The sequence below is a fragment of the Spirillospora sp. NPDC048823 genome (assembly GCF_043198445.1).
GTDB lineage: Bacteria > Actinomycetota > Actinomycetes > Streptosporangiales > Streptosporangiaceae > Spirillospora.
In genome coordinates this window covers 112,263-167,628 of record NZ_JBICUT010000018.1, presented here as the reverse complement: position 1 = coordinate 167,628, position 55,366 = coordinate 112,263, and the positions used below count along the sequence as shown (strand labels likewise).

Sequence of the window (55,366 nt, the reverse complement as noted above, 5' to 3'; positions counted from 1 at the left end):
TCGGGGAGGAACCGGCGTGATCGAACTCGCCGTTCCTGACGCCGTCCAGGAAACAGGCCCACTCGTGCTCGTCGAACACCGAGACGAGGTCGCCTGACGTGCGCAAAAGGGTCCACTCGCCGACGAAAGCGACCTCGATGACGCCTTCGTCACTCTGCGAGCGCTTCCAGTCCAGGGTGTCCGGGTCGACGCCCAGTTCCTCCACGGACGGCTTCTTCATCTCTTCCTCACTCTGACTTCCTCGCCACAGCGCAGTAGCCCCACCGCGACCCATCACTGTCCGCGGCTTCGGGGTCTTCGGCGCCCCACATGCCGACGTAGGTGAGGTCCGCCCGCGCCCCCTCGTACGGCGGGACGATCTCCAGGCCGGTGAAGAAGCGCTCGATCTCCGCGCGGGTCCGCGGACGGGCGCCGGCCGAGGCGCGGGAGTACACCTCCCGGACCGTGCCGACCGCCCTGTCGACCTGCCGGTCACTGGTGATGGACGACAGGGCCAGGTAGCTGCCGGGCACCAGCCGGTCCATGTAACGCCGGATGAGGCCCCACGGGTCGTCCTCGTCCGGCACGAAGTGGGTCAGCGCCACCGCCAGCAGCGCGACCGGCTCCCCGAAATCGATCATCGCCAGGGTGTCCTCGTGCCCGAGCAGACCCTCCGGATCGCGGAAGTCCGCCGCGATGAACGCCGTCCCGGACGAGCCGGCCAGCAACTCGTTCGCATGTACCGCGACCATCGGATCGTTGTCGGCGTACAGGACCCGCGCGTCGGGCGCGACCGCCTGCGCCGCGTCGTGAGTGTTGTTCATCGTCGGCAGGCCCGCGCCGATGTCGATGAACTGCCGGATGCCCTGCTGGGCCATCCACCGCACCGAACGCTGCAGGAACCCCCGGTTCGCCCAGGCCGCGTCCTCGAGCTCGGGCATGTGCGCGCGAACCGCCTCCGCGGCCTTCCGGTCGACCTCGTAGTTGTCCGTGCCGCCGAGGATGTAGTCGTACATTCGGGCCGGGCTCGGGACCGTGATGTCCACACCAGGTGGAGCCTTTTCGATGTCGCTCACCGTTTCGCCTCCGTCGCCGCAACTTGTGATGCACGAATTATGAAACATGTCCGTTCCCCCGGGGATGGTTCCGCCGGGTCCGGCCGCCGGTGACGGTTCGCCGCGTCCGGCCGCCCGGCGAGGATGCGGGGGTTCGACCCGCAGGTCAGGGGCATGACCGGGGCTATCGCATCGGACGGAGGGGGGACGACCATGAAGACCGCGCCGGAACTCGCGCTGAGGCAGCTCACGATGCAGTTCATCGGCAACGCGACCACGCTGCTGCGCTGCGGGCCGTTCACGCTGCTGACCGACCCCAACTTCCTGCACCGCGGGCAGCGCGCGTACCTCGGGCACGGGCTGACCTCGCGGCGGCTGACCGAGCCCGCGCTGAGCGCCGACGAACTACCGCAGCTGGACGCCGTCGTCCTGTCCCACCTGCACGGCGACCACTGGGACCGGGTGGCCCGCGCGAAGCTCGACCGGGGCCTGCCGATCATCACCACACCGCACGCGTCCCGCCGCCTGCAAGGCCGGCACCGGTTCCGCCACACGGTCGGCCTGCGCTTCTGGGAGTCGCACACCCTCGTCAAGGACGGGGCGCTGCTGCGGATCACCGCCATGCCCGGCCGGCACGCGCCCGGCCCCGCCAAGATGCTCCTCCCACCGGTCATGGGCAGCCTCCTGGAGTTCGGCCCCGCCACGGGCGACGTCCAGTTCCGCCTCTACATCACCGGCGACACCCTCATGTTCGACGGAATCCAGCAGATCGCGCGCCGCAACCGCGACATCGACCTGGCCGTCCTGCACCTGGGAGGCACCAAGCTGCCCGGCGGGCTCCTCGTCACCATGGACGCCGCGCAGGGCGCCGACCTGCTGGAGACGATCCGCCCCGCGAACGCCGTCCCGATCCACTACGACGACTACACCGTGTTCACGTCGTCGCTGGACGACTTCCGCCGCGAACTCGAGCGCCGCGGCCTGGCCGGAGACGTCACCTACGTCGACCGCGGCCAGACGCACACGTTCACCCCCCACCGGAGCTGACCTCGCTCGGATCGCGAGTGGTCTTCCATCGGCCGGGCCGATGCTGCGGCCATGCGCGAATCGACCCAGATCCTGATCATCGGCGGCGGGCCCGCCGGATCCACCGCGGCCTCCCTGCTGGCCCGCGAGGGATTCGAGGTGACCCTGCTGGAACGCGACGCCTTCCCCCGCTACCACATCGGCGAATCCATCCTGCCGTCCTGCCGTCCGATCTTCGAGCTGACCGGGGTCTGGGACAAGGTGCAGGCGCACGGCTTCCAGCCCAAGGGCGGTGCCTACTTCCAGTGGGGCCCCGAGGAGTGGGAGGTCAACTTCTCCGACCAGGGCTCCGACAACGTCAACGCCTGGCAGGTCGTCCGCAGCGAGTTCGACAAGATCCTGCTCGACCACGCCCGCGAGCTGGGCGTGGAGGTCGTCGAGGGCGTGGGCGTCCGCGAGATCGAGTTCGACGGCGACCGGGCGGTCGCCGCGCAGTGGCAGGAGGCCGGGCGGCCCGACGTCCGCGGCCGGATCGCGTTCGGGCACGTCATCGACTGCTCGGGGCGCGGCGGCGTGCTGGCCACCCGCCACCTGAAGAACCGCCGCTTCCACGGCGTGTTCCGCAACGTCGCGACCTGGGCGTACTGGAAGAACTTCAAGCCGCTCGGCAAGGGGCCGGAGGGCGCGATCGCCATCCTCTCGCTGCCGAACGGGTGGATCTGGGGCATCCCCCAGCACGACGGCAACCTGAGCGTCGGCCTGGTGACCGGGCGGGACCTGTTCAACGACAGCCGCGCCCGGCTGGACGGCGACATCCAGGCGGTCTACGACGAGGCGCTCGCCCAGTGCCCGGCCATCCAGAACATGCTCGACGGCGCCGAGCAGGTGACCGGGATGAAGACCGAGCAGGACTACTCGTACGTGTCCGAGAGCTTCGCCGGCCCCGGGTACCTGCTGTCGGGCGACTCCGCGGCGTTCCTGGACCCGCTGCTGTCGTCCGGCGTCCACCTCGCCACCTACAGCGCCATGCTCGGCGCGGCGTCCGTGGCGAGCGTGCTGCGCGGCGAGGTCGCCGAGGAGGACGCGTGGCGGTTCTACGAGACCGTCTACCGGCACGCCTACGAGCGGCTCCTCCTGCTCGTGTCGGTGTTCTACGAGAGCTACCGGGGCAAGGAGTACCACTTCTACAACGCCCAGCGGCTGACGTCCGACGAGCGCGACCACCTGCACCTCCAGGACGCCTTCGACCGCATCATCACCGGCATCGCCGACATGGACGACGCCGAGAACGCCTACAAGGCCGTCCGGGAGCACCTGCAGGGGGCCGACAGCGGCGACCCGAACCCGCTGAACAACCTCAACCGGGTCCACGAGATCAAGGCGTCGCCGTTCGACCCGGACAACGCCGTCGGCGGCCTGTACCTGGTGACCCGGCCGCAGCTCGGGCTGGGGCGCGCCGACGCCGCGAAGGCGAGCTGACCGGGAACGCGAGCCGATCGGGGACACGCGAGCGGCGCACCACGCGGGGGGCGTGGTGCGCCGTTTCGCGTCCCGGGCGAGGGACGGGCTCAGGTGAGGGACGCCGCCTGGGCCAGGCCGCGGACGGTCCCGGGCCGGTCGGCGAGCGGCGGGAGCGCGGCGAACACGCCCGTCAGGCCGGCCGCCTCGAGCCGGCCGAGATGCTCGGCCACCTGCGCGACGTCGCCGGTGATGCCGGTCATGCCGAGCGCGAGGTCGACGAGCCCGAGCTCTTCGAGGAGCGTGGCGTTCTTCCCGCCGACGGTGTGGTCCCACACGTCGTAGCGCCGCTCCATCTCCTCCACCGCGCCGAGCAGCTCGGGCGGGACGGTCCCGCGCATGTGCGGTGACTTCAGCCGCAGCGCGACGTCGGAGGCCAGCGCGGCACCGATCTCGGCGTTGGCCTCGGCGCGGGTCCCCTTGACCGAGATGAAGCTGAACCCCCAGATCTGCACGGCCCCCGGATCGCGTCCGGCCTTCTCCGCCGCCTCCCGGACGGCCGCGACCTTCCGCGCCACCCGCTCCTCCGACATCCCGACGGTGGTGACGACCCCGTCCGTCAGCTCACCGGCCAGGCGGAGGCTCGCCGGGTAGTCGGCGGCGACGAAGATCGGCATGGGGCGGACGCGGGTCAGGGCCTCGGTGTCGTACCCGTCGACGTGCGCCGACCCGCCGTCCAGGACGGCGCGCACGGCCGTGACGTAGTCGCGCAGTTCGGCGGGCGTCGCGACCGGGGAGCGCCCGACGACGCGCCGGACGCTGCCGCCGTTGCCGAGGGCGAGCATCATCCGCCCGCCGGTCAGCTCGTCGAGGCTGGAGACGGCGGTGGCGGTGGCGACGGGGTGGCGCAGGAACGGCGTGGTGACCATCGGCGTCAGCGTCGCGTTCCGGCTCTCCTGCGCGGCGACGGTGAGCGAGACGTACAGCTCCCAGGCGCGGGCGGGCGTGTCCCCGACCCCGATGACGTCATAGCCGAGGGCGTCGGCCAGCCGGACCAGATCCCGGAATTCGGTGAGATCGTCCGCCCATTCGATGATCGCTCCCAGTTTCAAGAATCAGCCCTCCCGGAATTAGCCGCACACCGATTCCTTAAAGATAGATATGGCCGATAGGGCGCGCAATAAGGCTCAAGGCGTCGTCGAGTCGTCCTCGACCGGCGACTTACAGAGCGGGCGGAACTCCTCCGGCGGCGCGGATTCCATTTCCATCGAGGCTCGACCGGCACCCCATCCCTTTTCCGGACGATGGCGGCCACAGCCAGTCCGTGCACGAGTGCGAGGAGAGTTCGAATGGACATCGGAGTCTGCCTGCCGACGACCGTCCCCGGTGCCGGCGGCGCGCAGCTGATCGAGTTCGCGCGCCGCGCGGAACGGCTCGGATTCCACAGCCTGACGGTGGTCGACCGGGTGGTCTACGACAACTACGACCCCATCGTGACGCTGTCGGCCGCCGCGGCGGTCACCGAGCGGATCAGGCTGACGACGGCGATCCTGCTCGCCGCGTCCCGGCCGAGCACCGTGGAGCTGGCCAAGCAGCTCGCCAGCCTGGACCGGCTGTCGGGCGGGCGGCTGGTCGTCGGCGTGTCCTCCGGGATGCGCGAGGACGACTACACCGCCACGGGCACCGACCACGCGAGCCGCGGCCGCCGGCTGGACGCGATGATCGAGGAGCTCCGGGAGGTGTGGCGGGGCGAGGGCCCGGTGCCCGGCGTCGGCCCCCGCCCGGTGAACGGCGACATCCCGATCTGGGTCGGCGGCCACTCGCCGGCCGGGCTGCGCCGCGCGGCCCGGTACGGGATCGGGTGGATCTCCCCCGGCGGCCCGCCGCAGAAGTACCCGGAGGTCGTCAACCGGGTCAAGGAGCTGTGGGCGGAGGAGAAGCGCGACGGGTCGCCGCGGATGGGCGCCAACTGCTACGTGGCGCTCGGCCCCGGCGGCAAGGAGGCGGCCACCGAGCACATGATGAAGTACTACTCCTACATGGGCGAGATGGCCGCGCACCTGGCCAAGGGCGCCATCTCGGACGAGTCGATGCTCCGGGACGTCGTCGACGGCTACGCGGCCAACGGCTGCGACGAGCTGCTGCTCCTGTCCGTCACCGCCGATCCCGATCACCTGGATCGGATCGCCGGCGTCGTGTTCCGCTGAGCGGGGTGGACCCCATGGAAGCGACCCCGGGACCGGCCCCGCGCACGATCATCATCGGCGGCGGCATCGGCGGGCTCGCCCTCGCGCAGGGCCTGCGGCAGGCGGGTTTCGACGACGTCGTCGTGCATGAGCGCGACCACTCGCCGGTGGGGCGGATGCAGGGCTACCGGCTGCGGATCAGCCCCGAGGGCGAGCGGGCGCTCCGCGAATGCCTGCCCCGCCGGGCGCAGGACCTGCTCGTGGCGACGTCCAACGCCCGCAGGCAGGAGGGCCTGGTCGCCTACGACGAGCAGCTCGTCAAGGCGTGGGCTCCCGAGTTCAGCGACCCGCGCGGCGACGACCCCGACAAGGTGGACGCCGTCGACCGGGTCACGCTGCGCCGCGTCCTGCTCGCGGGCCTCGGCGACGCGGTGCGCTGGGGCAGCCGGTTCACGCACTACGAGGAGGTGGGCGGCAAGGTCGTGGCGCACTTCGCCGACGGCCACCGCGACACCGGCGACCTGCTCATCGCCGCGGACGGGGCGAACTCGCAGGTGCGCGCCCAGCTGCGGCCCGGCGACCGGCACCACGACCTCGGGGTGCGGGCGATCCTGACCCGGACGCCGCGGGCGACGGCGATCGGCGCCGGCATCCCGGACGTGCTGCGCGACCAGTTCGTCAACGTGACCGCCCCCGACGGGGTCCGGCTCGCGTGGATGCCGATGGTGTTCCGCACCCCGCCGCGGGAGGCGGCGGCACGGCTGTGGCCGGGCCTGGAGTTCGACGAGACCGACGACTACTACATGTCGGTCTTCAGCGTCCACCAGGACCACCTGGGGCTCTCCGACGACGCGTTCTTCGCGATGAGCGGCGCGGACCTGTGCCGGCTGGTGCTCGACAAGACCGCCGGCTGGCACCCGGACCTGCGCGCCGTCTTCGCCCACGCCCAGCCGGAGGAGACCTACCCGCTCGCGCTGCGGGCCACGATGCCCGTCGAGGCGTGGCCGGCCGGGCCCGTGATCCCGCTCGGGGACGCGGCGCACACGATGCCGCCGACCGGCGGGGTCGGCGCCAACACCGCGCTTCGCGACGCGGCGGGTCTGTGCCGGGCGCTCACCGCCGCCTTCCGGGGCGAGCGGGAACCGGCGGACGCCGTCACCGGCTACCAGCGGGAAATGGTCGGATACGCGACGGAGGCGATCGACATGTCGCTGCGGATCGCCAAATGGTCAATGAAGAAGATCGACGTCAACGAGACCGAGCAGTCCACCACACCGGCGCAATGAGGCAATGAGGCAATGAAGCAATGCGGAGAATGAGGAGAACGCAGTGACGACCACCGCCCCGGACACCGGAACCCCATCCGGAATTCTGCAACTCGCCAACGCCTTCTGCGACGCGAAGGCAGTACTGACCGCCGTCGAACTCGGCCTGTTCACGACGCTGCACGACAATCCGGCAGGGCAGGAGGAGATCCGGGGGGCTCTCGGGCTGCACGGCCGGGGCCTCGCCGACTGGCTCGACCTTCTCGTCGAGCTGGACCTGCTCGCCAAGGAGGACGGCCGCTACCACAACCGGCCCGGCGCGGACCGCTACCTCGTGCGCGGCCAGGAGTCCTACATCGGCGGGTTCATCGAACGTTCCAACCGCAACCTGTACCCGGCGTGGGGGCGGCTGTCCGAGGCGCTGCGCACCGGCGAGTCGCAGACGGGCAGCAGCTTCGATGCGGTCGTCCAGAACCCGAAGATCCTCGGCCAGTTCATCCACTCGATGGACGCGTTCACGCGCGTGCTGGGCCCGCAGCTCATCTCCGCCTACGACGGCTGGTCCGGGTACGGGTCGGTGCTGGACGTCGGCGGCTGCCGGGGCGCGCTGACGGCGCAGATCGTCAAGGCGCACCCGCACCTGTCCGGCAAGGTGTTCGACCTGCCGCAGATGGAGCCGTTCTTCGACGAGCTGGTGGCCGAGAAGAGCCTCGCCGACCGGGTGACGTTCCACGGCGGCGACTTCTTCGCCGACCCGCTGCCGTCCGCGGACATCGTCGTCCTCGGGCACGTCCTGCACGACTGGGACCGCGACCAGCGCGGCCTCCTGGTGCGCAAGGCGTACGAGAGCGTCAACCCCGGCGGGGTGCTGCTGGTCTACGACCGCATCCTCGACCGCGCGTCCAGCCGGTCCGCGAACCTGCTGGTCAGCCTGGACATGCTGCTCGTCACCGACGGCGGCTCGGAGTACGGGGTCGGCGAGCTGCGCGAGCACATGGAGGGTGCCGGGTTCACCGGCGTCACCGCGCAGGACCTCGGCGAGGACGACACCCTGGTGATCGCCCGGAAGGCGCGCTGATCCAGGTCGGAAAACGGATCCAGGCCAGGGAGCGGCCGTGCCCGCGGCTCCGCCGGGCGCGGCCGCTCCGCTCTGTGTCCGTACAGGCATCACCACAGGCATCACGTTGAGGAGGCGACCGATGTTCCTGGTTTTCGGATCGACGGGTGGGGTGGGGCGGCACGTCGTGGCCGGGCTCGCCGCCGCCGGCGAACGGGTCCGCGCGTTCACCCGCGATCCCGGACGGGCCCGCCTCGGCGGGTCCGCCGAGGTCTTCGCCGGAGACCTCAAGGACTCCGGCGCCGTCCTGGAGGCCCTCCGGGACGTGGACGCCGTGTTCATGGCCACCAGCCCGGACGCGCTCGAGCACGAACTGGCCGTCGCCGACGCGGTACGTGAACGCGGCGTCGGCCGGGTGGTGAAGCTGTCGTCGGTGGCGGCGAACCCGCCCGTCGCCGGCACCGACTCCTACGGGCGGGCGCACGCGGCGTCCGAGGAGGCGTTCGCCAAGTCGGGCGCGGAGCTGACCGCGCTGCGCCCCGCCGGGTTCGCCACGAACGTCCTGCAGTGGCGCCGGTCGATCGCGTCGCAGGGCAAGGTGTTCCAGCCGTACGGCGACGTCGCCCGCGCCATCATCGACCCGGCGGACGTGGCGGCGTGCGCGGTCGCGTGCCTGACGGGCAGCGGGCACGGCGGACGGTCCTACCAGCTCACCGGCCCGGAGGCGCTGACGGCGCCGGAGCTGACGGCGCGGCTGGGCAAGGCGCTCGGGCGGCGGCTGGAGTTCGTCGGCGTGGACCCGGCGCAGGCCAGGGAGGGGATGACCCGCGCCGGGATGCCGCCGGACCTGGTGGACGGGCTGCTGGCCTCGATGGCGGAGCCGGGCCCGCTGCGCGGCGGCGTCCCGCACCCGGACGCGGAACGCCTCCTCGGCCGGCCGCCCGCGACGTTCGAGACGTGGCTGGCCCGCCACCTGGACGACTTCCGCGACCAGACCCCGTAACCACGACCAGACCCCGTAACCACCGGGAACTGAGCGGGCCCCTCGGAGATGACCACCCGAGGGGCCCGCCGCCTGTGCGGGCTTTCGCGCTGTGCGGGGTCTCGCGCTGTGCGGGGTCAGACGGTGGCGCCTGGCCTGGCCGCGCGGATCACCTTGCGGAGGCCGGGTGCGGTGGGCGGGGGCCCGTCCGCCTCGGAGTCCTCGCGGCGCTGCCGGGCGCGCACCGCCAGGTCCGAGTTGCCGAGGACGGCGTCGGCGGGGCCGACGAGGTTGACGCGGCGGTTGAACGCGCGGCCGAGTTCGACGTCGAGCAGCACACCGCTCGCCACGCCCTCCGCGATGAGCCGCTGCCGTTCCATCTCCACCCGGTCGTGCTCCGGTACGTCCTCACCCGTGATGCGGTAGATGCGGGCGCGGTCCATGGCCGCCGACTCGCGGTAGACGGCGTCGGCCTCGCGTCCGACCGCGTCCTCGTACGCGACGGCCATCGCGGCCGGGTCGCCGCCGTGGCGCCCGACGCAGGCCGCGGCCGTGAAGGCGTAGGTCAGCGCCATCGCCGCGCCCCACCCGTAGGCGGGGTTGGTGGTGCACAGGGAGTCGCCGACGGGCAGGAGGCCGAGGACGGCGGGCTCCCCGTCCATCACGTAGCGCCTGCGGACGTTGTGGTGCCCGCCCATGATCTGCACCCCGTCGAGCGGGGTGCCGTTGGACGGGTCGACCCAGGGCGCCACGTCCGGGACGGCGCACGCGGCGGCCTCGAACGCCCACGTGTTGCGCAGCAGCCGCAGGTCCTCGTCGCCGGGATGCCCCTCGAAGCAGATCGCGAACGTGTCGTTGTCGCCCGGGAAGCCGATGTAGGAGATGCCGTCGGCCTCGCCGCGCAGCGTCGCGACGGCCGTCTTGGGCAGGTCGCAGCCGGGTGTGAACCGGTAGTAGCGGCTGAAGTAGACGGTCTGGCAGTCCTGGACGTCCGCGGCGACGGGCACGCCCTCGGCGGCGAGCCAGCGGGGTATGGGCGTGCGCTGCCCGCCGCAGTCGAGCACGACGCCGGCGGGCAGCTCGCCGCCGCCGGCCAGCCGGACGCCCGTCACGCGGGGCGGCTCGCCGGGCGTCCGCAGGAAGGTCAGGCCGGTCGCGACGGCCGGGCATGCGAAGGTGACGCCCGCCTCGGCCTCGGCGGTGCGGCGCAGCGCGAGCTCGAACGCGGCGCGCCGCGCCCACAGGTTGGCGAAGTCGTCGTCGGACGGCCGCCACAGCTCCTCGGGGATGAGCCGCTTGAAGAGGTTGATCACCTCGATGCCGCCGCCGCGGAGCCGTTCCAGGACGTCCGGCGCGTGCTCGGCGAGCAGGTTGCGGGTCCTGGCGGAGAAGCCGTGCGGCAGCCGGAACTGGGGGACGCCGCGCCGCCGCCAGTCCATGAACGGGTCCCGGTCGTCCGGCGGGGCGGGGTCGCGCTCGACCACCGTCGCGGGCAGGCCGCGCCGGGCCAGGGCGATCGCCGCGGCGAGGCCGGCGACGCCACCGCCGAGGATGACGATCCGTGGGTCGTCCGTGGTCGCCCGGGCTTGCGTCACGGCTGCTCTCCTCGTGCTGGGCAGGGCGCCGGCGGCAGGGACGGCGCACTTCCGGATCGTCGCCGGGGAACGTCCACGCCCGGTGGAGGAGCGCTCGAAGGGCACTCGCCGGAGGCGTGGCGTCGCTCGCCGGAGGCGAGTGCGCCTCTAGCCGCCCGTGCGAGCCTCGCCGTGGGAAGGATGGAGGTCGATCATGGACGAGACCGTTCCGGTGCTCATCGTCGGCGGCGGCTACGCCGGGCTGGCGTCCGCACTGTTCCTGGCGCACCACGGGGTGCGCTCGATTCTGGTGGACCGCCATCCGGACGTGTCGGTGCAGGGCCGCGCGCGCGGGATCAACCAGCGGACGATGGAGCTCTACCGGCCGCTCGGCGTCGAGCCGCTGATCCGGGAGGCGGGCCGGCCGTTCGACGGGGAGTCCGGCGTCGTCCGGTGCGAGTCCCTGTCCGGCGAGTGGAACTGGCTGCTCGGCGAGGAGGCGCGGACGTCGCTGCCCGACGTGACGGCGTGCGAGTTCGAGATGGCCGACCAGCGCACCGTGGAGCCGATCCTCATCGAGGCCGCGCGGGCGAAGGGCGCCGACATCCGGTTCGGGACCCGGTGCCTCACGGTCAACCCCGACGCCGGCGGCGTCACCGTCGAGATCGGGGACCGCGACGGCGGGCGGCGGCGCGTCATCCGCGCCGGCCACGTCATCGCGGCGGACGGTTTCCGCGGCCGGACCGGGCCGTCGGCGGGCATCGTCCGCGAGGGTCCGGGCGTCACGCAGAGCTGGGTGACGTTCGTCGTCCGGGCCGACCTGTCGGACATCGTCACCAAGCGCGCGATGTTCTGGATCGTGGTCAACCCCGAGATCGGCGGCTTCGGGTCGTTCCTGACGACCGCCGTCCCCGGCCAGTGGGCGATCAGCTTCACCTACGACCCGGCGGAGGAGTCGCCGGACGACTTCACCGACGACCGCTGCCGCAAGGCGGCCCGCGCGGTGATCGGCGCGGACGTGCCGCTGGACATCGTGGATATCGCCTGCTGGGAGGAGGCGGTGGGCGTCGCGGACCGGTTCCGCGCCGGGCGGGTGTTCGTCGTCGGCGACAGCGCGCACGTGTGGCCGCCCGCGGGCGCGATGGGCGCGAACGCCGCCGTGCAGGACGCCCACAACCTCGCCTGGAAGCTCGCCGCCGTGACCGGCGGCTGGGCGTCGGACGGGCTGCTGGACACCTACGAGGCGGAACGGCGGCCCGCCGCGCTGGCGCTCGCGGACATCACCGTCCGCCGCCAGCAGGCCAGGTTCGGCGACGAGCCCGACGGCGACGACGTGGACGACGTCCTGTGCACGTTCGGGCAGCGCTACGACTCCGCCGCCGTCATCGGCGCCGGGCACGGCCCCGTCTACGGCGGCGGCCTGGACCAGGGCGCGGCGCCCGGCACACGCGCACCGCACCTGTGGCTCGACATGCTCACCGGGGCCACGGACGGCGGGCGGATTGACGGCGAGCGGATCACCGTCCACGACCTGTTCCATGACGCGTTCGTTCTGCTCACCGGCGAGGACGGCGCGGCGTGGACGGACGCGGCGGACAAGATCGCCGCACATTCCGGCGTCCCGCTGCGCGCGTACCGGGTCGCCGGGCCGGCGGACCGCGGGCGCCGGGACGCCGCCGAGCTCTTCGATGTCGAGGGCGTCTTCGACGCCCGCTACGGGCTGGGCCGCGCCGGCGCCGTCCTCGTCCGCCCGGACGGGTACGTCGCCTGGCGGTGCCCGTCGGCGGCCGGTGACCCGCACGCGCAGCTCACCGAGGCCCTGCACCGCGTCCTGCACCCGTCCGCGCGGGCCTGAACGGAGGTTCCGCCCCGGCCCGGCGCCGCGGGGGCTCGGCGTGGGCCGGGGGCGGAACTTGGCTAGCTTCCGGCGGCGGCCGCCGTCTGCGGCGACGTCACCGGGGCGTCCCAGTCGATGAGGTAGCGCTGCTCGGGACCCAGCGTCTTCTCCGGGTTGAGGAACGTCTTCATCATGATGGGCATCATCAGCTTCATCATCGCCTTGGCGAACGTGCCCATCGTCTTGCTGCTGTTGGTCTTGTTGCCGCGGTCGATGACCTTCTCGACCCGTTCGCGGCGCAGCTCCTCGTAGGTGGCGAAGGCGCTCTGCGGGTCGGGGAGGTCGCGCAGGCAGCGGGCGAGCTGCACGGCGCTCTCGATGGCCTGCGAGGCGCCCTGGCCGGAGCTGGAGGACGGCGCGTGCGCGGAGTCGCCGACCAGCACCATCCGCCCCCGGTGCCAGGTCGGCACCTTCGGCATGTTCTCCAGCGAGCCGAGCACGGCCAGGTCGCCGGCCTCGGTGCGCGCGAGGATGTCGCTGCACGGCTTGTCGTCGGCGTACAGCTCGCGCAGCCGCGCGAGCCAGTCGGCCTTGGACGTCTCGCGCGCCTCCGCCGACGACAGCGGCCGGTCGTGGGGCAGGTTCGCGAACCAGGCGGTGCGGTCGTCGGGCTGCACCCAGTAGCCGAAGAAGCCGCGCTTGCCGAAGACGAAGTACGACGACTCGCGGTCGGACGGGACGGCGATGTCGGCGGCCGCGCCGAAGTTCAGCAGCCGGGTCGTGTCGGGCTCCGGCGCCTTCGGGTCGATCAGCCTGCGGACGGTCGACCTGATGCCGTCGGCGCCGACGAGCACGTCGGCGGTCGCGGTGGTGCCGTCGTCGAACCGGGCCGTGACGGCGTCCGGCGACTCCTCGACGTCGACGAGCCGCTTGCCGTACTCGACGCGGATGCCCTGCCCCGCGGCGGTCTCGTGCAGGACGCGGCACAGCGTGTCCCGCCACAGCCCGCGGCTCGGCGGCAGGCCCTCCAGCCCGGGGAACTCGCCGATCTTCTCGCCGAACCCGTCGTACATCTGCCCGCGCGTCAGCGGCTGGCCGATGCCGAGCGCGGCCTCGTACGCGCCGATGATCTTGAGGGCGTTGAGCCCGTTCGGCGCGATCGTGAGCGTGACGCCGACGCCCTCGGCGGTGCTCGCGTACGCCTCGTACACGGTCGCCTCGATGCCGGCCTTCTTGAGCGCCATCGCGGTGGCCGGTCCGGCGATCCCTCCGCCGATGACCAGTGCCGTCCTTGCTGCAGTCATGTTCGGCTCCCAAACAGTTCTTTCCATGTGCGGATGTAGTCCGGGTGCTCCATCGCCTCGATGAGGTCGGCCACGAAACGGCACTCGGCGTCCAGCATGGTGACCCTGTACTGCTCCTCCACCAGGAACACCCACGTGACGCCCTCGGCGGTGGCCGCGTCCACCCGGCCGCGGATCTCGTCGATCTCGGCGGTCAGGGCGGTCAGCCGCGTGTTGAGCAGCCCGGCGGTCTCGTCCGGGGACAGGACGCTCAGCAGCGACAGCGCGACCCCGAAGTGCGGGTACTCGTGCCGCGGCTGCGCGACCAGCTCGCTGAGCCAGTCGTGGAGTTCGGCGCGTCCCTCCCCGGTGAGCGCGTAGACGGTGCGTTCCGGGCGCTGGGTGTCGCGGACGGTCTCCTGCTCGACGATGAAGCCCGCCTTGGCCAGCTGCTTCACCACCATGTAGAGCGAGCCCCGGTTGTAGTTGATGCTGCGGTCCTGCTCGGTCTCCTTCAGCCGCCGGCCGAGCTCGTACGGGTGCATCGGCTCCAGCATCAGCCAGGCGAGCACGGCCAGGGCCAGCGGGTTCCCCACCTTGCGCCGTCTCTCCATCGAAGCCTCCTCACCTCTAGCCAGCTCTGATTATCCAGCCATAAATAGTCAGTGTCAACTATGACATCGCGGACGTACGCCGAAGCCGCCCGTCCCCGGACACGTCAAGGCCCCCGACCTGCACGGCCGGGGGCCTGGACGAGAGGAATCAGTCGTTCACCAGGTGACGGGGACCTCGCTGAAGCCCTCCATGAACCCGCCGAGCCCGCGCGGCAACTCCTCCGCGGGGACGGCGAGGCGGACGTCCGGGAACCGGCGCAGCAGCGTCTCCGTCGCCACCTGCAGTTCCATCCGGGCCAGCGCCGCACCCACGCAGTAGTGGATGCCCGCACCGAACGTCATGTGGTGGTTCTCCTTGCGCCGGATGTCGATCGTGAACGGGTCCTTGAACACCCGTTCGTCGGTGTTGGCGCCCTCCTCCGACAGCAGGACGCTGGTCCCCTCCTTGATCACCGAGCCGTCGGACAGCTCGATGTCGGTCAGGGCGTACCGCAGCGTGCCGATCGACGACCCCATGATCTGCGTGCGCAGCAGCTCCTCGACCGCCGGCTCCACCAGCGACGAATCGGCCTTCACCTGCTCGAACAGGTCCCGCCGGTGCAGCAGCACCGCCGTCCCGGTGCCGATCTGGCTGGCCGTGGTGACATAGCCGGCGATGAGCAGGCTCTGCGTCCAGTGGTGCAGCTCGTAGTCCGACAGCCGGTTGTCGTCCTCGTCCCGGATCTTGATGAGGCTGCCGATGAGGTCGTCGCCGGGATCGGCCCGCTTGGCGACGATCAGGTCCGCCAGGTACGACCACAGGCCCTTGCGGCACTCCTCGACCTCCTCCGGCGGCAGCTTGCTCACCGAGAGGAAGCCGTCCACCAGCCCGCGGAACTTGTCCCGGTCCTCCGGCGGCACGCCCAGCAGCTTGCAGATCACCAGGATCGGCAGCGGGAAGGCCAGCGCCTCGTTCAGGTCGGCCGGCTTCGGCCCGGCCTCCATCGCGTCCAGCAGCTCGTCGGTGACCGACTGCGCGAACGGGCGCAGCAGCTCGATCCGGCGCGCGGTGAACGCCCGCGTGACGAGCCCGCGCATCGCGGTGTGGTGCGGCGGGTCACCGTCGATCTTGGGGTCGACGAACAGGTCGTTGTCCTTGGACACCCGCGCCATGCCCGGACGGGCGATGTTCTTGCTCAGCCGGGGATCGGCGAACAGGCTCCGGACGTCCTTGTAGCGCGTCACCATCACCGCGGTGTCGCCGCTCGGGAGCCGCACGTCGACCTGGGCCTTCTCGTGCAGGCCGCGCAACCGTCCGGGGACCTCCATGACCGGGGTCCATTCGAAGGGATAGGGAATCGGGGTGCTCGAACTCATCTGGTCGGCGACCTTTCTCGTCGGCTGCCCGTGATCTGGCCGGCCCCGCCCGTTCACACCGGCCAGGACGGCCGCCGCAGGCAGCATTCGGCGAACGCCCATTCGTAACGGACGCTGATGGAGAACTGCTCGATGATCAGTTGGCGCTGCCGGGCCGAGCAGCCGTCGCCGGCCCGGTCGACCATGTCCAGGAACGCCTGGACGGCGTACCCGTACGACTCGCCCGGGTGGTAGACCTCGATCCACGGCGCGTACCGCGAACCCGGCTCGACGCCGCGCTTCAGCCCGTCGGAGACCTCCGCGTTGAACCACACCATGGGGAGCAGCGCGCCGAGACCGTCGTGGAACGACCGTGCGCTCGCGGCGGCGAAGAACGACGCGTGCGCGTGGGTCGCCGGGTCGACCGGGGCCTGCTCGCCCAGCTTGGGCAGCCCCAGATCGCCGGCCAGGCCCGCGTACGCCTCACGCAGCCGGCCGGCGGCCTCCAGCGTCCCGACGATCGACTGGCCGAGCAGGCAGGCGTCGAGGTCGTCCGGCGCCACCGCGGCACACCGGGCCAGTGCCCGCGCGTAGGCGGGCAGCAGGTGCCCGGTGTCCTGCTGGACGAAATGGGCGAGCGACTCACCCGGCAGGGAACCGTCCCGGAGACCGGACCAGAACGGATGGTCGTGGACCTTCCGCAGGACAGGGTCCCTGATCTCCCTGAGTTCGTCGTGAAGCATCCGTCTCCCCCATCGCAAGGCACGGCTCGGGCTCCGACGCGGACGCTACGGACCGGCGCTCGAAATCTCCTGGAAGGCGTCCCGAGGTCTTGGAACGCGTCCCGAGCCGCCTTCGAGCCGTCCGATGGACATTGCGTCCATGGATCTCGGATTGACGGACAGGCGGGTGCTCATCACCGGCGGCACCCGGGGCATCGGGCGGGCGACCGCGCACGCCTTCGCCGCCGAAGGCGCAAGGGTCGCCCTCACCTTCCACAGCTCCGACACGGCCGCGAAGGATCTCGCGGAGGAGCTGGGCGGCGACGGGCGGGCGCTCGCCCTGCGCTGCGACCTCGCCGACCCCGGCTCCATCCGGCGGGCGGTCCGGGACGTCGAGGACGCCTGGGGCGGCGTCGACGTCGTCGTGGCCAACGCGCAGACCTGGGTGTGGGTCGACCCCGAGAACGTCCCGCCGTACCAGGACCAGCCCATGGACCACTGGCTCGGCCTCTTCCGGGAGAACGTCGAAGGCCATATGTGGACGGTGCGTGAGGCCCTCGGCGGCATGAGGGAGCGCGGCTGGGGACGGATCGCTCTCCTGTCATCCATCACCGCGCACTACGGCAACCCCGGCTCGGAGTTCTACAGCGCGGCCAAGGCCGCCCTGCACGGGTTCGCGCGGTCGCTGATGTGGACGCGCGACGGCGTCCTGGCCAACGTGGTGGCCCCCGGAGCCACCCTCACCGAGAGCCTGGACGCGGTGGACCCCGTCCTCCTGGAGAAGGCGACGGAGGAGACCCCGAGCGGCCACCTCAGCACGGCCGACGACGTGGCCCGTCTGATCGTCTTCCTGTGCTCCGAGGCGAACGGCAACGTCAACGGCGAAGTAGTCCACACCGCCGGCGGCCGCTGACCAAACCCCGCTCGCCTTGTCAGCATCACCCCAGCCGATCCCGAACCACGAGCCCTGCCACGTACCGGTATCAGCGTCAGCCGGTGCACACAGCCGTGATCCATCACGCCTATGCAAGAGCATCCTGCCCTGGCGGCCCCGGCTGCTGCACTCCTCCGTTCTCGATCAACGGAACTCCCGACGTCGACGAACATGAGGCACAGAAGATTCGAAGGCGGATGCGGCAGCACGATGCCAAGGTGACCGCACGACGGGAAGAGGAGGACTGATGAGCACCTACTGGTTCGAGCTTGAGATCGGGCCGGTCAGCGATCTTGAGGAGGCCGCTGAGCGGCTGTACTCGCGTTGCGGTGACGGTCAACTCTCCGGCGACGAGCAGGGTGGCACCATCCTGTTCTCACGCGAGGCGCGCAACGCGACCGAGGCGATCCTGTCGGCCATCGACGACAGCGAGCGCAGTGGACTGTCGGTGACCGGCGCCATGGAGGACCTGGTCACCATCGACGACATCGCCGAGAAGACCGACAGGTCTGCCCCAGCGTTGGACACTGGACGACCGGTGAACGCGGTCCTGGAGGTTTTCCCACTCCGGCCATTCATCGCGGCAGTCGCATCAAGCTGTACTCCTGGGCACAGGTGTCTCGTTGGCTGGCTGATGCCGGATTCAACACGTGCGACCAGCGAGCGATCCCGGTCGATGATCGCACCTACTTCGGCCAGCGAGAGGTCTCGCTCGTGTCGCTGTCTGCGCAGTTCAAAGGCTATGTGATCCCACAAGTTCCCATCTGGATCGAACGGGGGGAGCGAGCTGCTGTTGAAGCACCGCATGTCCCCGCCCCGGGAGTGGGCCTGATTGCGGTGTTAGCGGCGCCACTCGACTAGGTCTTCGTTGGGCCTGCGCGTCGCCGCGCCCGGGGGGACCGGGGTCTTCACGGTGTCGTCGAGGTGGCCGACGGTGATGATGCCCGCGAGGGACACGTCTTCGGGCAGGTCGACCACGTCGGCCAGGGACTTCAGCTCGTCGGTGTAGACGGAGCTGACCATTCCCGTCGCCAGGCCCTCGTTCAGGGCGGCCAGTTGCAGCAGCATGAACAGGGCGCCGCAGTCGAACCACCAGAACGGGACCGGCCAGGGGATCTCGGAGTATCCCTCCCGGATGTCCCCGGCCGCGTTGTAGCGCTCGTGGTAGGAGTCCTCGCGCGTGCACACGTAGAGGTGGACGGGCGCCGAGGCGATCCAGCGGGGGAAACCGAGTTCCACGTAGCGGGCTTCGGCGATGTCGGCGGCCGCCTGGCGCAGCTTCGGGTCGGTGACGACGACGACGCGGTGACCCTGGCTGAAGCCCGCGCTGGGCGCGCGGCGCAGCCCCTCCAGGATGCGCAGGATCGCCTCATCGGAGACGGGCTCGTCGGTGTAGCTGCGCTCCATCCGGCGCCGGCGCAGGACGTCCGAGAAATCCATGCTGGTCTCCTCTTCTCACATGACGCCGTCAGATGGCCAGTTCGACGCCGTAGGTTTCGAGCCACGTGTTGAACTCCAGTGCCATCTCGATGTTCATCCTGCTGACCCACTCGTGGGCGATGCTCGACGGCTCGTCGATCGTGCGGCGCATGGCGGCCGTGTCCAGGAACGGCAGCGCGGGGGACGACGGGTCGGCCAGCATGTCCCGCAGCTCCTCGTGGAGCATCGCCGCGTAGGCCGGGTCCTGGGTGACCGGCCACGGGCTCTTCGTCCGCTTCAGCACCGACTCCGGCACCAGGTCGGCGACGGCCGCGCGCAGGATGCTCTTCTCCCGGCCATCGAACGTCTTGAACGCCCACGGCGTGTTGTACATGTACTCGACGAGCCGGTGGTCGGCGTACGGCACGCGCAGCTCCAGGCCGTGCGCCATGGAGAGCCGGTCGCCGCGGTCGAGCAGCATCGGCAGCCACCAGGTGAGGGTGGTGTAGGCGACGTCGCGCATCCGGCGTTCGCCGTCGCTCTCGCCGTCCTGGTGCGGCGCCTCGGCCACCGCTTCCTGGAAGTGGTCGGCGTAGTAGACGCCGAGTTCCAGCTTGTCCATGAGCCCGCTGTCGAACAGGCCGCGGCCCTGGCCCTTGGGGGAGCCCGGCTGCCGCGGCTCGTTCGCCGTCCACGGGAACGTCCCGGCGTTCAGCAGTTCGGGGTCGTGCATCCAGTTGTAGCCGCCGAAGATCTCGTCGGCGACCTCACCGGCGAGCGCCACCGTGGAATGCGACTTGATCCGGCGCGAGGTGAGGTAATTGGACGTGTCCATGTCGCCGAGCGTCGTCGGCATGTCCTGCGCCAGCAGCACCTGCCGGCGCGTCTCCCGGTCCATCAGATCGGCGGTGCCCAGCACGATCGGGACGTGGTCGGTGCCGAGATGCCGGGAGACCTCGGCCGCGTACGGCTCGTCGGGGGAGAAGCGGACGTCGTCCGGCTGGAACTTCTTCGCGTACTCGTCGAACGTGGTCACGAACGTCCGGACGCGTTCGCCCTCAAGTTGCCAGCGCCATTTCGCGGCGATCGCGGTCAGGGCACTGGAGTCCACGCCGCCCGAGAGGGCCGTGCACAGCGGGACGTCCGCGACGAGTTCGCGGAGCACGATCTCCTCCAGCAGCGACCGGACATGCCGGACGGTGCCGTCGACGTCCTCGGTGTGCGGACGCGCCTCCAGCCGCCAGTACGTCGTGTCGGTCACGCCGTCGCGTCCCACGGTCAGCAGGTGGCCGGGACGCAGCTCCGCCATGTCGCGGAACACCGCCTGCCCCGGCCTTTTCGCCGTGGCGAACAGCTCCCGCAGCCCGTCGACGTCGACGACCGGGCGGACCAGCCGGTTCGCGAGCAGCGCCTTCGGCTCGGAACCGAACAGGACCCCGTCCGGCCGCATCGAGTAGAACAGCGGCTTGACGCCGAGCCGGTCGCGGACCAGCACCAGCTCCTCGCGGCGCACGTCCCAGATGGCGAACGCGAAGATGCCCTCCAGCCGCTCGGCGAAGCCGGTGCCCCACTCCAGGTAGGCGCGGAGCACCACCTCGGTGTCGCTGCGGGTGCGGAACCGCTGCCCGCACGCCTCCAGCTCGCTGCGCAGCTGCTTGAAGTTGTAGACCTCGCCGTTGTAGACGATCACGGCGAGGGGACGGCCGTCCTCCTCGACGGTCAGCGGCTGCGCGCCGCCGGCCAGGTCGATGATGGACGTCCGGGTGTGCCCGAGGGCGGCGTGCCCCCTGATCCACACGCCCCGCGCGTCCACGCCCCGTTTCGCCAGCGTCTCGGTCATGGCCCGCAGAGTCGGTGCCTCTCCGGCGAGATCACGCCCGAAGTCCACCCAGCCGACGATGCCGCACATCCACGTCTCCCTCTCAGTCGTTCCGGCTGCGGGTCCGCAGCGGGCCCGCTCGATGTGGATCTGATCGATGTGGATCTGGTCGATGGATCTGATCGATGTGGAAGTGGACCTAGTCGATGTGGATCGACCGGGTCGGGCAGCCTCGCGCCGCGGTCCGGACCGCCTGGTGCAGATCGTCCGGCGGGTCCGCGTCCAGGAGTTCGACGGTGCCGTCCTCGTCCTGGTCGAAGACTTCGGGGACGCGGTAGACGCACAGGCTCGCCACCGCACACGTCTCCTTGGTCACGCTCACACGCACCGCACATCACCGTCCCGGATCTTCACCGCCGTGTGGGTCCTGCTGGGCCCTGTTCCCGGTGGAACTGTGCGGGGTGGAGGTCGCGCGACGCTCGAAGATCGGTACAGCACCGGGCCGGGACGTCCGGGCGTCTCGACCGAGGCTCCACCCCGGTGCGGCACGGTCACCGGGACGTGTCGGCGACGGAAGGACGTCCGGTGACTGTGCGCACGGCCCCAGACATCGGTTCTGTGCAGGGCATCCTCCGCCTCGGCAACGCCTACTGCGAGGCGCAGGCGCTGCTGACGGCGGTCGAGCTCGGCCTTTTCACCGCGTTGCACAAGGCGCCCGGCACCGAGCAGGACGTCCGTGACCGCCTGGCCCTCGACGGGCGCGGTCTGCGCGACTTCCTGGCGCTTCTGGCCGGGCTCGGCCTGCTGGAGGAGGAGGGCGGCCGGTACCGCAACGCCGAGGGCGCCGACCGCCACCTGGTCAGCGGCACGCCCGGGTACGTCGGCGGGTCCCTGCTGGGCGCCAAGGCGAACCTGTACCCGCTGTGGAACGGGCTGACCGAGACGCTGCGCACCGGAAGGCCGCGCGCGGAGGCGGACGGCTTCGACGCGATGCTCGGCGACCCCGCGGAGCTGCGGCGCTACGTCCGGATGATGGAGGGCGCGCTGCGGCCGCTCGTCCCGGAACTGCTGAAGGCGGTCGACTGGCCGGCGCACCGGTCCGTCCTGGACGTCGGCGGCTGCGCGGGCGACCTGGTGGGACGGCTCGTCGCCGACCATCCGGGGCTGACCGGGCACGTGTTCGACCTCCCCCAGATGCGGGCCCCGTTCGACGAGCGGATGGCGGCGCTGGGGCTGTCCGGGAGGGCGGTCTTCCACGCCGGTGACTTCTTCCGCGACCCGCTCCCCCGCGCGGACGTGCTGGTCTTCGGGCACGTCCTGCACAACTGGTCGCCGGGACGGCGGGAGATCCTGATGCGCAAGGCGTTCGAGGCCGTCAACCCCGGCGGTGTGCTGCTCGTCCACGACCGGATGCTCACCGAAGGCGGCGCCGACGGCGGCGCGGACGGCGGCGCGGACGGCGGCGTTGACGTAGACGCCCATGTCGCGAGCCTCATCATGGCCCTGGTCACCGAGGAGGGGTCGGAGTACGGCGCCGGCGAACTGACCGCGCTGGCGGACGCGGCAGGGTTCACGTCGACGTCGTGCCGGCCGCTCGCCGAGAACGAGACGCTGGTGCTCTGCCACAAGGGCTGAGCGGCGGCCCCACCCGGGCAGGCGGGTCAGCCGCGCCGGAAGACGGCCACGGCCAGGCCCGCGAAGACGACCATGATGACGGCGCACCAGGCGAGCGCCCGCGGCACGAAGTAGCCGGCGTCGTGCCCGAGGACGTGGACGGCGTGGTCCCCCAGCGTCAGGGCGCGGACGGCGTCGGCCATCGAGGTCATCGGCTGGTTCTCGGCGAACGCGCGGAGCCAGCCCGGCATGGTGTCGACGGGCACGTACGCGCTCGACCCGAACGTCACCGGGAAGACCAGCAGGGACAGGCCCTGCGCGGCCTGCCCGTTGCGGGCCAGCAGGCCCAGCGTGATGAAGACCCAGCTGAACGCGAGCCCGAACACCAGGCACAGGCCGAACGCCGCCAGCGCGGCCAGGGCCGTGCCGTGCGGGCGGAAACCGATGCCGAACCCGACGAGGGCCGCGATCGCGAGGCTCCACGCGAGTACGGCGGTGTCGGCGACGACCCGCCCGGTCAGCACCGCCGCGGACGGCGACGGCAGCGACCGCAGCCGGTCGACGAACCCGGTGTGCAGGTCCTCGGCCATCACGACGGCGGTCCCGATGAGCGTGAACGGCACCCCGGCGGCGATGAAGCCGGGGACGGCGAAGTCGACGTAGTCCAGGCCCTTGTAGGTGCCGAACGCCCCGCCGAACACGTAGCGGAACGTCACCAGGAACCCCACGAGCTGCACCGTCCCGACGATGACGAGCTGGGGGGTGCGCAGGAAGGTCAGCACTGCCCGTTTCGCAACGAGGAACGTGCCCATCGCCAGGCCGGCACCCCGGCCCCCGGCGGTCGCGCTGACGGTCATGGTCGTCTCCTCAGGCGTCGGTGGGGCTGTCGGTGGCGGTCTCGGTGGGGCTGTCGGCCGGGGTTTCGGCGGGGGTTTCGGTGGGGGTCTCGGTCGGGGTTTCGGTGGGGGACGCCTTTCCGGTGAGGGCGAGGAACACCTCGTCGAGGCTCGGGCCGCGCACCCCGATGTCGGCGACCGTCACCCCGGTCGCCTCCGCCGCGCGCAGCCCGTCGACCAGCGCGTGGACGGCCCCGCCGTCGCCGACGCCCGCGCTGACCCGGCGCACCGCCGCGTCGATCTGCGGTTCGTGGCCCGCCCGCGCGAGCACCGCGGCGATCGCCGCCAGGTCCGCCTCGTCGCGCACGTGGACCTCCAGCACGTTGCCGCCCACCCGGCGTTTCAGCTCGGCGGGCGACCCCGCCGCCACCGCGCGGCCGTGGTCGATGATGACGATGTGCCCGGCGAGCCGCTCGGCCTCGTCCAGGTACTGGGTGGTGAGCAGCACGTCGGTGCCGCGTTCGACGAGCCCGTCGATGGCGTCCCACAGGTCCAGGCGCGCCCGCGGGTCGAGGCCGGTCGTCGGTTCGTCGAGCAGCAGCAGCCGCGGCTCGCTCACCATGCTGGCGCCGAGGTCCAGCTTGCGCCGCATCCCGCCCGAGTACGTCCGGACGAGCCGGTCCGCCACGTCCGTCAGGCCGAAGCTCTCCAGGACGGCCGTCGCGGCGGCCCTGGCCGCTCGGGCGGACTGCCCGTACAGGCGCGCGACCAGCTCCAGGTTCTCGCGGCCGGTCATGGCGGGCTCCACCGACGCGAACTGGCCGGCGAGCCCGATGGCGCGGCGCACCGCCCGCGGGTCGCGGCGCACGTCGTGGCCGGCGACCCGCAGCACGCCCGCGTCGGGCTTCACCAGCGTCGCCACGGACCGGACGAACGTCGTCTTCCCCGCCCCGTTCGGCCCGAGGACCGCGACGACCTTGCCCGGCATGACGTCGAGGTCGAGCCCGTCCAACGCCGTCGTCCTGCCGAAACGCTTCACCAGGCCACGCGCCTCGATGGTCGGTCCGGTCATGGCCTGCTCGGCCTCGGTCGGTCTGGTCACCGCCGCCTCCCTCCGCACACCCGGGGGCAGTCGATCACCGCGGGCTTGAGCGGCACTGGAGCCGACGGCGAGCGGCCGGTGGTGCGGTGGTGGCCATGCGCGTCATCTTCGCCACCTGGGCGTGGCCGTCACATCTGTACGCAATGGTCCCGCTCGCGTGGGCCTGCCGGGCCGCCGGGCACGAGGTGCTGATCGCGAGCGAGCCGGAACTGACCGGGACGATCCTGCGCACCGGGCTGCCCGCCGCGCCGGTCGGCCGCGACGTCGACGCGGTCGCCGTCTTCCGCGACATCGTGCATCCGCCGGAGGGGCGGCCGGGCAAGGGCGGCGGCGGCCCGCGCGTCCTCGGGCTGCTGGGCGACCTGGCCGAGTCCATGACCGGTGATCTCATGAAGCTCGCCGAGGGCTGGCGCGCGGACCTGATCGTGTACGAGCCCACGGCGTTCGCCGGGCCGCTGGCCGCCGCCGCGGTGGGCGTCCCGGCGGTCCGGCACCTGTACGGGGCGGACCTGCTGAGCGGTGCGGGCAGGTTCCTCCCGGACGTGCTCGCCCCGATGTGCGAGAAGCTCGGCCTGGACGGCGCCGAACCGTTCGGCGCCGCCACCGTCGACCCGTGCCCGGCGGGGCTGCAGGTCCCGACCGGCTCCCGGCGGCTGCCGATGCGCTACGTCCCCTACAACGGGCCGGGGGTCCTTCCGCCGCCGAGCCCGCGTCCCGCCGCCCGCCGCCCGCGCGTGTGCGTCACCTGGGGCACCACCTACAGCAGGCTGGACCCGCGGCTGTTCCTCGCCGGGGACGCCGTCCGGGCCATCGCCGCACTGCCGGTGGACGTGATCGTGGCGGTCGCCCCCGGGCAGCGCGACCTCCTCGGCCCGCTCCCGCCGGAGGCGCATGTCGTCGAGGGCGCGCCGCTGCACCTGCTGCTGCCGAGATGCGACGCCGTCATCGCGCAGGGCGGCGCCGGGACGATCCTCACCGCGCTGGACAGCGGGCTGCCGCAGGTACTCGTCCCGCGCCTGCCCGACCATGTGCGGCACGCGGCCCGCATCGCGGAGACCAACGCCGGGGTGGTGCTCCCCGCACCGGGGGTGGAGGCCGCCGCGATCCGGGACGGGCTCACCGCCGTCCTCGACGACCCCGCCCACCGGGACGCCGCGCGGGCGCTGCGGGACGAGATGCGCGACCAGCCGCCGCCCGCGCGGGTCGTCGCCGAACTCGCGCACATCGGCGTGGGCGCCACGGCCGGCCGGTGACCACCGTGACCGCATGGACCGCCGCATGACGTCCGCGTCGAGCCGTTCGCGAGCCGCCTTCGATCTCGCGTGGACAGGCTCGGTGCGGGCCGTCCCGGCCGTACGCAGACCACGGACACGAGCAGGCCACACGAGCAGGCCACACGAGCAGGCAACGAACACGAGCAGGCAACGAACACAACGGGAGCACACGGTGGGTTCCTCCCCGGAATTCGAGCACGAGTCCTTCGCGCGGCGGCACCGCGGAGGGATGCTGCTGGAAAGGCACGGCCTCGACCTCTATCCGCATCCCTTCCTGGGCTTCACCCTCTCCCCCGGCCACCGCTCCGACGTCATCAACATCGACGACGAGGGGTTCCGGCTGTCGGACTCCCCGTCGGGCACGGTCGACTGCGCCGGCTGGCTCGCCGGCGGCGGAGGCGGCATCGTGCTCGGGAACTCGGTGGCGCTCGGCCTCGGCGCGACCGCGGACCGGTTCACCCCCGCCTCGCACCTGGCGGACCTGACCGGGATCAGCTGGCTCAACCTCGGCCTGTGCGCGGCGATCTCGCTGCAGGAGGTCATCGCCGCCGCGCCGTTCCTGCACGCCGCGTCCGACGTCGCGATCATCGGCGGCGGCACCGACCTGGTCAACCAGTTCGGCTCACTGACCCCGGACGGCGCCTACGGGACGATCTCCTACGAGCGGACGTTCGACGACCTCGTCCGCGTCCCGGTGTTCGACCTCGCCGCGCTCGCCGCCGGCAAACCCGTCCCCGACCTGGACGAACGGCGCCTCGCCCCGCGGGCGACCCGGCCGTGGGACCTCGCCGAGGCGCAGGCCCGGATGGAGGACACCGCCCGCCGCAGGCTCCGCGACCTCGCGCTGCTCGCGCGGGCCGCCGCGCCGGGCACCCGGATCGTCCTGTGCCTGCAGCCCCTCGCGACCCCCCGCACCCGCGACCTGACGGCAGCGGAGCGGGAACGCTTCGACTTCGACGCCCCCGTCTTCGGCATCCTCCACAGCACCCTGGAGAAGTGCTGGGACGCCTACGCCGCCCTGCTCGCGGAGGGCTGCGCCGAGCTGGGGGTGTCGTTCCTCAACATGTCCGCCGACCGGTTCGAGGGGGACGCCTTCGCCGACATCGTGCACCCGCACGACGACGGCAACCGGCAGGCGGCGCGGATGATCCAGCGGACCCTCGACGAAGCGCCCCTCCCCACCCTCTGAGCCCCCACCCTCTGAGCCCCCACCCTCTGAGCCCCCCACCTTGTGAAAGGCATATGCGATGACCCAGGCGGCGACCACCCGGACCGAGCAGATCCAGCAGTTGCGCGACATCCTCACCGACGTCCTGGAGGTCGAGCCGGACGAGCTGACGGAGACCAGCCACTTCGTGAACGACCACGGCGCCGACTCGCTGATGGCCATCGACATCATCTCCAGCATCGAGCGGGACATGGGCGTCCACCTGCCCAACGAGGTGCTGCCGGAACTGACGACGCTGACGGCCGTGCTGGAGGTCCTGGAGCGCTACAGCAGGGCGTCCGATGAGTGAGCGACCCATGAGTGAACGTCCCATGAGTGAGCGTCCGATGAGTGAGCGCGTGGTCGTGACCGGGCTCGGCGCCGTCAGCAGCCTCGGGACCGGCGCCCACGTGTTCGCGCGGGCCGTCCGCGAGGGACGCAGCGGCGTGTCGCCCATCCGGAGCTTCGACACCACCGGGTTCCCGTACACCTACGCGGGGGAGGTCGGCGACTTCGAGCCGGAGCGGATCCTGCACCGGCTGGAGACCGGCCGGTGGGGACGCAGCGCCCTGTTCGCCGCGTCGGCCGCGCGGCTGGCCGTCGAGGACTCCGGCATCGACCCCGGCCGGATCTCCGCCGAGGTCACCGGCTCGGCGATGGGAACGACGTTCGGCGAGTCCGCCGTGATCGAGGCGCTCACCGGCCAGTCGGTCGAGGGCGGCATGAAGGCGCTCGACCCGGCGCTCGTCCCGCAGGCCCCGGCCGGGCGGATCGCCGCCGCGGTCAACGCCGAACTGGCGCTCACCGGCGAGGCCCACACGATCGCGACGGCCTGCTCGGCGAGCAACTACGCGCTCGGCTACGCCTACGACATGATCCGCACCGGCGAGGCCGCGTTCATGCTCGCGGGCGGCGCGGACTCGGTGAACCGGTGGTCGCACGCCGGGTTCTACCGGCTCGGCGCCCTCGCCGAGTCGGTGTGCCGCCCGTTCGACGCCGGCCGCTCGGGGATCCTCACGGCCGAGGGCGGCGTCGCGCTGTTCCTGGAGACGCTCGACGGCGCGGTGGCGCGCGGCGCGCGCGTCTACGCCGAGGTCCTCGGCTACGGCGTCAACTGCGACGCCAAGCACCCCGTCGCGCCCGACCCGACGAGCATCGCCGCGTGCGTCCGCGCGGCGCACCAGGACGCGGGGGTGCGCCCGGCGGACATCGACTACATCTGCGCGCACGGCACCGGTACGCCCACCAACGACGCCACGGAGGTCGCGGCGATGCGGACCGTGTTCGGTGACGCGCTCCCGCCGATCAGCTCGATCAAATCCATGATCGGGCACACGATGGGCGCGGCCAGCGGGTTCGGCGCGCTGATCTGCTGCATGGCGCTGCACGAGGGCTTCCTGCCGCCCACCGCGAACGTGGCCGCACCCGATCCGGCGCTGGGGGACGGGCTGGACTGCGTCCCCGGCACCGGACGCGCCGCGTCACCGCGGATCGTCCAGAACAACGGGTTCGCGTTCGGCGGCAACAACGCCATCACCGTGCTGGGACGAGTGGCATGACGCCCGCGCAGGCCCCGACCCGGGCACCGGCACGGGCGGCGGCGACCACGATCGTCGCGCCGCTCGTCATCACCGGCTGCGGCGTGGTCTCACCCGCGGGCCACGGCCTGGCGCCGCTCACCTCGGCGGGCGGGCCGCAGGCCGCCGACCTCGACGCGATCGGCGGCGACTTCCCGCCGATGGCGCTGGCCGCGGCACCGGACCTGCGGGTCGCGGAGTCCCTCGGCACGAAGGGGATCCGGTCGCTGGACCGCACCACCCTGCTCGCCCTGGTGGCCGCGCACCACGCCCTCGGGGGGCTCGGCGCGCCCCTGGCCGACGCGGAACGCGCGCGGACCGGCGTCGTGATCGGCAGCAGCACCGGCAGCGTCCGCAGTTCCAGCGAGTTCTCCCGGGAGACGCTCGTGCGGGACAAGCCGTACCTGGTGCGCGCCAACCGCTTCCCCAGCGCGGTCATGAACTTCTGCGCCGGCCAGCTCGCGATCTGGAACTCCCTGCGCGGGGTGAACGCCACGATCGCCGACGGCCGCCTGTCGGGGCTGGCCGCCGTCCGCTACGCGCGCAACGCGATCGCGCGGGGGCGGGTCGACCGTGCCCTGGTCGGCGCGGCGGAGGAGCTGTGCGCCGAGTCCGCCTGGGCCTGGCACCACTCCGGCGCCCTCGCGCCGGGGACGGCGGTCGGTGAGGGCGCGGCCGTGTTCGTCGTCGAGACACCGGACGGGGCGGCGGCGGCCGGGCGGACACCGCTGGCCGAGCTCCTCGCCTGCGAGGTCGGAACCCCAGGTTCCGGGGGTATGCGCACGTCACTGGCGGGATGCGTCGACCGTGCGCTGCGGCGCAGCGGCGTCTCCGCCGCCGACGTCGACACCGTTTCGCTGGGCGCGACGGGAATCCGGGGGCTGCGGGCCGCCGAGGAGGACGCCGTCCGGGCCGCCCTTCGCCGTTCGCCCGCGGACGGGCCGCCGCCGCACTGGATCCGGCCGGCGGCACGGCTGGGCGAGAGCTACAGCGCGAGCGGCGCACTGCAGATCGCCGCCCTGATCGCCGCCTGGCAGGCCACGGACGCCGCGGAGGACTCGGTGGCCATCGTGACCTCGCTCGGAGACGACGGCCACGCCGGATGCCTCGTGATGCGCCGCCCCCAGCCCGCTTCAACCGGCCATTGAGCCCGCCGGGTCACGCTTCAGACGTGACTGCGCCAACTGCGGTATGGACCCGCTGCCCCCAGTGCTCAGAACTGATCTACGGCGGCCGCTACGAACGCATCCTGCGGACATGCCCCGGATGCGGCCGCCACGACCGGCTCACCGCCGGGCAACGCGTCGAGCAGCTCCTGGACGCGGGCTCGGCCGAGCCGCTGGCTCCCCCGCGGGTACCGGACGACCCGCTCGGCTTCACCGACTCCCGCCCCTACGTGGAGCGGCTCCGCGAGGCCCGCGCGGAGACCGGCATGACCGACGCCGTCCTGTGCGTCACCGGCGAGGTGATCGGGCGTCCCGTCGTGGCGGCGGTCATGGACTTCCGGTTCATGGGCGGCAGCCTCGGCGGCGGGGTCGGGGAGGCCATCACCCGCGCGGCGGAGACGGCGCTGCGGCTGCGCCGGCCGCTCATCATCGTCACCGCGTCGGGCGGCGCCCGGATGCAGGAGGGTGCCCTCGCGCTGATGCAGATGGCGAAGACCAGCCAGGCGCTCGCCGAACTGGACGAGGCCGGCATCCTCACCATCTCGCTCATCAGCGACCCGACGTACGGGGGCGTCGCCGCCTCCTACGCGACCCTGGGGGACGTCATCCTGGCCGAGCCCGGCGCACGCGTCGGCTTCGCCGGGCCACGGGTCATCCGGCAGACGATCCAGGCCGACCTGCCCGAGGGGTTCCAGACGGCCGAGTTCCTGCTCACCCGGGGGCTGGTGGACGCGGTCGTCCCCCGCACCGCGCTCCGGACGACGATCGCCGACCTGCTCGAAGCCCAGCATCCGGTGCGTCCGCGCAAGCGGGGCGGCCCGCCCGCCACCGAGCCGCCGGCCACGACGACGCCGACGACGGCGGCGGCGAGCACGCGGCTGATCCGCGACCCGGCGCTGCTTCCCGACCTCGACCCCGAACAGGTGATCAAGGCGGCGCGGCACGAGAACCGCCCGAACACCCTCGAATACGCGAACCAGCTGCTCGACGGCTTCCAGGAGCTGCGCGGCGACCGGCTCACCGGCGACTGCCCGGCCATCGTGGGCGGCGTCGGGCGGCTCGGCGACCGGCAGGTCGTCCTGATCGGGCACCAGAAGGGCCGCGACACCGCCGAGCGGGTGCGGCGCAACTTCGGCATGGCGCTACCGGAGGGATACCGCAAGGCCGCGCGCCTCATGCGGCTGGCGGTCAAGCTGGGGCTGCCGATCCTCACCCTGGTCGACACGCCGGGCGCGCATCCCGGCATCGGCGCGGAGGAGCGCGGGCAGGCGTGGGCGATCGCGGAGAACATCCGGCTCATGTCCGGGCTGCCCGTCCCGGTCATCGCGGCGATCACCGGTGAGGGAGGCAGCGGCGGCGCGCTCGCGCTCGCCGTCGCCGACCGGGTACTGGCCTGCGCCGGCGCCATGTACTCGGTGATCAGTCCGGAGGGCTGCGCGGCGATCCTGTGGAAGGACCAGTCCGCCGCGCCCCGGGCCGCCGCCGCGCTGCAGATCGGCGCCCGCGACCTGCTCGGCAACGGCATCGTCGACGCCGTCGTCCCCGAGCCGGACGGCGGCGCCCACCACGACCCCTCCCAGGCCGCCGAGCTGCTGCGCGCCGCGCTCGACGAGGCGCTCGCGGAGGTCGCCGGCCTCCCCCCGGCGGAGCTGGTGGCGCAGCGCCGCCGCCGCTTCCGCCGCTACTAGGAGCCACCCGCCACCAGGCCACCCGCCACCAGGAATCCGCCGTCCGCCGCGCCAGCCCGCGCGGTCAACGAGAGGAAGCCCGTTGTTCTCGACCATCCTGATCGCCAACCGAGGTGAGATCGCGCTCCGCGTCGCCCGCACCTGCCGCGATATGGGCATCCGAACGGTCGCGGTGTGCTCCGACAGCGACCGCGGCACGGCGGTGACGCGGTTCGCCGACGAGTGCGTCCGCATCGGACCCGCCGCAGCGCGGCACAGCTACCTCAACGCCGCCGCGATCGTCACGGCGGCGCTGCAGACCGGCGCGGACGCGATCCACCCCGGGTACGGGTTCCTGTCGGAGGACCCCGACTTCGCCGAGATCTGCGAGGCGGAGGGGCTGACGTTCATCGGGCCCTCGGCCGAGCTGCTCGGCCGGCTCGGCGACAAGGCGCGGGCCCGGGAGATCGCCAAGGCCGCCGGGCTGCCGGTGCTGCCGGGCAGCCCGGAGTCGCTGACGACGCTGGAACAGGCCCGCTCCATCGCCGCCGAGGTCGGCTACCCGCTGATCCTGAAGGCGACCGCGGGCGGCGGCGGACGCGGCATGACCGTCGTCCGGAACGCCCGCGAGCTGCCCCGCGCGTGGGCGCAGGCACGCGCGAGCGCCCAGGCCGTCTTCGGGGACCCGCGCCTCTACCTGGAGCGGTACCTCGAACACGCCCGCCACATCGAGGTCCAGGTGCTCGGGGACGGGCGCGGCGGCGTCGTCCACCTCGGCGAGCGGGACTGCTCAGTGCAGCGGCGCCGGCAGAAGCTCGTCGAGGAGACGCCGGCGCCCGGCCTGCCCCGCGAGCTCGCCGACCGCATCTGCGCCGCCGCGGTGCGGGCCGCCGAGCAGGTCGACTACCCCGGGGCCGGCACCTACGAGTTCCTCGTCGACGACGACGGCGGCTTCACGTTCATGGAGGTCAACTGCCGCATCCAGGTCGAACATCCGGTCACCGAGCTGGTCACCGGCGTCGACCTGGTCCGCGAGCAGCTGCGGGTCGCGGCCGGGGACGGGCTGTCGGTCACCCAGGACGACATCGCGCCGCGCGGCGTGTCGATCGAATGCCGCGTCAACGCCGAGGACCCGCGCCGCGGGTTCATGCCGACGCCCGGAGTCGTCGACGAGTTCCAGCCGCCCGCCGGCCCGTTCGTCCGGGTGGACACCCACGGCCACCCCGGCTTCCGGGTGACGGCCGACTACGACCCGCTGCTGGCGAAGGTCGCCGTCTGGGCGCCCGACCGGCGGCAGGCCATCGAGCGGGCCGGGCGGGCGCTGGAGGAGTTCCGCGTCTCCGGGCGGGGCGTCCGGACGACGCGGGAGTTCCTCCGCGAGGTGCTGGACGACCCCACCTTCCGCGCGGCCAAGCACACCACCAGCCTCGTCGACGAGATGGGCGTCGCCGAGCTGCGCCAGGCCGGCTGACCGCGGAGCCCGGGGCCGGGCATGCGAAAGGGGCCGGTGGTGGCCTTCCCCGGGAGGGGCCACCACCGGCCCTTCGCTTCACCGCCCGCTAACGCGCGCAGCGCCCCTGGTAGACGCCGATGTTCGGCGGCGAGGGGATCCGGTTGCCGAACAGGTCGCGGCCGCCGTCGCCGGCGACGTCGACTCCCGCGCCGATGGCGGGGGAACCGCAGCGCAGGCGGTAGCCCCACGGTCCCGAGCCCGGGGCGGTGAACCTCGGGTCCTGGGTGATCGCGTGCTGGTCGCCCGCCGGGATCCCGGTCACGTTCCGGTAGACGTTGTGGTCGTAGACGCCGACGTCGTCCACGATCGACGCGCCGGCGTCACGGCCGGAGAACACGTTGTTGCTGAACTTGATCGGCGTGTGCGGGAGGCTGCGGACCAGCCGCCCCGCCCGCTCGCTGTGGATGACGTTGTTGTAGAACTCGACGTCCTCGATCGGGTTGTCGCAGCCGTTGGACACGATGGGGATGGTGAACGTCCCGATCGCCAGGTCGAGGTCGTTCTCGCTGAGGTTGTAGCGGATCTTCGCACCGTCGCCGGACGTCCCCGCGAACGCGCAGAACAGGATGAACGGGCCGTCGTTGTCGTGGCTGTAGTTGTACTGGTAGACGAGGTCGCGGTTGCCGGCGTCGACGCTGAACGCGAACGACGGCGGGTTGCTCGAACCGCCCGTCACCTCGTTGTACTGCACGACCGGGCGGTCGGAGTTGAACGCCAGGATCCCCGCGTGGGCCTGCACCCCGCGAAGCCCGAAGCCGTCGACCTTGTTGTGGGCGGTCACGGAGTCGACGCCGTTGGACACCAGGATGCCGTCGCCGCCGGTGTTCCTGACCTGGTTCCAGGTGACGTGGACGTTCCTCATCGGCACCCAGTGGTTGGTGCCGCCCGGGTACAGGTCGCGTTTCACCCACTGCGACACGGTGCCGATCCCGACGTTGTCGATGTCGCTGATCTGGTTGCGGGTGACGCGGATCCCGTCGAAGCCGGTGGGCGTCTCGGACCCGGCGGCCTTGAACACGATGCCGCCGCTGTTCTCCTTCTCCGCCTGGAGGCAGTCGCAGCCCGGAACGTCGTGGATCTTGACGTTGTCGACCACGTAGTGCTCGCCGGTGCCGTAGTCGTCCAGCAGCACGTAGATGCCGATGCGGGGGGCGCCGTCGTCGGGGCCCGGGTTGGTGATCTCCAGTCTGCGGATCTCCCAGCCCTGGACGTCGTGCAGGAACACGGCCGCGCGGGCGCCGCCGCCGTTGATCACCGGGCGGGCGCCGTACCCGTAGGCGTCCAGGCTGATCGGTGCGCGCGCCGTGCCGGAGCCCTTCGGTTCCAGCGTCCCGCCGCAGGTGGTGCCGCGGCGCAGGGAGATGGTGTCGCCGGGCTCGAACGTGACGGTGTTGACCTTGGCGAGCGTCTTCCACGCCTCGCCGGGGCTCGTGCCCGGCGCGCCGTCGTCGCCGGAGCCGCAGTCGACGTAGTACCGCGTCCCGTCGTTCCACCAGCCGCGCTCCTGCTGGGCGGCGGCGGTCCCCGTCAGGGCGGACGTCGCACCGAGAACGGCTGCCATGACGACGGCGGCGGCCCGGGGCGTCCGGCGGACTCTGCTTCGGATCTTCTCGCGAGCGGGGTGTCTGACTCTGCCCATCAATCTTCTCCGTGCCGGTGTGGTTCCGGATGCTGACCGTGCGAGTGTGGAACCGTCGGCTCGAAGAACACTCGAATCGTGAGACGACTGAACGGGCCTTCTGGACCGGGCCGGCCCGGGGTTATGTCGGCCACTCCCGGAGCCGCCATGCCGAATCGGCGAACGCCAGCTCCAGCCGGGCACCGAAGAGGAACCGCCGGGCGAGCAGCCGCCGCTCGCCGGACGTGGCGCCGGCGGCCACCTCGTCGATCATGTCGAGGTAGCCGTCCACGTACTCCTGCAGGTAGTCGCCGTCGGGGAGGTACCGCGCGATCCACTCGGCGTAGCGGGAGCCGGGGTCGTGGCGTTCCCGCAGGTCGTCGGAGACCAGGAGGTGGAACCAGGTCATCGGCAGCAGCCCGCCGATCCCGCCGGCGAACGGGCCGGCGGGAGCGGCGAGCATGAACGAGGTGTAGGCGTGCACGTCCGGGGCGGGACCCGCGGCGGCGGCCGGGCGTCCGAGCGACGCCGCGAGCTTCCCCAGCTCCTCGTCCAGGCGGGGCAGCGACCCGAAGGTGGCACTGGCCGCCGAGGCGAGCAGCGCCCCGTGCGCGTCGGCGTCGGCGATCGCCGCGCACCCCGCCAGCGCCCGCGCGTACGCGGGCACGACGTGGTGCGCGTCCTGCTCGGCGAAGTGCCACAGCGCCGCCGGCGGCAGCGCGCCGCTTCGCAGGCCCGCCCAGAACGGGTGCCCGGTGATCCGGGCCACCGCGGACCGGGCGATGGCCGCCAGTTCCTCGCGCATCATCGGCTCTCGGTCACCGCGCCGCCGCCGCGGCGCCGACGCCGGCCGTCCGGCCCGGCACGTCGGCGTCGGCCATCTGGCCGAGCACGTCCGCGAGGACCATCTCGGGCTCCGGCGACCGGTCGGAGGTGCGCCAGGCGACGAACGCGTCCGGCCGGACCAGGACCGCGCCCCGGGGCGACACCCCGAACGCCGACGTCCAGTCCCGGTCCACGGCGGTGTAGTCGCCGCCGTCACCGATCTGCACCGCCCGCAGCGGGACGCCGGTGCGCCCGGCGATCCGGACCGCCGCCTCGTGCCACGCGCCGCCGTCCGGCCCGGTCAGCAGCACGAACGAGTCCCAGAACAGGTCGACCGTGGAGATCTGCTTCCCGTCGCGTTCGAGCCAGAGGTGCGGCGCCCGCGTCCCCGGCTCCCCCGTCAGCGTGAGCGGCTGCGTGAGCACCGGGCCGCGCTCCGCCGACGCGACGGCCCGGGAGCCGTAGCGGTAGCCGAGCGTGATGACGATGTCGTCCACCATCTGCGCGCGGACCTCGTCGTCGGCGTAGCCGTGCCGGATGCGGTTGCGGACCATCGCCTGCTCGGCCATGGCGCCGCCGACCGCGTGCCGCTCCTCGTGGTAGGTGTCCAGCAGCGCGTCCCCCGCCCAGCCGCCCAGCCGGGCCGCCAGCTTCCACGCGAGGTTGTGCGCGTCGTGGATGCCGGTGTTCGCGCCGAACCCGCCGGCCGGCGGATGGACGTGCGCGGCGTCCCCGGCCAGGAACACCCGGCCGTCCCGGAACCGCTCCGCCACGAGCTGCGCGCCCTCCCACGGCACCTTCGCCATGATCTCGACGTCCATCTCGGGGAGCCCGGACGCCTCCCGGACGATCTCCACGCAGCGCTCGTCGGTGAAGTCCTCGGGCGTCTCGCCCTTCTCCGGGTGGTAGACGGGCGCGGCCAGCCACGGGTCGCAGCCGTGCAGCCGGGACAGCCCCGTCATCGACCCGCCCGCGGTGGCGTAGCAGAGGATGAACGGACGGTCCGCCAGCGCCGCCTCCAGCTCCGCTGCGCGGAAGTAGATGCTGAGCGCGTTGAACACCGTGCCGCGGCCGGAACGCTCGATCCCGAGCACCCGCCGGACCGTGCTGCCCGCGCCGTCCGCGCCGATCAGGTAGCGGGCGCGGACGGTGCGGACCGCGCCGGTCGCGGTGTCCTCCACCTGGGCGGTGACGCCGTCCGCGTCCTGTTCGAGGGACCGCAGCCGGACGCCGAAGCGGATCTCGGCGCCGAACTCCCGGGCCTTGCCCGCCAGCACCACCTCGTAGCGGTCCTGGCCGCAGCCCATCACCCGCTCGGGGCTGATGTCCGGGCCGTCCAGGGACGGGGCCTCCACGACCTCGGCGTCCGCGATCTCGGAGTAGGTGTTGACGCGCAGGATGCCGCCCTCGAAGAAGACGTGCGAGTCGCCGATCTCCAGCGCCCGCACCTCCTCGCCCATCCCGGCGGCGCGGAAGATCTCCATGGTGCGGGCCTGCAGCCCCGGCGCACGCGGCAGCACGGAGGTGTCGGCGCGCTTCTCCACCAGCAGCGTCCGCACGCCGTACCGGCCGAGGAACGCCGCCGCCGACAGCCCCACCGGCCCGGCACCGACGATCAGAACGGGAACCTCGTCGTCGTAGTCACTCACCGTTGGCGTCCCAGACGTAGAAGGGTTCGGCCATCGCGTCCCGGGGCTCTTTCCAGTTCGGGTCGTACGGCCGGATGTGATGCGACAGCCGTTCGTTGATCTCGCCGTAGAGCGGATGGCTGCGCGCCTTGTACAGGTTCGGCGCGATGTCCTCGTCCGCTTCGACGAGATGGAAGTACAGGTCGTGGAAACGGAAGAGCGTGCGTCGTGACACGCCGATCATCCGGGGCAGGTCGCTGGCGTCGGAATCCGCGAAGATTCGCGCCACGTCGCCCGCCTCGGCCGGATCCATGTGCGCGACGATCAATGTCCGGTGCACGCCGGCCTCCTCTCGTGGTCGTCGCCATGCTCGGGCGCGGCCCTCCGGTCCCGGTCGAACCCGGCTCGAATCGCCGGGCGGACGGTGGGAGCGGGCCTCCAGCCCGGCGCGAGCGTCCCGGGGCATCGTCGGCGGCGACGTCGCCACAGGCGCCATCGACATCGCCGCAGGCGCATCGACATCGCCGCAGGCGCGCGCCATGTCCCCGTGCGAGGAGGGAAAGCCGTGGATCTCGGATTGGCCGGAAAACGCGTCCTGATCACCGGCGGCACCCGCGGTATCGGCCGGGAGACCGCGGTCTCCTTCGCCCGGTCCGGGGCCGCCGTCGTGGTCTGCCACCGCAGTGCGGGCGAGGCCGCGGAGAGCCTCGCCCGCGAGTTGAAGGCGCTCGGCGGCGACCACCGCGTGGTCCAGGCCGACGTGACCGACGCGGACGGCGTCGCCGCGCTGGCGGACGCCTGCCGGGACGCGTTCGGCGGCCTGGACGTCGTCGTGAACAACGTCGGCATCGACGCGCGGTCGCCGCTGGAGGAGCTGACCGCCGCGGAATGGAGCCGCGTCCTGGAGACCAACCTGACGAGCTGCTTCACGGTGACGCAGGCGGCGCTGCCGCTGCTCGCCGACGGCGGCTCGATCATCAACGTCGGCGCCGTCGCCGGGTTCCGCGGGCGGCCGGAGAGCTCCCACTACGGCGCGTCCAAGACGGCGCTCACCGGGCTGACCCGATCGCTGGCCAAGGAGATCGGGCACCGCCGCGTCCGCGTCAACGTGGTCGCGCCCGGCGTGATCGTGACCGAGCCGGGCGGCGGGCCGCCGCCCCCGGTCGCCGACATCATCCGCAGCATGACGGCGCTCGGCGAGCTCGGCTCGAACGCCGACGTCGCCGGCGCGGTGCTGTTCCTGGCGAGCGACATGTCCCGGTACATCACCGGCGCCACCCTCAACGTGGACGGGGGCATCTGATGGACATCGGGATCGGGCTGCCGACGATGATCCCCGGCACCCCCGGAAGCGCGCTGCTCGGCTGGGCGCGCCGCGCCGAGGACCTCGGGTTCTCCTCGCTGGGCACCCTCGACCGGCTGATGTACGACGGGTACGAGCCGCTGACCACGCTCGCCGCCGCGGCGGGCGCCACCAGCCGCATCCGGCTGGCCACGACCATCCTGATCGCCGCCTACCGCGGCGACCGCGCGCTGCTGATCAAGCAGCTGGCGAGCGTGGACCGGCTGTCGGGCGGGCGGCTCACGATCGGTGTCGCGGCCGGCGGGCGCGCCGACGACTACGACGCCTGCGGGACGCCCTACGCCGGGCGGGGACGCCGGCTCGACACGCTCCTCGGCGAGCTGCGCGGCTTCTGCGACGGGACGGGCGACGGCCCCGTGCCCGGCCCCGTCCCGGCGGGCGGCTGCCCGCCGCTGCTGGTCGGCGGCCATTCCGACGCGGCCATGGAACGCGCCGCGGCCTACGGCGACGGCTGGATCGCGGGCGGCAGCTCCGCCGCCGGCTACGGGGAGCTGGCGGGCCGCGCCCGCAAGGCGTGGGCGTCCGCCGGCCGGGCGGGCGAACCGCGGCTCGTCGCCATCGCCTACGTGGCCCTGGGCGCCGGGGCGCGCGAGCGCGCCGAGAGCTACCTGGTCGACTACTACTCGTTCATCGGCTGGAAGGCCGAGATGGCGGTGAAGAGCGTGATCACCGACGAGGGCCGGCTCCGCGACTTCGTCGCCGGCTACCGCGACGTGGGCTGCGACGAGCTGATCCTGTTCCCCTGCGTCGAGGAGCCCGCCCAGGCGGACGTGATCGCCCGCGCCCTGCGCATGTGACGCGCTCGCCCCCGAGCCGGGCACCGCCCGGATGTGACCGGCCCCCGGCCGCTGCTCGATCGCAACGACCGGGGGCGATGTCCATGACTCTCCGCGGCTCTCCGCGGCTACGCGTTCGCCGCGGCTACGTGTTCGCCGCGGCTACGTGTTCGCCGCGGCTACGTGTTCTTCAGCAGCCCGGCGTCCACCGACAGGTCGGTGCCGGTGATGCTCGGGACGCGGCCGGACGCCAGCAGCACCACCAGCGCCGCGATCTCCGACGGCTCCACCATCGCCCCCGTGGTCAGCCCGGCCCGGCCGGGCACCGCCGCGACGAACTCCTCCGCCGACATCCCCGACTTCTCGACGATCTCCGGCTTGGTCCAGATCCGCGTCCGGACCGGGCCGGGGGAGATGGTGTTGACCCGCACTCCCTTCGGCGAGAACTCCAGCGACAGCGACTTGCCGAGGTTGGACAGCGCGGCCTTCGCCGCCGCGTAGTGCGCGAGCTGCGGGTCCGCCGCGCGCGAGTTCGCCGACCCGATGTTGACGAGCGTCCCGCCGCGCTCGACCAGGCTCGGCAGCGCCGCACGGCTCGCCCGGACCGTGCTGAAGAGGTTCAGCTCGAACGACCGCCGCCACACGTCGTCGTCGATGTCGAGGAAGCTCGCCGCCCAGCTGACGCCGCCGCCGACGTTGTTGACGAGGACGTCCAGGCCGCCGAACTCCTCGATCGCCGCCTCCACGAGCAGCCGCGGGCCGTCCTCCGTGGCGAGGTCGACCTCCATCGTGTGCTTGGTGACCGCGCGCAGCTCCGGGCCGACGGTGCGCGCCCCGCCGAACACGTCGGCGCCCGCGTCGGCGAGCGCGCCGGCGACGGCGAGGCCGATCCCCTGGCCCGCCCCCGTGACCACGGCCTTCTTTCCGGCCAGTTCCAGTTCCATGCCGTCTCCTGTTCCCGCGCCGCCGGGCTCAGCCTGGGCCGCGCTTGTCGGTGAGGAATCCTCCGGTCGGTCCGTCCGCCGGGAGCGTCGCCGCGTCGGCGATGAACGGGGCGACGTCGTCGGGGGTCCGCCGCTGGCCCGGCATCATCCGGGTCCGGACCCGTCCCGGGTTCACCGCGTTCACCAGCACGCCGGTCCCCTCGGTCTGCGCGGCCAGCAGCGAGGCGAGCCCGTTGAGGGCGCTCTTGGAGATGGAGTAGCCGGGGGCGCCGCCGAACAGCCTGCCGCCGAACTCCGCGGTGGTGCCGCTGGAGATGATCACCACGCGGCCCCATCCGCGCTCGACCATGCCGGGCACGAACGCCTGCGCGACCCGCCACGTCCCGAGCAGGTTCACCTTCAGCGTCTGGTCGACGAGGTCCACCGGCACCGACAGCGGGTCGGTGCCCGCGTCCAGCAGGACGCCCGCGTTGCACACCAGCACGTCCACCGGGCCGATGCCGGCGGCGACGCGCTTGGGCGCGTCCGGGTCGGTGACGTCCAGCTCGCGGCCCTCGACGTCCGGACCGAGGCTCGCGGCCGTCTCACGGGCGTCGCCGGCGGTCCGCGCGGTCACCACCAGCCGCAGGCCGCGGCGGTGCAGCTCGGCGGCGACCGCGCGGCCGATGCCGCGTCCCGCGCCGGTGATCAGGGCGGTGCGCGGCGTCGCGGCCGCGTGCGCGTCATCCATCCGCGCATCGTCGCCGGGGCGGCTCGATCCCCGCTGGAGTCCCGCTCGCGGACGCGCCTCGACGCCACCAGGACGGGACCGCGGGCGGAGCTCCAGCCGCCCTCGACCCGGGCTTCAGGCGCTCGGCCGCAAAGTCGGTGACAAGGCGGAGCGGCACGCGCTCCTAGATCCCCAGCGGAGACACGATGCACCACACACTCGCGGCGGCGCAGACCGACCCGAATCTGGAACTCACCCTCAAGGTCCTCCCGGCCGTGATCGTCATCCTCATCGTCTCGGCCGTGTGCGGGCGGCTCGCGACCCGGCTCTGGCAGCCGCGCGTCCTGGGCGAGATGATCGCCGGCGTCCTGCTCGGCCCGACGCTGTTCGGCTGGCTGTTCCCCGACGTCCAGGCCAAGATCTTCCCGTCCGAGGTGACGCCCATCCTGTACGTGCTGAGCACCATCGGGCTCACGCTGTACATGTTCCTCGTCGGCGCCGGCATGGAGCACGGCGGCTCGGGGCCGCGGCAGCCCGCCCACCAGCCGGCGATCGTGGCGATCGCGGGAATCCTCCCGGCGATGATCCTCGGCATGGGCGCCGGGCTGCTGCTGTGGAGCACGCTGTCCGACCCCGGCATCGGCCGGTGGTTCTTCGCCGCCTTCATCGGCGGTGCGCTGTCGATCACCGCCTTCCCGATGCTGGCGCGCATCCTCTACGAGCGCGGGCTGGAGAACTCGCCGCTGGGGAAGCTGTCGCTGATGGCCGGCGGCGTCGACGACGCGGTGGCCTGGTGCACCCTGGCGGTCCTGACCGCGATCCACGTCGACTCCGGCCCCGGCGGTGCGGCCCGCACGATCGGGCTGGCGGCCCTGTTCGCGGTGCTGATGCTGACCGTCGTGTCGCGGCTGCTGCGCGCCCTCGGCCGGCATGTGCTGCGGTCCGGGCAGATCAGCAACGGCGCCATGTACCTGGTCGTCCTGGTCCCGCTCATCTCCGGCTGGTTCACCGACTGGATCGGGATCTACTCGGTGTTCGGCGGCTTCATCGCCGGGCTCGCCATGCCGCGCGACGCCGCGTTCCGGCGGATGCTGCACGGGCGGATGATGGACGTGGTGTCCACGCTGCTACTGCCGATCTTCTTCGCCTTCTCCGGGCTCAACACCCGGCTGGACGGCCTCGGCGGCGCCACGATGCTGCTGGCGTTCCTGACGATCCTGCTGGCCGGGTTCACCGGCAAGTACCTCGGCTGCTCGCTGGCCATGCGGTCGCTCGGGTTCGGATGGCGTGAGTCCAACGCGGTCGGCGCCCTGATGAACGCCCGCGGGCTGATGATCCTGATCTTCATCAACATCGGGCTGGCGCAGGGAATGATCGGCCAGCAGGTGTTCTCGATGCTGGTACTGGTGGCCGTGCTCACCACGGCGGCGGCGCTGCCGCTCTACAAGGCGGCGCTGCCGGACCGCCTGGAGAGGGCCCAGCGGAACGAGCCGTCCGGGGAGAAGGAACTCGCGGCCGCCGCCTGACGGCCCGCCGATCCGGGACCGGCACGCGCCGGCCCCGGATCAAGCGGTCACGCGGTCACCAGGTCACGCGTCATCAACGTCACGCGTCATCAACGTCACGCGGTCACACCTGCCGCTGGTAGACGCGGAGCGCCAAGGTCGACAGCCAGAAACCGGCGACCGCGACCACCAGCAGCCCGAAACCCCGGTCGAGGACATGACTCCATGCGACGTCGTCGCGGATCGACTGCCGTCCGACCTGGACGAGCCAGTTCACCGGGTTCACGGTGGCGACGGTGCTCATCCAGCCCGGCATCTCGTGGCGCGGGACGAAGATCTCCGAGAGGAACACCAGCGGCAGCACCATGAGCTGGGCGATGCCGACCACCGCCTGGTGGCTGCGGGTGAGCAGGCCCAGCATGTTCGACATCGAGGCGAACGCGACGGTGCTGAGGGCGATGCAGGCGAAGAACGTCAGCAGGATGGGAAGGCCGCCGGGGAACCGCGCCCCGAGGGACACCCCGATGACCAGGATCAGGGCGCTCTGCGCGAGCACCACGATGGCCTGCTGGGCCAGCCGCCCGGCGATCAGCGCCCAGCGCTGGACGGGCGTCACCAGGAACCGGTTGAGCATGCCCTGGTCCATCTCGGTCACGAACAGCATCCCGCTCCAGCCGCTGGCGAACACGGCGGTCAGCGCGACGATCCCGGGGGTGAGGAAGATGATGTAGGAGCCGTCGACGATCCGGGTCTCCATGACCGGCGCCAGCAGCTGGCCGAACAGCAGCAGCCAGACCACCGGCTGGATCAGGGCGGCCAGCACGTAGGACGGCTGCCGGACGGTGTTGCGGAGATCGCGGACCGTCATGTGGTAGAGGTGCGCGGCGCCGTCACTCATCGGCTCGGCGCCTCCTGGGCGCTGCGGAGCAGGCGGCCGGCGTGGCGCAGGTAGACGTCCCCGATCGTGGGGGCCGACAGGGTCAGCGACACCACCCGGACACCGGCCGACTCCAGCGCCGCCACCAGGTAGGGGGCGCTCACGGCGCCGCGCTCGACCCTGGCGCTGAGGCCGCAGCCCGCGACGACGATGTTGCCCACGCCCTCGACACCCGCCAGCGCCTTGCGCACCTTGCCCTCGCCCGGCGGTTCCACCAGCTCGACGCGCAGCGCGTCGCCGCCCGCCTCGCGTTTGAGCTGGCTCGGCGACCCCATGGCGACGATCTTGCCGCGGTCGAGGATGGCGAGCGTGCTGGCCAGCTCGTCGACCTCCTCCAGATAGTGGGTGGACAGCACGACCGTGATGCCGACGGCGGCCATGCCGAAGATCTCGGCCCACAGGTCGGTGCGCGTCTCCGGGTCGAGCCCGGTCGTGGGTTCGTCCAGGAACAGCACGTGCGGCTCGTGCACCAGGCCAAGGGCGACATCGAGCCGGCGGCGCATGCCGCCGGAGTACGTCCGGGTCGGCCGGTCGGCGAGGTCCGCCAGGGCGAACCGTTCGAGGAGGGAGTCCACCCGGTTCCGCAGGAGCCGCCCGTTCAGCCCGTACAACCGGCCCTGCAGAGTGAGGGCCTCCCGGCTGGTCGCGCACGGGTCGACGCCGCTCTGCTGGGTGACGCAGCCGATCCTGCGGCGCGCCTGCGCCGGCTCCCGGACGACGTCCACACCGGCGACCCGGACGCCGCCGGATCCGGGCCGGGCGAGCGTTGTGAGGATCTTGATAATGGTGGACTTGCCCGCGCCGCTCGGCCCGAGCAGGCCGAACACCGTGCCATTCCGGACCGAGAACGAGATCCCGTCCACGGCGCGGACGCCGTTGGGGTAGGTCTTGGTGAGGTCCGTGACCTCAATGGCCGCGCCGTTAATGGCCGTGCTGTCAAGGGTCGTGCTGTCAAAGGTCATCAGCGCACTCCCACAGAGATAATCGTCCGGCGATCATGGCCGGGGAGGCGATCCGGCGTCGCAGGGGAGCATCGCCGTTCTCTCGGATCGCCCCCGCCGGCACCGTCAAAAGGTCATTGCCCCCGCCGGCACCGTCAAAAGGTCATTGCCCCCGGCGGCACCCACCGGCCGCCGGGGGCCGATCGTCAATGCATGCTCTCCTCCTCGGTGAACCCGCGGTCGGCGATGACCTCGGCGTGCCAGCGCCGCCAGGCGTCGAGGTCCTCATAGGCGCCGCCCTGGAACTCGGTGACGAGCGCGCGCACCCAGCACTGCTCGGCGCGCAGCAGCGCCTCGTGGTACTCGGTCTCGATCATGAACAGCCGGCGCAGCCCGGTCTCGCGCATCCGCTCCATGAACCCCCGGACCTCGGCGAGCCGGCCGTCCAGCGCCTCGATCCGCTCTTCGAGCAGCCGGATCACCTCCTCCGGCAGCAGCACCGGGAGCAGTGACAGCCCCGACTCGAACTCCGGGTACTCCTTGGCGGGGGTGCGCAGGATCTCGCTGAGCCAGTCCTTCAACTCCGTCCGGCCGGACACGGTCAGCGCGTACACGGTCCGTTCCGGGCGCCGCCCCTCCCGGAAGGTGTCCACAGGTTCGATGTACCCGGCGCGGGCCAGCGCGTCGACAACGGTGTAGAGCGATCCGTAATTCATCCGGACGCTCTGCTCCTTGCCGCGCGTCTTGAGCAACCCGGCCAGTTCGTACGGGTGCATGGAACGCTCGAAAAGCGCCGCGAGCACGGCTAAAGCCAGCGGGTTCGAGACTTTTCGTTTCGCCACTGAAAACTCCCCGTGAACGGATACTCCAGCACGAGTATACGGAGCCGGAGATTCAAATACCAGATGACAATCTGTCAAGGTCACTCTGAGTTTTTCAGAACGTCAGAAATGAGTCAGCACCAATGAGTCAGCACCATCGCCGGCAGGCAATGGTGCTGAGCTGCGAATATGTAAACCGAACCCGGCGGGACGGTGAAATGTGAAGGGCTATGTACCGACGGTCACATGATCAGGACGATGGCCGCGGAGAGGTTGACGGCCAGCGCGGACAGGGCCAGCGCCGAACGCACCGCGTTCCACCGCCGCCATCGGCTGCGCCGCTCCGGCCAGTCGGCCGGAAGCGACGCCGGGTCCTGCGCCGCCACCCAGTGGTTGATCGGCACGTTCTTGGTGATCGACACCGTGATCACCGACGCCATCACCAGGCCCGCCGCGCCGCCGAGCAGCCGCAGCGCCGTCCCGGGCCCTGCCGCGGCCAGCGCCAGGTCCGCCAGCACCGTCAGCAGGATGGTGACGGGCATGAACGGGTCGTAGCGGGTCGCCAGGAACCCGTGAGCATGCACGTACTGCTCGCCGGGCAGCGCCAGCAGCAGCGGGACGCCGCCCAGCACGGTCGCGCTGAACACCCCCACCGCGATCGCGTTGCCCATCAACGCGATCAGCATCAGGATCTCCGACATCCGCGCCTCCTTCCGTCCTCCGCGCTTCCGTTCCGCCGCGCGCCGTGCCTCAGGTGGCCGCGCGCACCACCAGCGCCGAGTTGAACCCGCCATAGCCCCGCGCCACGACCAGTGCGCACCGCACCGGCGCCGGGCGGGGCCGCCCGATCACCAGGTCCAGCCCGCCCGCGCCCTCCCGGACGCCCACGGTCGGCGGGATCACCGCGTCGCGGACCGACAGCAGCGCCGACACCGTGTCCAGCGCCGCACCGCCCGCGTACAGGCGTCCGGTCATCGTCTTCGGCGCGGTGACCGGCACGCCCCCCGGGCCGAAGACGCCGTTCAGCGCGTCCGCCTCGACCCGGTCCAGGTCCGGGACGCCCATCGCGTCGGCGAACACGACGTCCACGTCACCGGGCTCGGCGCCCGCGTCGGTGAGGGCGTTCTCGATCGCCCGCCGCAGCGCCGGCGGGCGGCTCGACCCGGGCGGCGGGTCGAACGTGACGCCGTACCCGGCGATCTCGCCGTAGACGCGGGGGGCGCCCCGCCGCGCCGCGTGCCCGGCGTCCTCGACGATCAGCAGCGCGCCGCCCTCGCCCGGCAGATACCCGCAGGCGTCCGGGTCGAAGGGCAGGTAGGCCCGCGCCGGATCGGTCCGGACGCTGAGCCGGCCGGAACTGAGCTGCGCGACGAGCCCGTACGGGCACAGCGACGCGTCGGCGCCGCCGCTGACCGCGACCCGGGTGCCGTCGCGCAGCAGCCGGCGCGCGTGCGCGAGCGCGTCCAGCCCGCCCGCCTGCTCGGTCGCGATCACGCCGCACGGGCCGCGCATGCCGTGCCGGATGGAGATCTGGCCCGTGGTCGCCGCGTAGAACCACGCGATCGACTGGTAGGCGCCGACGAACCCCGGGCCGCGCCCCCACAGGTTCACCATCTCCCGCTGCCCGAACTCGGTGCCGCCCGACGAGGCGGCGGTGACCACCGCCATCTCGTACTCGGGCAGTTCCGCCGGGTCGACCTCGGCGTCGGCTAGGGCGAGCCGCGCCGCCGCCAGGCCCATGTGGGTCCAGTGGTCGGTCTGCGGGATGGCGCGGCTCGGCACATGGTCCGCCGCCGTGAACCCGCGGACCTCGCCGGCCAGCCGCACCGGGTACGACGACGGGTCGAACCGGGTGATCGGGCCGAGGCCCCGGCGTCCCTCCAGCGTCGCGGCCCAGTAGTCGTCCGTCCCGAGCCCCAGCGGCGTGATGACGCCGAGGCCCGTGACGACCGGCGCGGCCACGCTCGTCCGGGGACGCTCCATCACCCGGTCCGGCGCGGTCACGCGGCCTCCCCCGGCCGGGCCAGCAGCATCGCCGTCTGGAAACCGCCGAAGCCGCTGCCGACGCTGAGCACGACGTCGGTGCGGTGGTCGCGCGCCGTGAGCGGCACGTAGTCCAGGTCGCACTCGGGGTCGGGTGTGTGCAGATTGGCGGTCGGCGGCACCACGTCGTGCTCGATCGCCAGGGCGCTCGCCGCCACCTCGATGGAGCCGATCGCGCCCAGCGAATGCCCGACCATCGACTTGATCGAGCTGACCGGCACCTCGTAGGCACGCCGCCCGAGGCTCCGCTTGAACGCCGCGGTCTCGTGTCGGTCGTTCTGCTTGGTGCCCGACCCGTGGGCGTTGATGTAGTCGATGTCGTCCGGCCCCAGCCCGGCCTGCCGCATGGCAACGCTGATCGCCTCCGCCATCTCGCGGCCGTCCGGCTTGAGGCCGGTCATGTGGAAGGCGTTGCTCCGGCTCGCGAACCCGGCGATCTCCGCATAGACGTGGGCGCCCCGGGCACGGGCGGCGGACAGTTCCTCCAGCACGAAGACCGCCGAGCCCTCGCCGAGGACGAAGCCGTCCCGGTCCCGGTCGAACGGACGGGACGCGTGCTCGGCGTCGGCGTTGTTGGGCGTCGTCGCCTTGATCGCGTCGAAGCAGCCAGAGGTGATCGGGGAGATCGGCGCGTCCGTCGCCCCGGCGATCATGACGTCGGCGGCGCCCTCCCGGATGAGCTGCGCGCCGTGCGCGACGGCGTCCAGCCCGGACGTGCAGCCCGTGGAGATCAGCGACACCGGCCCCTCGGCGGCGGCGCGCCAGGCCACCTCCACCGCCAGCGTGCTCGGCACCATGTACCCGTACAGCTGCGGGACGCCGTACTCGTGGTCGACCTCCCACTGCCGTCCGCCGTCGCTGAGGACGATGTACTCCTGTTCGAGGCCCATCGTGCAGCCGACCGCGCTGCCGAGGCTCACCCCCACCCGCTCCGGTCGCAGCGCGCCCTTGTCCAGGCCGCTGTCGGCGATGGCCTCGTCGGCGGCGACGGACCCGAGCTGCGCGGCGCGGTCCATCCGCCGGATCTCCTGCGGAGTGAGTCCCTGCGCCGCCGCGTCGAAGTCGCACTCGGCGGCCACCCGCGACCGGAACCCGGTCGGGTCGAACAGGGAGATCGTGCGGGTCGCGGTCCGGCCGGCGGTCAGCAGGCCCCAGAAGGCCTTCGCGCCGATCCCGCCCGGGGCCACCACGCCGATTCCGGTGATGACCGCCCTGCGTTCGCTCCTCACGGTCAGCCGACCTTCGGCGCCGACTCGGCGGGGTGCGGCAGCGGCTCGGTGTCGACGTGGCCGAGGTCGGGCCGCGGCGCCAGCGGGCTCAGGTGGAACACGACGAACGCCTGCTCCGCGCCGTCGTTCTCCAGCCGGTGCCGGTCGTTGATGGCGACCATGAGCGAGTCGCCGGGGCCGAGCCGGACGGTCTCGTCCTCGACCCTCATCAGCAGCGAGCCGCGCACGACGTAGAGGAACTCCTCGGAGTAGGGATGCCGGTGCTCGGAGACGAACTCACCGGGCTCCAGGGTCAGCTCCCCCATGAATCCGGACGTGGACTTGACGGTCTTGGGGCTCAGCAGCACCCGGATGTCCCCGCCGCGGCGGCGGTTGGGCACGACATCAGCGGCGGTGACCTTCTGAGCTCGCGGTGTGGACACGAAACGGCTCCTTAACCAGACGGTCCCGTGACGGGATCACCGGACCAACGGTGACGTGGGGCGCTTGACCGGCGATGCAGAAGCGCTGGAAGCCCCGTCCTGGACGGGGCCGGGAGACGCCGGCGTGCGCCGCGCGGCCCAAGCGGTCTTCGAGCGGGCGCCCGGACACTGCACCGGACGGACCGGACGGACCGGAACGGGAGAGCCATGCGGATCCCTGACTCGCGGACACCCGACCCCGTGCTCCCGCGGCGGCTCCGCGCGGCGTTCGGCAGATTCGCCACGGGCGTCGCCGTCGTGACCGCCGCGACCCCGGACGGGACGCCCGTCGGGATGACGGTGAACTCGTTCACCTCGGTGTCGCTCGATCCCCCGCTGGTCCTGTTCTGCGTCGGCCGCGGGTCCCGCCTGCACCCGGTGTTCGCCGGGGCGGACGCGTTCGCCGTGAACGTCCTGCGCGAGGGGCAGCTGGCGCTCTGCCGCCGCTTCGCCAGCCCCGGCTTCGACCGCTTCGACACCATCGAGCCGAGGACGGGCCGCACCGGCGTCCCGCTGCTGCCGAGCGCGCTGGCCGTGTTCGAGTGCGTCGAGCCGCAGACCGTCCCCGCCGGCGACCACGACGTCATCATCGGCCGGGTCGCGGCGCTGGAGACCGCCCCGGACGACCACGCCGAGCCGCTGGTGTTCTTCGGCGGCGGCTACCGCTTCCTCAGCACCGAATTCCAATGGTGGTCCGCCTGGCACTCCTAGCCGCGGACGCAGAAAAGGAGAACCCGATGACGAGTCCCGTCCAGGCGCCGCCCTTCGCGCCCGTGAAGGTGTACGCGCTCAGCACCGCGTTCTGGCAGACGAAACTGATCATGACGGCCGGGGAGCTGGAGATCTTCGCGCGGCTCGCCGAAGGCCCCGCCACGGTGGAGGGCCTCGCCGAGAAGCTGTCCCTGCACTCGCCCGTGCTCCACGACTTCCTGGACGCCCTGGTCGCGCTGGGCCTGCTCGAAAGGGACGGCGACCGGTACTCCAACACCCCCGAGGCCGACTACTACCTCGTCCCGGGCAAGCGCTACTACATGGGCCACTACCTCACCTTCGTCGACAAGTTCATGCGGCCGACGTGGGACGGGCTCGGCGAGGTGCTGCGGACGGGCAAGCCGCCGGAGCCGCAGGCGCCGCCGCAGGAGGCCGCGCCGGGCAAGGAGGGCGCCGAGTTCTTCGAGCACACCTACGCGAACGTGGACCTCCAGCGCATGTTCATGGAGGCGCAGGACTCGCTCAGCAGCGAGGTCGCCTGGGAGCTGAGCCGGCGGATCGACTGGAGCCGCTGGACACGGCTCGTCGACCTCGGCGGCGCCCGCGGCAACACCGCCGGAATCCTGCTGCAGGCCCACCCGCACCTGAACGCGACCGTGTTCGACATGCCGCCGATCGAGCCGCTGTTCCACGAGCACATGGAGCGTCTCGGCGTCCAGGACCGGGCGCGCTACCAGGGCGGGGACTGGTTCGAGAACCCGCTGCCCGAGGGCGACGTCCTGCTGTGCGGCCACGCGCTGCACAACTGGACCGCCGAGCAGCGCAAGACCGTGATCGGCAAGGCGTACGAGGCGGTCCGGCCCGGCGGCGTGTTCATGGTCCACGACCTGATGATCGACGAGGACCGCAGCCGGCTGAACCCGCTGATGCTGAGCCTGGCGATGACCCTCAGCGTCGGGGGGTCCGGGTACAAGGCCGCCGAGTGCGCCGGCTGGATGGGCGAGGCCGGGTTCACCGGCGTCGAGACCGTCCCGCTGCAGGACTACGACGGCCACACGGTCGTCATCGGGCACAAGCCGGAGTAGCCGGAGCCGCAACCCGCTCGATCCGGTTCCCCCGACAGGGGCGGGACCGGATCGAGCGCGTTCGGGGTGCGTTCCCGGCTGCGTTCCGGGTGCGGTCAGGCGCGGAGCTGCTCGACCATGGCCCATTCGTCGAAGACGTTCAGGTCGTCGACGACGAGGCCGTCGCGCACCGTCCAGATCTGGACGCCGGACGCGGCGACCGTCCGTCCCGTCGGCGGGATGCCGCGGTATTCGCCCACGTGCTCGCCCCGGGCCGTGAAGTGGGTGACGACGAGGTCCCCTTCGGCCACCTGGAGGTCGACGGCGATCGTGAGGCCGGCGAAGGCCGAGCGGATCCGGCGGATGCTGTGCCGGGGCCCGTCCGGGCCGACGCGCCGCCCGCGCAGCATGAAGCCCGGCGCGAAGACACTGGAGGCGAGGTCGAGATCGCCCCGGCACCAGCCCTCCTGAAGCCAGCGCCGGGCGAGTGCCTTGTTCGCCTCCTGGACGTCCGCGGCGGTGTCCGCGGTCCCGGTCATCGCGAGCCCACGCCCGGCGGCGGCCCCACCTGCTCCAGCCCCTCGACGTGGTACCGCGTCGCCAGCTCGATCATGTCGGGCGGCGACGGCGGCCCGCCGCCCGCCATGAGTTCGCTCAGCCCCTCGAAGAAGCCCTCCACACCGCCCGGCGTGGCGACGACGAGCAGCTTGCTCGGCCCGTCGGAGATGTTGCGGAACTTGTGCGGCACGCCGCGCGGCCCGTACACCAGGCGTCCGGCCGGCGCCTCGTACTCCTCGTCGCCGAGGACGATCGAGTAGCGGCCCTCGATGACGTAGAACGCCTCGTCCTCGGCCTCGTGGATGTGCAGCGGCGGGCCCCCGCCGGGGGAGGTGGTCACCTCGAAGAACGAGTAGAGGCCGCCGGTGTCCTCGGCGCGGAGCAGGAACCGTCCCTCCTCGCCCAGCCAGCGGACCGGCGCCACCTCATCGCGCGCGACGACTTTTCCGGGGGTGTGGGTCATTACCCGGCCTCCATTCAGAATATCCTTTCCCATAATCGTCGGACGCTCACCGGAATTAGTCAACAGTCGAATTCTTCCAGCCATTCACCAGCCAGTCTCAAGTCGTCCGCGAGACAATTGTCGCGCCGACCATGAGGAGCTGGAAATGCCGAACAGCGTCATGACCGACATCGACATAGACGCCCCGCCGGAACGCGTCTGGGAGGTGCTCGCCGACCTCGCCGCATATCCCCGGTGGAACCCGTTCATCGTCCGGGCGGAAGGCACGCTCGCCCCGGGCTCGCGGCTCACCCTGCGCATCAAGTCGTCGGCCGGGTGGAGCGCCACCAACAAGGCCAGGGTCGTGGACGCCGTCCCCGGCGTCGTGCTGCGCTGGTCGGCCCGCCTCATTCCCATTCCGGGCCTGGCCGCCGGCCGCCACGAATTCGCGCTCAGCGCCACGGAGACCGGCACCCGCCTTCGCCACTCCGAGCAGTTCTCCGGCGCGCTCGTCCCGCTGATCGGCAGGCTGCTCGTCAAGACCGAACGCGACTTCCGCCTGCTGAACGAGGCCCTGAAGAAGGAGAGCGAGAACGCCTGACCCCGAAGAAGACGGGCTCTACGACCGATTCGCCTACCACGCCGCCGAACTTTGGAACGGCGGACGTGCCATCGCGGAACTCGCCGCCCGGTAGCAGCACTTGACTGGATCACCACGGCCAACACAACGGCAACAGCCGTGGCGCGGTACGAATCCTTGGCTGAGCGTGCGACGCATGGATGGACGCGCCGAGGTCTCCCGCGCGCCGAACAGGGAACCGGCCGCTCCCGGAGGGTGGAGCGGCCGGTTCCCTCCGGTGGGTCAGGAGATCTTCTTGCGGCGGATCGCCGCCCTGCCGATGGCCTCAAGGGTGCCGGAGGCCAGCTCTTTCGCGGGGGGCGGGCCGCTCTTGATGGCCCACGTCATGAAGCGGGCGAGGTCCATCGTCGTCGGGTGCAGATCGTGGTTGTCCGGGTCCTTGTAGCCGAAGGCCGCCGGCGGGAGGTCCGAATCGAGGACCATGCGCAGGATCTTGTCCGCGGCGTCGTCGGCGCCGACCTCGCCGACCTCGAACTTCGCGACCGTCTCCACCATGGTGTCCCACATGGCCTTCGTCTCCGGCTCGTCCGGCCACCAGAACCCCGTGTTGGGGGCGTCCTCCAGATCCTTGTAGATCTGCTCGTCGCCGCTGAGGTTGTAGCGGAGCTGCGCCCGGGTGAGGCGCATGGCCCCGTAGTTGGAGCTGAAACCCCAGATCCTGAAGATCGCGTCCCAGAGCTTGAAGTGCGGGAACGCCAGCAGCGAGGTGTCGCACAGCTCGTCGTTGTAGGTCAGCAGGCCCTGCTGGAGCCGCTCCACGTACTCGTAGCGCTCCTCGGAGAAGTCGTCGTCCTTGAGCGAGTCGAGGATGCGCCACGCGACCGCGTCGATGACCTCGACGGTGTTGGACATGCCGCGCGAGAACAGCGGGTCGATGAAGCCGGCGGCGTGCGCCATCATGCACCAGCGGTGCCCGACCGTCTTCTTCGACGAGTACTGCACCCGGCCCGTCGAGACCCATTCGCGGACGTGGCGCACGCCCCGGAACTGGCGTTTCACGGCCGGGAACCTGTCGACGAACGAGTAGAACTCCTCCTCCGCCGTCATGTCGGCGGGCTTCGGATGCACACGGGTGTCGAGGACGAGGCCGACGCTGCACAGCGGGTTGGTGGACTTCTTGCGGTTGTCGAACGGGATGATCCAGAAGAAGCCGCGGTCGAACGTGTGGTGCAGCGTGCCCTGGTGCCACGGCAGCGGCGGGCGCTGCGCCTTCGGCCAGTCCACCATGTGGTCGAACGCCGGGACGTCCACCATGTGGGTGAACAGCGACCGCGTGCTGGTCTTGAACCGGCACGGGTCGTCGCGCAGGTCGAGCTTGTCGGCGACCGGGGAGCGGAAGCCGCTGCCGTCCACCAGGTAGCGGGCGCGGATGACCTCGCCGTTCTGCCCGGTGACGGTCACGGCGTCGTCGGCGAAGTCGATGTCGGCCACCCGCCAGTTCTGGCGGGGCACGCAGCCGTACTTGATCGCGACGTGGAACATGTAGGAGTCGCTGTCCTGCCGGAAGATGTGCGTGGCCTTGTAGAGGGCCTTCGGGACGCCGGCCAGGATCGTCTCGTCAGGGTCGGGCTCCTCGCCCGGCCGGTGCGACACGAACGCGAAGTGCCGCTTCAGGCCGAACGTCGTGCCGATCTTCTTGTCGACCTCGTTGATGCTCTCCAGCGTCGTGATCTCGGGCACGCCGTAGCGCGCGGCGAGCATCTGCAGCCGGACGAGGAAATGCGGGATCGTCGACTCGCCCACGGCGAACCGCGGGTGCGTCACGCCGTCGACCAGGACGACGTTCGCGCCGTTCTTCGCCAGGATGGCGCCGAGCATGGAACCCGACATCCCCGATCCGATGATCAGGACGTCGCAGTCGGTCTGCTTGCTCATCTGCCCTCGCTTCTCTCGGTGCGGGCGGACTTCACACCAGCGCGGTCCCGCCGTCCACGAGGAGGTAGGCGCCGGTCATGTACTCGGCGGAGTCGGCCGCCAGGAACGCGATCACCTCGGCGACGTCCTCGGGGACCCCGTTGCGCCGGATCGCGGCGCGCTGCGCGTTGGCGCGCAGCGCCGGTTCGGGGAGCCCGTCGGCGACGCGGGTGAGGATGAGGCCGGGCGCCACCCCGTTGACGCGGACGCCGTGCTGGCCGACCTCCTGCGCCAGGGACTTGACCGCCGCCTCCACGGCCGCCTTCGCCATGGACAGCCCGAGGAACCCGGGCGCGGGGGTGCGGGAGAGCGCGGCGCCGACGGCGACGACGGAGCCCCGCCCGCGTTCGACCATCGCGGGCAGCACCGCGGCGACCGGGTTCAGCATCGCGTGCATCTGCCGCCGCACCGTCCGGTCGACGACCTCGATCGGGGTGCCCGTGAACGGCGCGAAGCCGACGTCCTCGGCGTAGAGCCCGGTCGCGTTCGTCACCAGGATGTCGATGGGCCCGAGTTCGTCCCGGGTCCGCTCCACCATCGCCCGGACCTGCTCGTCGTCGGTCACGTCGGCCTGGACGGCCAGCGCCCGGCCTCCCGCGGCCCTGATCGACTCGGCCATCTCCTTGGCCGGTGTCTCACCCCGCAGATAGTTCAGCGTGACCGCCGCCCCGCGGGAGGCGAGCATCCAGGCGGTCGCGGCGCCGATGCCGCTGCTCGCCCCGGTCACCAGCGCGACCTTGCCGTGGAAGGACGGCGTCTGCGGCTTCACCGGAAGCAGGTCCATGGTCACGATCCCTTCGTCTCGGGGACGCCCGACGCGTCGTAGGAGACCCCGGTGAGCTTCTCCGAGACCTGCCACAGCCGCCGGCCGAGGTCGGGGTCCTCGGCCCGGTCGGGCGTCCTGACCCTGCCGACGGGGCCGCGGATCTGGACCCGTCCCTGCGGGGCGTAGCTCTCGCCGGGGACGACCCCGGGCGCGCAGGCCGCGTACAGCGACGGCCATGCGCCCTGCTCGGTCGGCTTGGCGACCAGCGCCGTGGTGAACCGGTACCAGAGTTCCTGGATCCGGTTGTTCGCCATCCGGGGCCCGACATAGAGGACGTCGGTCGCCGCGTACCCGGGGTGCGCCGCGACTCCGGCGAGCCCCCGGCCGGCGTACCGGCGCGACAGTTCCTTGGCGAACACGAGGTTGGCCATCTTGGCCTGCGTGTAGGCGGCGGACTTGTTGTACTTCCGCTCACCCTGCAGATTGTCAAAGTCGATCTTGCCCCAGTAGTTGACGCCGAAGGTGGTGAGGCTCACCACCCGGCCGCCGGGACGCGCGAGCAATACCGGGAGCAGCAGGCCGGTCAGTGCGAAGTGCCCGAGATAGTTCGTGGCGAACTGCAACTCGAAACCGTCCGGCGTGAGCGTGAACGGGGTGGCCATCACGCCGGCGTTGTTGATGAGAATGTCGAGACAGGGCCGGTCGGCGGTGTATCCGGCGGCGAACTCGCGCACCGACTCCAGGTTCGCCACGTCCAGCGGGCGGTACTCGGCCGCCGCGCCCGGGGCGAGGCGCCGCAGTTCGGCCAGCGCCCGCTTCGCGCGTTCTTCGTCGCGGCAGGCCAGCGTGACCTCCGCACCGCGTCGCGCCAGCTCCAGCGCGGTGTGAAAGCCCAGGCCGGCGTTCGCTCCGGTCACCACCGCCGTCCGGCCGGAAAGGTCGGGCAATTCGTCCGGTGTCCACTTCGGCA

At 72.1% G+C, this 55,366-nt stretch carries 54 protein-coding genes (2 of these 54 only partly in view); 23 read left to right on the top strand and 31 right to left on the bottom strand.

The window, feature by feature from the left end; all coding sequences use genetic code 11:
* Positions 1-220, bottom strand: the 5' portion of a protein-coding gene (locus ACGFK0_RS32265; RefSeq protein ID WP_392911773.1) for a hypothetical protein. 11 nt of this gene lie to the left of the window's left edge; the window shows 220 of its 231 coding nt (coding positions 1-220); its start codon is at positions 218-220; its stop codon lies off the left edge, out of view.
* A 7-nt stretch (positions 221-227) separates the two neighbouring features.
* Positions 228-1,055 carry an SAM-dependent methyltransferase gene (locus ACGFK0_RS32260; RefSeq protein ID WP_392911771.1) on the bottom strand — a complete coding sequence of 276 codons (828 nt, stop codon included), beginning with the start codon at positions 1,053-1,055 and terminating at the stop codon, positions 228-230.
* Between the two features lie 192 nt (positions 1,056-1,247).
* On the opposite strand from ACGFK0_RS32260, the gene ACGFK0_RS32255 reads away from it, so the two are divergent.
* Together ACGFK0_RS32255 and ACGFK0_RS32250 are read left to right on the top strand one after the other, a co-directional pair.
* Positions 1,248-2,081 carry an MBL fold metallo-hydrolase gene (locus ACGFK0_RS32255; protein WP_392911769.1) on the top strand — a complete coding sequence of 278 codons (834 nt, stop codon included), beginning with the start codon at positions 1,248-1,250 and terminating at the stop codon, positions 2,079-2,081.
* Between the two features lie 51 nt (positions 2,082-2,132).
* On the top strand, positions 2,133-3,539 hold the full coding sequence (locus tag ACGFK0_RS32250; protein ID WP_392911766.1) for an NAD(P)/FAD-dependent oxidoreductase: 1,407 nt from the start codon (positions 2,133-2,135) through the stop codon (positions 3,537-3,539).
* A gap of 89 nt (positions 3,540-3,628) precedes the next feature.
* Here the strand turns inward: ACGFK0_RS32250 and ACGFK0_RS32245 are convergent, their stop codons facing one another.
* Positions 3,629-4,630 (bottom strand): LLM class flavin-dependent oxidoreductase, encoded by a 1,002-nt coding sequence (locus ACGFK0_RS32245; RefSeq protein ID WP_392911764.1) that lies wholly within the window; start codon positions 4,628-4,630, stop codon positions 3,629-3,631.
* Between the two features lie 237 nt (positions 4,631-4,867).
* Here ACGFK0_RS32245 and ACGFK0_RS32240 point away from each other — a divergent pair, with 237 nt between their 5' ends.
* The 4 genes from ACGFK0_RS32240 (at position 4,868) to ACGFK0_RS32225 (ending at position 9,029) form a co-directional block, all read left to right on the top strand.
* A complete protein-coding gene (locus tag ACGFK0_RS32240; RefSeq protein WP_392911761.1) occupies positions 4,868-5,725 on the top strand; it encodes an LLM class flavin-dependent oxidoreductase in 858 nt (285 codons plus the stop codon).
* Between the two features lie 14 nt (positions 5,726-5,739).
* The gene (locus ACGFK0_RS32235) at positions 5,740-6,990 is read left to right on the top strand and encodes an FAD-dependent oxidoreductase (protein WP_392911759.1); all 1,251 of its coding nucleotides are present in this window, start codon (positions 5,740-5,742) and stop codon (positions 6,988-6,990) included.
* A 43-nt stretch (positions 6,991-7,033) separates the two neighbouring features.
* The gene (locus ACGFK0_RS32230; protein ID WP_392911757.1) at positions 7,034-8,047 is read left to right on the top strand and encodes a methyltransferase; all 1,014 of its coding nucleotides are present in this window, start codon (positions 7,034-7,036) and stop codon (positions 8,045-8,047) included.
* Between the two features lie 121 nt (positions 8,048-8,168).
* Positions 8,169-9,029, top strand: a complete 861-nt coding sequence (locus tag ACGFK0_RS32225) for an NAD(P)H-binding protein (protein ID WP_392911755.1) — start codon at positions 8,169-8,171, stop codon at positions 9,027-9,029.
* Between the two features lie 116 nt (positions 9,030-9,145).
* Here ACGFK0_RS32225 and ACGFK0_RS32220 read toward each other — a convergent pair whose 3' ends face one another.
* Positions 9,146-10,603, bottom strand: a complete 1,458-nt coding sequence (locus ACGFK0_RS32220; RefSeq protein ID WP_392911752.1) for an FAD-dependent oxidoreductase — start codon at positions 10,601-10,603, stop codon at positions 9,146-9,148.
* A gap of 193 nt (positions 10,604-10,796) precedes the next feature.
* Between ACGFK0_RS32220 and ACGFK0_RS32215 the strand changes: the two genes are divergently transcribed.
* Positions 10,797-12,437 carry an FAD-dependent monooxygenase gene (locus ACGFK0_RS32215; RefSeq protein WP_392911750.1) on the top strand — a complete coding sequence of 547 codons (1,641 nt, stop codon included), beginning with the start codon at positions 10,797-10,799 and terminating at the stop codon, positions 12,435-12,437.
* A 62-nt stretch (positions 12,438-12,499) separates the two neighbouring features.
* On the opposite strand, the gene ACGFK0_RS32210 is transcribed toward ACGFK0_RS32215, so the two are convergent.
* From ACGFK0_RS32210 to ACGFK0_RS32195, 4 genes are all read right to left on the bottom strand, one after another.
* Positions 12,500-13,723: an FAD-dependent monooxygenase gene (locus tag ACGFK0_RS32210; protein ID WP_392911748.1), complete on the bottom strand. Its 1,224-nt coding sequence runs from the start codon at positions 13,721-13,723 to the stop codon at positions 12,500-12,502.
* Positions 13,720-14,316 carry a PadR family transcriptional regulator gene (locus ACGFK0_RS32205; RefSeq protein WP_392911746.1) on the bottom strand — a complete coding sequence of 199 codons (597 nt, stop codon included), beginning with the start codon at positions 14,314-14,316 and terminating at the stop codon, positions 13,720-13,722. The genes ACGFK0_RS32210 and ACGFK0_RS32205 overlap by 4 nt, the downstream gene beginning before the upstream one ends.
* Before the next feature lie 156 nt (positions 14,317-14,472).
* Entirely contained in the window at positions 14,473-15,672 is a 1,200-nt protein-coding gene (locus ACGFK0_RS32200) for a cytochrome P450 (RefSeq protein WP_392911744.1), read from the bottom strand.
* A gap of 53 nt (positions 15,673-15,725) precedes the next feature.
* Complete coding sequence (locus ACGFK0_RS32195; RefSeq protein ID WP_392911742.1) at positions 15,726-16,394, bottom strand: TenA family protein; 669 nt, start codon at positions 16,392-16,394, stop codon at positions 15,726-15,728.
* Positions 16,395-16,533: 139 nt separating this feature from the next.
* Here ACGFK0_RS32195 and ACGFK0_RS32190 point away from each other — a divergent pair, with 139 nt between their 5' ends.
* Together ACGFK0_RS32190 and ACGFK0_RS32185 are read left to right on the top strand one after the other, a co-directional pair.
* The gene (locus ACGFK0_RS32190) at positions 16,534-17,286 is read left to right on the top strand and encodes an SDR family NAD(P)-dependent oxidoreductase (protein WP_392911740.1); all 753 of its coding nucleotides are present in this window, start codon (positions 16,534-16,536) and stop codon (positions 17,284-17,286) included.
* A gap of 268 nt (positions 17,287-17,554) precedes the next feature.
* Complete coding sequence (locus tag ACGFK0_RS32185) at positions 17,555-18,055, top strand: hypothetical protein (protein ID WP_392911738.1); 501 nt, start codon at positions 17,555-17,557, stop codon at positions 18,053-18,055.
* Between the two features lie 92 nt (positions 18,056-18,147).
* Here the strand turns inward: ACGFK0_RS32185 and ACGFK0_RS32180 are convergent, their stop codons facing one another.
* From ACGFK0_RS32180 to ACGFK0_RS32170, 3 genes are all read right to left on the bottom strand, one after another.
* Positions 18,148-18,747, bottom strand: coding sequence for a nitroreductase family protein (locus ACGFK0_RS32180; protein WP_392911736.1), 600 nt, complete (start codon positions 18,745-18,747; stop codon positions 18,148-18,150).
* Between the two features lie 28 nt (positions 18,748-18,775).
* Positions 18,776-20,635, bottom strand: coding sequence for an asparagine synthase (glutamine-hydrolyzing) (gene asnB / locus ACGFK0_RS32175; RefSeq protein ID WP_392911734.1), 1,860 nt, complete (start codon positions 20,633-20,635; stop codon positions 18,776-18,778).
* Between the two features lie 109 nt (positions 20,636-20,744).
* Positions 20,745-20,927 (bottom strand): ferredoxin, encoded by a 183-nt coding sequence (locus tag ACGFK0_RS32170; RefSeq protein WP_392911732.1) that lies wholly within the window; start codon positions 20,925-20,927, stop codon positions 20,745-20,747.
* A 203-nt stretch (positions 20,928-21,130) separates the two neighbouring features.
* Here ACGFK0_RS32170 and ACGFK0_RS32165 point away from each other — a divergent pair, with 203 nt between their 5' ends.
* Positions 21,131-22,180: a methyltransferase gene (locus ACGFK0_RS32165; RefSeq protein WP_392911730.1), complete on the top strand. Its 1,050-nt coding sequence runs from the start codon at positions 21,131-21,133 to the stop codon at positions 22,178-22,180.
* Between the two features lie 26 nt (positions 22,181-22,206).
* Here the strand turns inward: ACGFK0_RS32165 and ACGFK0_RS32160 are convergent, their stop codons facing one another.
* Together ACGFK0_RS32160 and ACGFK0_RS32155 are read right to left on the bottom strand one after the other, a co-directional pair.
* Positions 22,207-23,016: an ABC transporter permease gene (locus tag ACGFK0_RS32160; protein ID WP_392911728.1), complete on the bottom strand. Its 810-nt coding sequence runs from the start codon at positions 23,014-23,016 to the stop codon at positions 22,207-22,209.
* Between the two features lie 10 nt (positions 23,017-23,026).
* Positions 23,027-24,097 (bottom strand): ATP-binding cassette domain-containing protein, encoded by a 1,071-nt coding sequence (locus ACGFK0_RS32155; protein WP_392911726.1) that lies wholly within the window; start codon positions 24,095-24,097, stop codon positions 23,027-23,029.
* Positions 24,098-24,192: 95 nt separating this feature from the next.
* Between ACGFK0_RS32155 and ACGFK0_RS32150 the strand changes: the two genes are divergently transcribed.
* The 7 genes from ACGFK0_RS32150 (at position 24,193) to ACGFK0_RS32120 (ending at position 32,459) form a co-directional block, all read left to right on the top strand.
* Positions 24,193-25,350, top strand: a complete 1,158-nt coding sequence (locus tag ACGFK0_RS32150) for a nucleotide disphospho-sugar-binding domain-containing protein (RefSeq protein ID WP_392911724.1) — start codon at positions 24,193-24,195, stop codon at positions 25,348-25,350.
* A 193-nt stretch (positions 25,351-25,543) separates the two neighbouring features.
* Positions 25,544-26,560 (top strand): hypothetical protein, encoded by a 1,017-nt coding sequence (locus ACGFK0_RS32145; RefSeq protein WP_392911722.1) that lies wholly within the window; start codon positions 25,544-25,546, stop codon positions 26,558-26,560.
* Between the two features lie 58 nt (positions 26,561-26,618).
* Positions 26,619-26,888 (top strand): acyl carrier protein, encoded by a 270-nt coding sequence (locus tag ACGFK0_RS32140; protein ID WP_392911720.1) that lies wholly within the window; start codon positions 26,619-26,621, stop codon positions 26,886-26,888.
* 37 nt (positions 26,889-26,925) lie between these two features.
* Complete coding sequence (locus ACGFK0_RS32135; RefSeq protein ID WP_392911718.1) at positions 26,926-28,137, top strand: beta-ketoacyl-[acyl-carrier-protein] synthase family protein; 1,212 nt, start codon at positions 26,926-26,928, stop codon at positions 28,135-28,137.
* A complete protein-coding gene (locus ACGFK0_RS32130; protein ID WP_392911716.1) occupies positions 28,134-29,303 on the top strand; it encodes a beta-ketoacyl synthase N-terminal-like domain-containing protein in 1,170 nt (389 codons plus the stop codon). The genes ACGFK0_RS32135 and ACGFK0_RS32130 overlap by 4 nt, the downstream gene beginning before the upstream one ends.
* Before the next feature lie 23 nt (positions 29,304-29,326).
* Positions 29,327-31,009 carry an acetyl-CoA carboxylase carboxyltransferase subunit alpha gene (locus ACGFK0_RS32125; protein ID WP_392911714.1) on the top strand — a complete coding sequence of 561 codons (1,683 nt, stop codon included), beginning with the start codon at positions 29,327-29,329 and terminating at the stop codon, positions 31,007-31,009.
* 82 nt (positions 31,010-31,091) lie between these two features.
* Complete coding sequence (locus ACGFK0_RS32120; protein WP_392911712.1) at positions 31,092-32,459, top strand: acetyl/propionyl/methylcrotonyl-CoA carboxylase subunit alpha; 1,368 nt, start codon at positions 31,092-31,094, stop codon at positions 32,457-32,459.
* An 88-nt stretch (positions 32,460-32,547) separates the two neighbouring features.
* Here the strand turns inward: ACGFK0_RS32120 and ACGFK0_RS32115 are convergent, their stop codons facing one another.
* From ACGFK0_RS32115 to ACGFK0_RS32100, 4 genes are all read right to left on the bottom strand, one after another.
* A complete protein-coding gene (locus ACGFK0_RS32115) occupies positions 32,548-34,140 on the bottom strand; it encodes a right-handed parallel beta-helix repeat-containing protein (protein ID WP_392911709.1) in 1,593 nt (530 codons plus the stop codon).
* Between the two features lie 121 nt (positions 34,141-34,261).
* The gene (locus tag ACGFK0_RS32110; protein ID WP_392911707.1) at positions 34,262-34,927 is read right to left on the bottom strand and encodes a TenA family protein; all 666 of its coding nucleotides are present in this window, start codon (positions 34,925-34,927) and stop codon (positions 34,262-34,264) included.
* 10 nt (positions 34,928-34,937) lie between these two features.
* Positions 34,938-36,593 carry an FAD-dependent monooxygenase gene (locus ACGFK0_RS32105; RefSeq protein ID WP_392911705.1) on the bottom strand — a complete coding sequence of 552 codons (1,656 nt, stop codon included), beginning with the start codon at positions 36,591-36,593 and terminating at the stop codon, positions 34,938-34,940.
* On the bottom strand, positions 36,586-37,113 hold the full coding sequence (locus ACGFK0_RS32100) for a TcmI family type II polyketide cyclase (protein WP_392911703.1): 528 nt from the start codon (positions 37,111-37,113) through the stop codon (positions 36,586-36,588). Before ACGFK0_RS32100 ends, ACGFK0_RS32105 begins: the two co-directional genes overlap by 8 nt.
* A 24-nt stretch (positions 37,114-37,137) precedes the next feature.
* Here ACGFK0_RS32100 and ACGFK0_RS32095 point away from each other — a divergent pair, with 24 nt between their 5' ends.
* Positions 37,138-37,875 (top strand): SDR family NAD(P)-dependent oxidoreductase, encoded by a 738-nt coding sequence (locus ACGFK0_RS32095; protein ID WP_392911701.1) that lies wholly within the window; start codon positions 37,138-37,140, stop codon positions 37,873-37,875.
* Positions 37,875-38,732 (top strand): LLM class flavin-dependent oxidoreductase, encoded by an 858-nt coding sequence (locus ACGFK0_RS32090; RefSeq protein ID WP_392911699.1) that lies wholly within the window; start codon positions 37,875-37,877, stop codon positions 38,730-38,732. The genes ACGFK0_RS32095 and ACGFK0_RS32090 overlap by 1 nt, the downstream gene beginning before the upstream one ends.
* A 158-nt stretch (positions 38,733-38,890) precedes the next feature.
* Here ACGFK0_RS32090 and ACGFK0_RS32085 read toward each other — a convergent pair whose 3' ends face one another.
* Complete coding sequence (locus ACGFK0_RS32085; RefSeq protein WP_392911697.1) at positions 38,891-39,655, bottom strand: SDR family NAD(P)-dependent oxidoreductase; 765 nt, start codon at positions 39,653-39,655, stop codon at positions 38,891-38,893.
* Positions 39,656-39,683: 28 nt separating this feature from the next.
* Positions 39,684-40,385 (bottom strand): SDR family NAD(P)-dependent oxidoreductase, encoded by a 702-nt coding sequence (locus tag ACGFK0_RS32080; RefSeq protein WP_392911695.1) that lies wholly within the window; start codon positions 40,383-40,385, stop codon positions 39,684-39,686.
* 185 nt (positions 40,386-40,570) lie between these two features.
* Between ACGFK0_RS32080 and ACGFK0_RS32075 the strand changes: the two genes are divergently transcribed.
* Entirely contained in the window at positions 40,571-41,890 is a 1,320-nt protein-coding gene (locus ACGFK0_RS32075; protein WP_392911693.1) for a cation:proton antiporter, read from the top strand.
* Positions 41,891-41,993: 103 nt separating this feature from the next.
* Here the strand turns inward: ACGFK0_RS32075 and ACGFK0_RS32070 are convergent, their stop codons facing one another.
* The 7 genes from ACGFK0_RS32070 to ACGFK0_RS32040 form a co-directional block, all read right to left on the bottom strand.
* Positions 41,994-42,767, bottom strand: a complete 774-nt coding sequence (locus ACGFK0_RS32070; RefSeq protein ID WP_392911691.1) for an ABC transporter permease — start codon at positions 42,765-42,767, stop codon at positions 41,994-41,996.
* The gene (locus ACGFK0_RS32065) at positions 42,764-43,768 is read right to left on the bottom strand and encodes an ATP-binding cassette domain-containing protein (RefSeq protein WP_392911689.1); all 1,005 of its coding nucleotides are present in this window, start codon (positions 43,766-43,768) and stop codon (positions 42,764-42,766) included. The genes ACGFK0_RS32070 and ACGFK0_RS32065 overlap by 4 nt, the downstream gene beginning before the upstream one ends.
* 185 nt (positions 43,769-43,953) lie before the next feature.
* Positions 43,954-44,589: a PadR family transcriptional regulator gene (locus tag ACGFK0_RS32060; RefSeq protein ID WP_392911687.1), complete on the bottom strand. Its 636-nt coding sequence runs from the start codon at positions 44,587-44,589 to the stop codon at positions 43,954-43,956.
* A gap of 221 nt (positions 44,590-44,810) precedes the next feature.
* Positions 44,811-45,269: an anthrone oxygenase family protein gene (locus ACGFK0_RS32055; RefSeq protein ID WP_392911684.1), complete on the bottom strand. Its 459-nt coding sequence runs from the start codon at positions 45,267-45,269 to the stop codon at positions 44,811-44,813.
* Between the two features lie 49 nt (positions 45,270-45,318).
* Positions 45,319-46,551, bottom strand: coding sequence for a ketosynthase chain-length factor (locus ACGFK0_RS32050; protein WP_392911822.1), 1,233 nt, complete (start codon positions 46,549-46,551; stop codon positions 45,319-45,321).
* 17 nt (positions 46,552-46,568) lie between these two features.
* Positions 46,569-47,846, bottom strand: a complete 1,278-nt coding sequence (locus tag ACGFK0_RS32045; RefSeq protein WP_392911820.1) for a beta-ketoacyl-[acyl-carrier-protein] synthase family protein — start codon at positions 47,844-47,846, stop codon at positions 46,569-46,571.
* Entirely contained in the window at positions 47,843-48,262 is a 420-nt protein-coding gene (locus ACGFK0_RS32040) for a cupin domain-containing protein (RefSeq protein ID WP_358460987.1), read from the bottom strand. Before ACGFK0_RS32040 ends, ACGFK0_RS32045 begins: the two co-directional genes overlap by 4 nt.
* A gap of 207 nt (positions 48,263-48,469) precedes the next feature.
* Between ACGFK0_RS32040 and ACGFK0_RS32035 the strand changes: the two genes are divergently transcribed.
* Together ACGFK0_RS32035 and ACGFK0_RS32030 are read left to right on the top strand one after the other, a co-directional pair.
* A complete protein-coding gene (locus tag ACGFK0_RS32035; protein ID WP_392911681.1) occupies positions 48,470-49,012 on the top strand; it encodes a flavin reductase family protein in 543 nt (180 codons plus the stop codon).
* A gap of 26 nt (positions 49,013-49,038) precedes the next feature.
* Complete coding sequence (locus tag ACGFK0_RS32030; protein WP_392911679.1) at positions 49,039-50,097, top strand: methyltransferase; 1,059 nt, start codon at positions 49,039-49,041, stop codon at positions 50,095-50,097.
* Between the two features lie 95 nt (positions 50,098-50,192).
* Here ACGFK0_RS32030 and ACGFK0_RS32025 read toward each other — a convergent pair whose 3' ends face one another.
* Positions 50,193-50,615, bottom strand: coding sequence for an ester cyclase (locus ACGFK0_RS32025; RefSeq protein WP_392911677.1), 423 nt, complete (start codon positions 50,613-50,615; stop codon positions 50,193-50,195).
* Positions 50,612-51,097 (bottom strand): cupin domain-containing protein, encoded by a 486-nt coding sequence (locus tag ACGFK0_RS32020; RefSeq protein ID WP_392911675.1) that lies wholly within the window; start codon positions 51,095-51,097, stop codon positions 50,612-50,614. Before ACGFK0_RS32020 ends, ACGFK0_RS32025 begins: the two co-directional genes overlap by 4 nt.
* A gap of 145 nt (positions 51,098-51,242) precedes the next feature.
* Between ACGFK0_RS32020 and ACGFK0_RS32015 the strand changes: the two genes are divergently transcribed.
* Positions 51,243-51,677: an SRPBCC family protein gene (locus ACGFK0_RS32015; protein ID WP_392911673.1), complete on the top strand. Its 435-nt coding sequence runs from the start codon at positions 51,243-51,245 to the stop codon at positions 51,675-51,677.
* Positions 51,678-51,938: 261 nt separating this feature from the next.
* Here the strand turns inward: ACGFK0_RS32015 and ACGFK0_RS32010 are convergent, their stop codons facing one another.
* The 3 genes in view from ACGFK0_RS32010 to ACGFK0_RS32000 are tightly spaced (at most 31 nt apart) and all read right to left on the bottom strand, a layout consistent with a single transcriptional unit that may run on beyond the window.
* Positions 51,939-53,591: an NAD(P)/FAD-dependent oxidoreductase gene (locus ACGFK0_RS32010; protein ID WP_392911671.1), complete on the bottom strand. Its 1,653-nt coding sequence runs from the start codon at positions 53,589-53,591 to the stop codon at positions 51,939-51,941.
* 31 nt (positions 53,592-53,622) lie between these two features.
* The gene (locus tag ACGFK0_RS32005) at positions 53,623-54,414 is read right to left on the bottom strand and encodes an SDR family NAD(P)-dependent oxidoreductase (protein WP_392911818.1); all 792 of its coding nucleotides are present in this window, start codon (positions 54,412-54,414) and stop codon (positions 53,623-53,625) included.
* A gap of 2 nt (positions 54,415-54,416) precedes the next feature.
* A protein-coding gene (locus tag ACGFK0_RS32000; RefSeq protein ID WP_392911669.1) for an oxidoreductase crosses the window boundary here: on the bottom strand, positions 54,417-55,366 show its 3' portion. Its footprint extends 1 nt past the window's final position; 950 of the gene's 951 nt are visible here — the last part of the coding sequence; its start codon straddles the right edge of the window (only 2 of its three bases are visible, at positions 55,365-55,366); its stop codon occupies positions 54,417-54,419.

What these genes read in the sequence shown, in the direction of transcription:
- ACGFK0_RS32135 (WP_392911718.1), top strand. Translation starts at nt 26,926, where the DNA reads ATGAGTGAGCGCGTGGTCGTGACCGGGCTCGGCGCCGTCAGCAGCCTC.
- ACGFK0_RS32110 (WP_392911707.1), bottom strand. Translation starts at nt 34,927, where the DNA reads ATGATGCGCGAGGAACTGGCGGCCATCGCCCGGTCCGCGGTGGCCCGG.
- ACGFK0_RS32150 (WP_392911724.1), top strand. Translation starts at nt 24,193, where the DNA reads ATGCGCGTCATCTTCGCCACCTGGGCGTGGCCGTCACATCTGTACGCA.
- ACGFK0_RS32075 (WP_392911693.1), top strand. Translation starts at nt 40,571, where the DNA reads ATGCACCACACACTCGCGGCGGCGCAGACCGACCCGAATCTGGAACTC.
- ACGFK0_RS32090 (WP_392911699.1), top strand. Translation starts at nt 37,875, where the DNA reads ATGGACATCGGGATCGGGCTGCCGACGATGATCCCCGGCACCCCCGGA.
- ACGFK0_RS32180 (WP_392911736.1), bottom strand. Translation starts at nt 18,747, where the DNA reads ATGGATTTCTCGGACGTCCTGCGCCGGCGCCGGATGGAGCGCAGCTAC.
- ACGFK0_RS32115 (WP_392911709.1), bottom strand. Translation starts at nt 34,140, where the DNA reads ATGGGCAGAGTCAGACACCCCGCTCGCGAGAAGATCCGAAGCAGAGTC.
- ACGFK0_RS32085 (WP_392911697.1), bottom strand. Translation starts at nt 39,655, where the DNA reads ATGGAACTGGAACTGGCCGGAAAGAAGGCCGTGGTCACGGGGGCGGGC.
- ACGFK0_RS32250 (WP_392911766.1), top strand. Translation starts at nt 2,133, where the DNA reads ATGCGCGAATCGACCCAGATCCTGATCATCGGCGGCGGGCCCGCCGGA.
- asnB (WP_392911734.1), bottom strand. Translation starts at nt 20,635, where the DNA reads ATGTGCGGCATCGTCGGCTGGGTGGACTTCGGGCGTGATCTCGCCGGA.
- ACGFK0_RS32200 (WP_392911744.1), bottom strand. Translation starts at nt 15,672, where the DNA reads ATGAGTTCGAGCACCCCGATTCCCTATCCCTTCGAATGGACCCCGGTC.
- ACGFK0_RS32005 (WP_392911818.1), bottom strand. Translation starts at nt 54,414, where the DNA reads ATGGACCTGCTTCCGGTGAAGCCGCAGACGCCGTCCTTCCACGGCAAG.
- ACGFK0_RS32185 (WP_392911738.1), top strand. Translation starts at nt 17,555, where the DNA reads ATGAGCACCTACTGGTTCGAGCTTGAGATCGGGCCGGTCAGCGATCTT.
- ACGFK0_RS32070 (WP_392911691.1), bottom strand. Translation starts at nt 42,767, where the DNA reads ATGAGTGACGGCGCCGCGCACCTCTACCACATGACGGTCCGCGATCTC.
- ACGFK0_RS32190 (WP_392911740.1), top strand. Translation starts at nt 16,534, where the DNA reads ATGGATCTCGGATTGACGGACAGGCGGGTGCTCATCACCGGCGGCACC.
- ACGFK0_RS32020 (WP_392911675.1), bottom strand. Translation starts at nt 51,097, where the DNA reads ATGACCCACACCCCCGGAAAAGTCGTCGCGCGCGATGAGGTGGCGCCG.
- ACGFK0_RS32160 (WP_392911728.1), bottom strand. Translation starts at nt 23,016, where the DNA reads ATGACCGTCAGCGCGACCGCCGGGGGCCGGGGTGCCGGCCTGGCGATG.
- ACGFK0_RS32100 (WP_392911703.1), bottom strand. Translation starts at nt 37,113, where the DNA reads ATGGCGCGCGCCTGCGGCGATGTCGATGCGCCTGCGGCGATGTCGATG.
- ACGFK0_RS32210 (WP_392911748.1), bottom strand. Translation starts at nt 13,723, where the DNA reads ATGACTGCAGCAAGGACGGCACTGGTCATCGGCGGAGGGATCGCCGGA.
- ACGFK0_RS32065 (WP_392911689.1), bottom strand. Translation starts at nt 43,768, where the DNA reads ATGACCTTTGACAGCACGACCCTTGACAGCACGGCCATTAACGGCGCG.
- ACGFK0_RS32235 (WP_392911759.1), top strand. Translation starts at nt 5,740, where the DNA reads ATGGAAGCGACCCCGGGACCGGCCCCGCGCACGATCATCATCGGCGGC.
- ACGFK0_RS32055 (WP_392911684.1), bottom strand. Translation starts at nt 45,269, where the DNA reads ATGTCGGAGATCCTGATGCTGATCGCGTTGATGGGCAACGCGATCGCG.
- ACGFK0_RS32130 (WP_392911716.1), top strand. Translation starts at nt 28,134, where the DNA reads ATGACGCCCGCGCAGGCCCCGACCCGGGCACCGGCACGGGCGGCGGCG.
- ACGFK0_RS32205 (WP_392911746.1), bottom strand. Translation starts at nt 14,316, where the DNA reads ATGGAGAGACGGCGCAAGGTGGGGAACCCGCTGGCCCTGGCCGTGCTC.
- ACGFK0_RS32225 (WP_392911755.1), top strand. Translation starts at nt 8,169, where the DNA reads ATGTTCCTGGTTTTCGGATCGACGGGTGGGGTGGGGCGGCACGTCGTG.
- ACGFK0_RS32195 (WP_392911742.1), bottom strand. Translation starts at nt 16,394, where the DNA reads ATGCTTCACGACGAACTCAGGGAGATCAGGGACCCTGTCCTGCGGAAG.
- ACGFK0_RS32010 (WP_392911671.1), bottom strand. Translation starts at nt 53,591, where the DNA reads ATGAGCAAGCAGACCGACTGCGACGTCCTGATCATCGGATCGGGGATG.
- ACGFK0_RS32215 (WP_392911750.1), top strand. Translation starts at nt 10,797, where the DNA reads ATGGACGAGACCGTTCCGGTGCTCATCGTCGGCGGCGGCTACGCCGGG.
- ACGFK0_RS32080 (WP_392911695.1), bottom strand. Translation starts at nt 40,385, where the DNA reads ATGGATGACGCGCACGCGGCCGCGACGCCGCGCACCGCCCTGATCACC.
- ACGFK0_RS32015 (WP_392911673.1), top strand. Translation starts at nt 51,243, where the DNA reads ATGCCGAACAGCGTCATGACCGACATCGACATAGACGCCCCGCCGGAA.
- ACGFK0_RS32240 (WP_392911761.1), top strand. Translation starts at nt 4,868, where the DNA reads ATGGACATCGGAGTCTGCCTGCCGACGACCGTCCCCGGTGCCGGCGGC.
- ACGFK0_RS32050 (WP_392911822.1), bottom strand. Translation starts at nt 46,551, where the DNA reads ATGGAGCGTCCCCGGACGAGCGTGGCCGCGCCGGTCGTCACGGGCCTC.
- ACGFK0_RS32025 (WP_392911677.1), bottom strand. Translation starts at nt 50,615, where the DNA reads ATGACCGGGACCGCGGACACCGCCGCGGACGTCCAGGAGGCGAACAAG.
- ACGFK0_RS32030 (WP_392911679.1), top strand. Translation starts at nt 49,039, where the DNA reads ATGACGAGTCCCGTCCAGGCGCCGCCCTTCGCGCCCGTGAAGGTGTAC.
- ACGFK0_RS32140 (WP_392911720.1), top strand. Translation starts at nt 26,619, where the DNA reads ATGACCCAGGCGGCGACCACCCGGACCGAGCAGATCCAGCAGTTGCGC.
- ACGFK0_RS32255 (WP_392911769.1), top strand. Translation starts at nt 1,248, where the DNA reads ATGAAGACCGCGCCGGAACTCGCGCTGAGGCAGCTCACGATGCAGTTC.
- ACGFK0_RS32035 (WP_392911681.1), top strand. Translation starts at nt 48,470, where the DNA reads ATGCGGATCCCTGACTCGCGGACACCCGACCCCGTGCTCCCGCGGCGG.